Origin of the sequence: Citrobacter sp. T1.2D-1 (assembly GCF_950098555.1) — a bacterium.
GTDB classification, from domain to species: Bacteria; Pseudomonadota; Gammaproteobacteria; order Enterobacterales; family Enterobacteriaceae; genus Citrobacter_A; species Citrobacter_A telavivensis.
This window is the reverse complement of record NZ_CATNHH010000008.1, coordinates 1-57,671: the sequence shown is the minus strand read 5'-3', so window position 1 is coordinate 57,671 and position 57,671 is coordinate 1. Positions and strand designations below refer to the sequence as shown.

Sequence of the window (57,671 nt, the reverse complement as noted above, 5' to 3'; positions counted from 1 at the left end):
TATGGCCGATGGCCTGGCGCGGGCAACGGGGGAAGTTGGTGTAGTACTGGTGACTTCGGGTCCTGGGGCCACCAATGCGATTACAGGGATCGCGACGGCGTATATGGATTCTATTCCGTTAGTGATTCTTTCCGGTCAGGTCGCGACCTCGCTGATTGGCTATGACGCCTTTCAGGAGTGCGACATGGTGGGAATATCCCGCCCGGTCGTGAAACACAGTTTTCTGGTTAAGCAGACGGAAGATATTCCGCAGGTGCTGAAAAAAGCCTTCTGGCTGGCGGCAAGCGGCCGTCCGGGACCCGTGGTCGTGGATTTGCCGAAGGATATTCTCAATCCCGGCAAAAAACTGCCTTATTCCTGGCCTGAGTCGGTCAGCATGCGATCGTATAACCCGACCACTGCGGGCCATAAAGGGCAGATTAAGCGCGCCCTGCAAACGCTGGTGACGGCCAAAAAACCGGTTGTCTATGTCGGCGGCGGGGCCGTGACGGCAGGTTGTCATGAACAACTGCGCCAGACCATCGAAACGCTCAACCTGCCGGTGGTCTCTTCGCTGATGGGGCTAGGGGCATTTCCCGCTACGCACCGTCAGTCGCTCGGGATGCTGGGCATGCATGGTACTTATGAAGCCAACATGACGATGCATAACGCCGACGTGATTTTTGCCGTCGGGGTACGTTTCGACGATCGCACGACGAATAATCTGGCCAAGTATTGCCCGAATGCGACGGTGCTGCACATTGATATCGACCCGACTTCAATCTCTAAAACGGTGACGGCGGATATCCCTATTGTTGGTGATGCGCGCCAGGTGCTGGAACAGTTACTGGAGTTATTGCCGCAGGAATCCGCCCACCAACCGCTGGATGATATTCGTGACTGGTGGCAACAGATTGAACACTGGCGCGCTCGTCAGTGCCTGAAATATGACACGCACAGTGAGAGTATCAAACCGCAGGCGGTCATTGAGGCTATCTGGCGTCTGACCCACGGCGATGCTTATGTGACCTCCGATGTGGGGCAACACCAGATGTTTGCCGCTCTTTATTACCCCTTCGATAAACCGCGCCGTTGGATCAACTCTGGCGGTCTTGGCACGATGGGCTTTGGCCTGCCTGCAGCCCTGGGAGTGAAAATGGCGCTGCCCGAGGAAACGGTGGTTTGTGTGACAGGGGACGGTAGCATTCAGATGAACATTCAGGAGTTGTCGACCGCGCTGCAGTATAAACTGCCGGTGCTGGTGCTAAACCTGAACAACCGTTATCTGGGGATGGTGAAGCAGTGGCAGGACATGATCTACTCGGGTCGTCACTCTCAATCGTATATGCAGTCGCTGCCTGATTTTGTTCGCCTGGCGGAAGCCTACGGACATGTCGGCATTCAGATTTCCCGTCCTGATGAGCTGGAAAGTCAATTAAGTGAAGCGCTGGCGCAGGTGAAAAACGGTCATCTGGTGTTTGTCGATGTCACCGTTGATGGCAGCGAACACGTCTACCCGATGCAGATTCGCGGCGGTGGGATGGATGAAATGTGGTTAAGTAAAACGGAGAGGACCTGATTATGCGCCGGATATTATCAGTACTGCTGGAGAACGAATCCGGTGCGCTGTCGCGCGTGATCGGCCTTTTCGCGCAGCGGGGTTACAACATTGAGAGCCTGACCGTCGCGCCGACGGACGATCCGACGCTCTCTCGCATGACCATTCAGACGGTGGGCGACGAAAAAGTGCTTGAGCAGATTGAAAAGCAACTGCACAAACTGGTGGATGTGTTGCGGGTCAGCGAACTTGGGCACGGTGCGCACGTCGAACGCGAAATCATGTTGGTGAAGATTCAGGCCAGCGGCTATGGTCGGGAAGAGGTGAAACGCAACACGGAGATCTTTCGTGGGCAGATTATTGATGTCACGCCAAATCTCTATACCGTTCAACTGGCAGGGACCAGCGATAAGCTGGACGCTTTTCTGGCAACGTTGCGTGAAGTCGCGAAAATCGTTGAGGTCGCTCGTTCCGGCGTGGTGGGGTTATCCCGTGGTGACAAAATAATGCGCTAATCCTTCGCTTTTCGTTAATTCACATGCCCAACGTCTTCCGTTGGGCATTTTTTTGCGAAATCCGTGGTAACCCGGAATAAAAGCGGTTGCCGCAGTGACTATTCTGCGCTTAGATGTTACCGATTTTAACCCATGCCGTTACAATGGTTATGGTTTGTACATTTTACGCAAGGGGCAATTGTGAAACTGGATGAAATCGCTCGGCTGGCTGGTGTATCGCGAACGACTGCAAGCTACGTAATTAACGGAAAAGCAAAGCAATACCGCGTGAGCGACAAGACTGTCGAAAAAGTCATGGCGGTGGTGCGTGAGCATAATTACCACCCGAATGCTGTGGCTGCCGGGCTACGTGCTGGACGCACACGTTCTATTGGTCTGGTGATCCCGGATCTGGAGAACACGAGCTATACCCGTATTGCAAATTATCTTGAGCGCCAGGCGCGCCAGCGTGGTTATCAACTGCTGATCGCCTGTTCGGAAGATCAGCCCGATAACGAAATGCGCTGCATTGAACATCTTTTACAGCGTCAGGTTGATGCGATCATTGTCTCCACCTCGTTGCCGCCGGAACACCCGTTCTATCAGCGCTGGGCCAATGACTCCTTCCCAATTGTGGCGCTGGATCGCGCCTTAGATCGTGAGCATTTTACCAGCGTCGTGGGTGCCGATCAGGACGATGCCGAAATGCTGGCCGGAGAATTGCGTAAGTTCCCGGCTGACACCGTGCTCTATCTGGGCGCACTGCCGGAGTTGTCCGTCAGCTTCCTTCGCGAGCAGGGCTTCCGTGCCGCCTGGAAAGACGATCCGCGTGAAGTGAATTTCCTGTATGCCAACAGCTATGAGCGCGAAGCGGCGGCGCAGCTATTTGAAAAATGGCTGGAAACGCATCCGATGCCGCAGGCGCTGTTCACCACCTCATTCGCCCTGTTACAGGGGGTGATGGACGTAACGCTGCGTCGCGACGGTAAGCTGCCTTCCGATCTGGCGATTGCGACCTTTGGTGACAACGAACTGCTGGATTTCCTGCAGTGTCCGGTCCTGGCGGTGGCGCAGCGCCATCGTGATGTCGCTGAGCGCGTGCTGGAAATTGTCCTGGCGAGTCTGGATGAACCGCGTAAACCAAAACCGGGTTTAACGCGTATTAAACGTAATCTCTATCGTCGTGGCGTATTGAGCCGCAGCTAGTCAATTTCTGAATTCTGCGTCAGAAGACAATTTTTCTGACGCAGCTTAACGAGTTCCTCTCCACAATACCCTCATCATAATTAAGATTATTCCTTAGAATTTTCTCAACTTTACCTAAATAATCCGTATTTAAACGAAACAGAGTCGGTTTCAGGTTATTGAGACGTAACGGTAGGTTAGATTTGTATTATTTTGTTACATGCTTGTCGTGAATTGCCGAATTAACAAACACTTTTTGTCGCCGCAGCACGAATGTCCCGGCGGGCTTGTCGGTGCGCGGTGTTAGCTGGCATAAACAGGGACTGTATTCATGATGCAATATGTCCTAAAATGCCGCTCGCGTCGCAAACTGACACTTTATATTCCCTCCTGAGAATAATTGTTCGTTTTAAAACGGTGATGAGTTTTGAGATTTTTTTCTTACAAATATTCATGACGTTAATTTGCTTCGTTCGTTGGACAGAATTTAATCAACGCTGATATTAGCCGTAAACATTGGGTTTTTTACTCAGGTAAGCGTTGTGACTCGCTTGACAAGCTTTTCCTCCGCTCCGTAAACTCCTTTGAGTGGGAATTTGTGGGGCAAAGTGGTAATGAGGGGGGAGACTGGCATGTTCCGGGGTGCAACGTTAGTCAATCTCGACAGTAAAGGGCGCTTATCTGTGCCTACCCGTTACCGGGATCAACTGATCGAGAGTGCTACCGGTCAAATGGTTTGTACCATTGACATCCATCACCCGTGCCTGCTGCTTTACCCCCTGCCTGAATGGGAAATTATCGAGCAAAAATTATCGCGTCTGTCGAGCATGAACCCGGTAGAGCGCCGCGTGCAGCGTTTACTGTTGGGGCATGCCAGTGAATGTCAGATGGACAGCGCCGGGCGATTGCTGGTTGCGCCTGTCCTTCGGCAACATGCCGGGCTGACAAAAGAAGTGATGCTGGTTGGACAGTTCAACAAGTTTGAACTGTGGGATGAAACGACCTGGTATCAACAGGTCAAGGAAGATATCGACGCTGAGCAGAGTGCGACCGGGACGTTGTCGGAGCGCCTGCAGGACTTGTCTCTATAATGATGATGGAAAATTTTAAACACACCACGGTGCTGCTGGACGAGGCCGTAAACGGCCTGAATATTCGCCCTGACGGCATCTACATTGATGGGACATTTGGTCGCGGTGGTCACTCGCGTCTCATTCTCTCGCAGCTTGGCGAAGAGGGACGTCTGCTGGCCATCGATCGCGATCCGCAGGCGATCGCCGTCGCCCAGACCATCAATGATCCCCGCTTCTCCATCATTCATGGACCTTTCTCTGCGCTGGCTGATTATGTCGGCGAGCGCAAACTGACCGGCAAGATCGACGGGATTCTTCTCGATCTTGGCGTTTCTTCACCACAGCTCGACGACGCTGAGCGCGGTTTCTCTTTCATGCGCGATGGCCCGTTGGATATGCGCATGGACCCCACTCGCGGCCAGTCGGCTGCCGAGTGGCTGCAAACTGCAGAAGAAGCCGATATTGCCTGGGTGCTGAAGACCTTTGGCGAAGAGCGTTTTGCGAAACGTATTGCCCGCGCCATCGTTGAGCGTAACCGTGAACAGCCCATGACCCGCACCAAAGAACTGGCGGAAGTGGTCGCGGCGGCAACGCCGGTGAAAGACAAATTCAAACATCCCGCGACCCGTACCTTCCAGGCGGTGCGCATCTGGGTGAACAGTGAACTGGAGGAGATAGAGCAGGCGCTAAAAAGCTCGCTCAGCGTGCTGGCCCCAGGTGGGCGGCTTTCCATCATCAGTTTCCACTCGCTGGAAGACCGCATTGTGAAACGCTTTATGCGTGAGCAAAGCCGCGGTCCGCAGGTTCCGGCCGGATTACCGATGACGGAAGAGCAGCTCAAAAAACTGGGCGGCCGTGAGTTAAGAGCACTAGGCAAGTTGATGCCGGGTGAAGAAGAGGTTGCAGAGAATCCTCGTGCCCGTAGTTCAGTTCTGCGCATTGCAGAGAGGACGAACGCATGATCAGCAGAGTGACAGAAGCCCTCAGCAAAGTTAAGGGATCGATTGGAAGCAACGAGCGCCATGCCTTGCCTGGCGTGATCGGTGACGATCTTTTGCGATTTGGGAAGCTGCCACTCTGCCTGTTCATTTGCATCATTGTTACGGCGGTGACGGTGGTAACGACCGCACACCACACACGGTTACTGACCGCGCAACGTGAACAACTGGTTCTGGAGCGTGATGCGCTGGATATCGAATGGCGCAACCTGATCCTTGAGGAGAACGCGCTCGGCGATCATAGCCGGGTGGAACGGATCGCAACGGAGAAGCTGCAAATGCAGCATGTTGATCCCTCACAAGAAAATATCGTAGTGCAAAAATAAGGAAAAACGCGACGCATGAAAGCAGCGGCAAAAACGCTAAAACCAAAACGCCAGGAAGAACAGGCCAACTTTATCAGTTGGCGTTTTGCGTTGCTGTGCGGCTGCATTTTACTGGCGCTGGGTTTCCTGCTGGGTCGTGTCGCCTGGCTGCAGATTATCGCGCCGGACATGCTGGTACGTCAGGGGGACATGCGCTCGCTGCGTGTACAGGAAGTGGCGACCTCGCGCGGTATGATCACCGACCGTTCGGGGCGTCCGCTGGCCGTCAGCGTACCGGTGAAGGCTATCTGGGCCGATCCGAAAGAAGTCCATGCCGCCGGAGGCGTTAGCGTTGGCGATCGCTGGAGAGCGCTCTCTACCGCGCTGAATATCCCGCTTGATCAACTGGCTGCCCGTATCAACGCCAACCCGAAAGGGCGCTTTATCTATCTGGCGCGTCAGCTAAACCCGGATATGGCGGATTACATCAAAAAGCTGAAGCTGCCGGGGATTTATCTGCGCGAAGAATCCCGTCGGTACTATCCTTCCGGCGAAGTGACCGCTCACCTCATTGGTTTCACCAACGTGGATAGCCAGGGGATTGAAGGCGTTGAGAAGAGTTTTGACAAATGGCTCACCGGTCAACCGGGTGAGCGTATCGTGCGTAAAGACCGCTACGGTCGCGTCATTGAAGATATCTCTTCCACCGACAGTCAGGCCGCGCATAACCTCGCGCTGAGCATTGACGAACGCTTACAGGCGCTGGTGTATCGCGAACTGAATAATGCGGTGGCATTTAACAAGGCGGAATCCGGGAGCGCAGTGCTGGTGGATGTGAATACCGGTGAAGTGCTGGCAATGGCGAACAGCCCGTCCTACAACCCGAACAACCTGAGCGGTACGCAGAAAGATGTCATGCGTAACCGTACCATCACCGACGTGTTTGAGCCGGGTTCTACCGTCAAACCGATGGTGGTAATGACCGCGCTCCAGCGTGGCGTGGTGCGGGAAAACAGCGTGCTCAATACCGTTCCCTACCGAATTAACGGCCACGAAATTAAAGACGTGGCGCGCTACAGCGAATTGACCCTGACCGGGGTTTTACAGAAGTCGAGTAACGTCGGTGTTTCTAAGCTGGCGTTAGCGATGCCGTCCTCAGCGTTAGTAGATACTTACTCACGTTTTGGGCTTGGAAAGGCGACCAATTTGGGGTTGGTCGGAGAACGCAGTGGCTTATATCCTCAAAAACAACGGTGGTCTGACATAGAGAGGGCCACCTTCTCTTTCGGCTACGGGCTAATGGTAACGCCGTTACAGTTAGCGCGAGTCTACGCAACGATTGGCAGCTATGGCGTTTATCGTCCGCTGTCGATTACCAAAGTTGATCCCCCGGTTCCCGGTGAACGTATTTTCCCGGAATCGACCGTACGTACCGTTGTGCACATGATGGAAAGCGTAGCGCTGCCGGGTGGTGGTGGCGTGAAGGCGGCGATTAAAGGCTATCGTATCGCCATTAAAACCGGTACGGCGAAAAAAGTAGGCCCTGATGGCCGCTACATCAACAAATACATTGCTTATACCGCAGGCGTTGCACCTGCGAGTCAGCCGCGCTTCGCGCTGGTTGTTGTTATCAACGATCCGCAGGCGGGTAAATACTACGGCGGCGCCGTTTCCGCGCCGGTATTTGGTGCCATCATGGGCGGCGTTCTGCGTACCATGAACATCGAACCGGACGCGCTGGCAACGGGCGAAAAAAGTGAATTCGTAATTAATCAAGGCGAGGGAACAGGTGGCAGATCGTAATTTGCGCGACCTTCTTGCTCCGTGGGTAACAGGTTTACCTGCGCGAGAACTGCGAGAGATGACACTCGACAGCCGTGTGGCTGCGTCGGGCGATCTCTTTGTGGCAGTGGTTGGTCATCAGGCGGACGGGCGTCGATATATCCCGCAGGCGATAGCGCAAGGTGTGGCTGCCATTATTGCAGAGGCGAAAGATGAGGCAACCGACGGTGAAGTGCGTGAAATGCACGGCGTACCGGTTATCTATCTCAGCCAGCTTAACGAGCGTTTATCTGCACTGGCGGGCCGCTTTTATCACGAGCCATCTGAAAATATGCGTCTGGTCGGCGTAACCGGTACTAACGGTAAAACCACCACGACTCAATTGCTGGCGCAGTGGAGCCAACTGCTCGGCGAAACCAGCGCAGTGATGGGCACGGTCGGCAACGGTCTGCTCGATAAAGTGATCCCAACGGAAAATACCACCGGCTCGGCCGTTGACGTCCAGCAGGTGCTGGCGGGACTGGTCGATCAGGGCGCGACCTTATGCGCGATGGAAGTCTCTTCCCACGGTCTGGTCCAGCATCGTGTTGCGGCACTGAAATTTGCCGCCTCGGTGTTTACCAATTTAAGCCGCGATCATCTGGATTATCACGGTGATATGGAGCATTACGAAGCCGCGAAATGGCTGCTTTTCTCCACGCACCATTGCGGACAGGCGATTATCAACGCGGATGATGAAGTTGGTCGTCGTTGGCTGGCGAATCTGCCGGATGCCGTGGCCGTTTCGATGGAAGACCATATCAACCCTAACTGCCATGGCCGCTGGCTGAAAGCGGTTGAGGTCAATTATCACGACAGCGGCGCGACCATCCGCTTTGCTTCAAGCTGGGGTGAGGGTGAGATTGAAAGCCGCCTGATGGGCGCGTTTAACGTCAGCAATCTGCTGTTGGCGCTGGCCACGCTGCTGGCGTTGGGCTATCCACTGGCTGACCTGCTGAAAACCGCCGCGCGTCTGCAGCCGGTTTGTGGGCGCATGGAGGTCTTTAGCGCACCGGGTAAAACCACCGTCGTTGTCGACTACGCCCATACTCCTGATGCGCTGGAAAAAGCGTTGCAGGCGGCGCGTTTGCACTGTACCGGACAACTCTGGTGCGTCTTTGGTTGCGGCGGCGATCGCGACAAAGGAAAGCGCCCGCTGATGGGGGCGATTGCCGAAGAGTTCGCCGATATCGTGGTCGTAACGGACGACAACCCGCGTACTGAAGAGCCGCGCGCCATTATTGACGACATTCTGGCAGGCATGCTGGACGCCGGTCGGGCAAAAGTGATGGAAGGCCGTGCTGAAGCGGTGACCAACGCCATTATGCAGGCGAAAGATAACGATGTGGTGCTGGTGGCAGGTAAAGGCCACGAGGATTATCAGATTGTCGGGACTCAGCGTCTGGACTATTCCGACCGTGTAACCGCGGCACGTCTGCTGGGGGTCATCGCATGATTCGCGTAACGCTCAGCCAACTTGCCGGTATTCTCGGCGGCGAACTGAAAGGGAACGATCTGTCCCTTGATGCCGTTACCACCGATACGCGTAAGCTGACGTCAGGCTGCCTGTTTGTGGCGCTCAAAGGTGAGCGTTTTGATGCCCACGATTTTGCCGCTCAGGCAAAAGAGGGTGGGGCGGGTGCGCTGCTGGTTAGCCGTCCGCTGGCGATTGATTTGCCGCAGGTGATTGTGAAAGACACCCGTCTGGCCTTTGGCGAATTGGCCGCATGGGTGCGCGCGCAGGTTCCGGCGCGCGTGGTGGCATTAACCGGTTCGTCCGGTAAAACCTCCGTGAAAGAGATGACGGCGGCGATCCTTAGCCAGTGTGGCAACACGCTCTATACCGCGGGCAACCTTAATAACGACATCGGTGTGCCGATGACGTTGCTGCGCTTAACCCAGGATGACGACTACGCCGTGATTGAATTAGGCGCTAACCATCAGGGCGAAATTGCCTGGACCGCCGGTCTGACACGTCCGGAAGCGGCGCTGGTCAACAACCTGGCAGCGGCGCATCTGGAGGGCTTCGGCTCTCTGGCGGGAGTGGCGAAAGCGAAAGGTGAAATTTTTACCGGCCTGCCTGAAAACGGCATTGCCATTATGAATGCCGATAACAATGACTGGCTGAACTGGCAGAGCATCATCGGCGATCGTAAAGTCTGGCGTTTTTCACCGAATGCCGCCAACAGCGATTTCACGGCGACCAATGTGCATGTGACGTCACACGGCACCGAGTTTTTACTGCAAACGCCTGGCGGGAGCATTGATGTACTGCTGCCGTTGCCGGGGCGTCACAATATCGCCAATGCGCTGGCGGCGGCTGCACTGTCGATGGCCGTTGGCGCGACACTGGATGCGATTAAAACCGGTCTGGCGAATTTAAAAGCGGTACCGGGACGTCTGTTCCCTGTCCAGTTGGCGGAAAACCAACTGCTGCTCGATGATTCGTATAACGCCAACGTCGGATCAATGACCGCCGCGGTACAGGTACTGTCCGAAATGCCGGGTTACCGTGTGCTGGTTGTCGGCGATATGGCCGAGCTGGGCGCAGAGAGCGAAGCCTGTCATGTGCAGGTCGGTGAGGCGGCGAAAGCGGCGGGCATCGACTGCGTATTGAGTTCAGGGAAACTGAGCAAGGCTATCAGCGACGCGAGCGGCGTCGGCGAACATTTTGCGGATAAGCCCGCGCTGATCGCACGTCTGCAGGCGCTGATTGCAGAGCAACAGATCATTACCATTTTAGTGAAGGGTTCACGTAGTGCCGCCATGGAAGAGGTCGTACGCGCATTACAGGAGAAAGGATCATGTTAGTTTGGCTGGCCGAACATTTGGTCAAATATTATTCCGGCTTTAACGTCTTTTCTTATCTGACGTTTCGCGCCATTGTCAGCCTGCTGACCGCGCTGTTCATCTCATTGTGGATGGGCCCGCGCATGATCGCCCGCCTGCAAAAGCTCTCCTTCGGCCAGGTCGTGCGTAACGACGGTCCGGAGTCTCACTTCAGCAAACGGGGCACGCCGACGATGGGCGGGATCATGATCCTCACCGCGATCGTCATTTCTGTTCTGCTATGGGCCTATCCGTCAAACCCGTACGTCTGGTGCGTGTTGGTGGTGTTGATTGGCTACGGCATTATCGGCTTCGTTGATGACTATCGTAAAGTGGTCCGTAAAGACACTAAAGGCCTGATCGCACGCTGGAAATACTTCTGGATGTCGGTCATTGCGCTGGGCGTCGCCTTCGCACTGTATCTCGCCGGGAAAGATACGCCGGCGACGGAACTGGTGGTGCCGTTCTTCAAAGACGTCATGCCACAACTCGGACTGTTCTACGTTCTGCTGGCGTACTTTGTGATTGTCGGCACCGGCAACGCGGTGAACCTGACCGACGGTCTGGATGGCCTGGCGATTATGCCAACCGTCTTCGTCGCGGGTGGCTTTGCGCTGGTCGCGTGGGCGACCGGGAACATGAATTTTGCCAGCTATCTGCATATTCCTTACTTACGCCATGCCGGTGAACTGGTGATCGTCTGTACGGCGATTGTCGGCGCGGGCTTAGGTTTTCTGTGGTTTAACACCTATCCGGCTCAGGTCTTCATGGGCGACGTCGGATCGCTGGCGCTGGGCGGCGCGCTCGGCATTATCGCCGTGCTGCTGCGTCAGGAATTCCTGCTGGTGATTATGGGCGGGGTGTTTGTGGTGGAGACCCTGTCGGTCATATTGCAGGTCGGCTCCTTCAAGCTGCGCGGTCAACGTATCTTCCGCATGGCACCGATTCATCACCACTATGAACTGAAAGGCTGGCCGGAACCGCGTGTGATTGTGCGCTTCTGGATTATTTCGCTGATGCTGGTCCTGATTGGCCTGGCAACGCTGAAGGTACGTTAATCATGGCTGATTACCAGGGTAAAAACGTCGTCATTATCGGTCTGGGGTTAACCGGACTCTCTTGCGTGGACTTTTTCCTCGCCCGCGGCGTAACCCCTCGAGTGATGGATACCCGTGCGACACCACCGGGACTGGATAAGTTACCGGAAGCCGTAGAGCGCCATATCGGCAGTCTGAACGACGACTGGTTGCTGGCTGCGGATCTGATTGTGGCAAGCCCTGGTATCGCCCTCGCGCATCCATCACTGAGCGCTGCGGCTGATGCGGGCGTTGAGATCGTTGGTGATATCGAACTGTTCTGCCGTGAAGCGTTGGCACCGATTGTCGCGATCACCGGTTCGAACGGGAAAAGCACCGTCACCACGCTGGTGGGTGAAATGGCGAAAGCGGCAGGTGTGAACGTCGGCGTTGGCGGCAACATTGGGCTGCCCGCGCTGATGCTGCTGGATGCGGAACGCGAACTGTATGTCCTTGAGCTCTCCAGCTTCCAGCTAGAGACCACGTTCAGCCTGCAGGCGGCAGCTGCCACTATTCTGAACGTCACCGAAGATCATATGGACAGGTATCCGTTTGGTTTACAACAGTATCGCGCGGCAAAACTGCGTGTTTACGAGAATGCGAAAGTCTGTGTGGTCAATGCCGATGATGCGTTAACGATGCCGATCCGTGGTGCCGATGAGCGCTGCGTGAGTTTTGGTGTCAACATGGGTGATTATCACCTTAACCGTCAACAGGGTGAAACCTGGCTGCGGGTGAAGGGTGAGAAAGTGCTGAATGTGAAAGAGATGAAGCTTTCCGGTCAGCATAACTACACCAACGCCCTGGCAGCGCTGGCGCTGGCGGATGCGGTAGGTTTACCGCGCGCCAGCAGCCTGAAAGCGCTGACGACGTTCACCGGTCTGGCGCATCGTTTTCAGTTGGCGCTGGAGCATAACGGCGTGCGCTGGATTAACGACTCAAAAGCGACCAACGTCGGCAGCACTGAAGCTGCGCTGAACGGCCTGCACGTTGACGGTACGCTGCATCTGCTGTTGGGCGGCGATGGTAAATCAGCGGACTTCTCTTCGCTGAGTCGCTATCTGGAAGGCGATCGCGTGCGTTTGTACTGCTTTGGCCGCGATGGTGCGCAGCTGGCTGCGCTGCGTCCGGAGATAGCAGAGCAAACTGAGACCATGGAAGAGGCGATGCGTCTGTTGGCGCCGCGTGTGAAACCAGGCGATATGGTGCTGTTGTCACCGGCCTGTGCCAGCCTCGACCAGTTTAAGAATTTTGAGCAACGGGGCGATGTCTTTACCCGTCTGGCGAAGGAGTTGGGTTGATGCGTTTATCTCTCCCTCGCCTGAGACTGCCGCGCCTGCCGGGATTTGGCATCCTGGGATGGATCTTTGCGGCGCTTAAGGGCTGGGTGATGGGCTCGCGAGACAAAGATTCCGACAGTCTGATCATGTACGATCGCGTGCTGCTGTGGCTGACGTTAGGCCTCGCGGCGATCGGTTTTGTCATGGTGACGTCGGCATCCATGCCGGTAGGACAACGTCTGGCGGGCGATCCGTTCCTGTTTGCCAAGCGCGATGCGCTCTATATTTTTCTGGCATTTTGTCTGGCGATGATCACGCTGCGTCTGCCCATGGAGTTCTGGCAGAAGTACAGCACCACGATGCTGATCGCCTCGATAATCATGCTGTTGATCGTCCTGGTGGTGGGGAGTTCGGTGAATGGGGCATCGCGTTGGATCGCATTAGGTCCTCTGCGTATTCAGCCTGCGGAATTTACCAAGCTGTCGCTGTTTTGCTATCTCGCGAACTATCTGGTGCGCAAGGTTGACGAAGTTCGTAATAACCTGCGTGGCTTCCTTAAGCCGATGGGCGTGATTCTGGTGCTGGCGATCCTGCTGCTGGCACAGCCCGATCTCGGTACGGTGGTGGTGCTATTCGTGACCACGCTGGCGATGCTGTTTCTGGCCGGGGCGAAGTTGTGGCAGTTCATTGCCATTATCGGCATGGGAATTTCAGCGGTCGTGCTGCTGATCCTCGCCGAGCCTTATCGTATTCGCCGCGTGACCTCGTTCTGGAACCCGTGGGAGGATCCGTTTGGTAGCGGATACCAGCTCACCCAGTCACTGATGGCGTTCGGGCGCGGTGAAATGTGGGGACAAGGACTGGGCAACTCGGTACAGAAACTGGAGTATCTGCCGGAAGCGCATACCGACTTCATCTTCGCCATCATTGGGGAAGAACTGGGTTATATCGGTGTGGTATTGGCGCTTTTAATGGTATTCTTCGTCGCTTTTCGCGCGATGTCGATTGGCCGCAAAGCGCTGGAGATCGACCACCGTTTTTCCGGATTTTTGGCCTGTTCCATCGGTATTTGGTTTAGTTTTCAGGCACTGGTGAACGTCGGCGCGGCGGCAGGCATGCTGCCAACTAAAGGTCTGACGCTGCCGCTCATCAGTTATGGTGGCTCGAGTTTGCTGATTATGTCGACAGCCATCATGTTTTTGTTGCGAATTGATTATGAAACGCGTCTGGAAAAAGCACAGGCGTTTACACGAGGTTCACGATGAGTGGTCAAGCGAAGCGGTTAATGGTGATGGCGGGCGGTACCGGTGGACATGTGTTCCCGGGGCTGGCGGTCGCGCACCATTTAATGGACCAGGGCTGGGAAGTTCGCTGGCTCGGCACCGCTGACCGTATGGAAGCGGATTTAGTCCCTAAGCATGGCATCGACATTGACTTCATCCGCATCTCAGGACTGCGCGGCAAAGGCGTGAAAGCGCTGTTGGCCGCCCCTTTGCGTATTTTCAACGCATGGCGTCAGGCGCGCGCAATCATGAAAAGTTTTAAACCCGACGTTGTGCTGGGGATGGGCGGTTATGTTTCCGGTCCCGGCGGTCTGGCCGCGTGGTCTCTGGGGATTCCGGTCGTGCTGCATGAGCAAAACGGTATCGCCGGGTTAACCAACAAATGGCTGGCGAAAATTGCCACTAAGGTCATGCAGGCGTTCCCTGGCGCGTTCCCGAATGCGGAAGTGGTCGGTAACCCGGTGCGCACCGACGTGCTGGCGTTGCCGCTGCCGCAGGCGCGTCTGGTCGGACGTGAAGGTCCGATTCGCGTGTTGGTGGTCGGGGGATCGCAGGGCGCTCGCGTGCTGAATCAGACCCTGCCGCAGGTTGCCGCCAGACTGGGCGATGCGGTGACTATCTGGCATCAGAGCGGAAAAGGCGCACAGCAGACCGTAGAACAAGCCTATGCCGACGCGGGACAACCGCAGCATAAGGTGACGGAATTTATTGATGACATGGCGGCCGCCTATGCGTGGGCCGACGTGGTGGTTTGCCGTTCTGGCGCATTAACGGTGAGTGAAATTGCCGCTGCCGGTTTACCTGCGCTGTTTGTGCCATTTCAACATAAAGACCGACAGCAGTACTGGAATGCGTTGCCGCTGGAGAAAGCGGGCGCCGCCAAAATTCTCGAGCAGCCGCAGTTTACTGTGGATGCCGTCGCCAGCACCCTGTCCGGGTGGTCGCGAGAAAGCTTGTTAACCATGGCAGAACGTGCCCGCGCTGCATCCATTCCGGATGCCACCGAGCGTGTTGCAACTGAAGTGAGCCGGGCTGCCCGGGCGTAATTGTGGCGGTGCCTTTTGCATCGCAGAATTTATTGAAGTTAATGGCGTAAAGAATGAATACACAACAATTGGCAAAACTGCGTTCCATCGTGCCCGAAATGCGTCGCGTTCGGCACATTCACTTTGTCGGCATCGGTGGTGCCGGTATGGGCGGTATTGCCGAAGTTCTGGCCAATGAAGGGTATCAGATCAGTGGTTCCGATTTAGCGCCAAACCCGGTGACGCAGCAGTTGATGAACCTGGGGGCAACGATTTATTTCAACCATCGCCCGGAAAACGTGCGTGATGCGAGCGTGGTTGTGGTCTCCAGCGCCATCTCTGCCGATAACCCGGAAATTATGGCGGCGCACGAAGCGCGTATTCCGGTGATCCGTCGTGCGGAGATGCTGGCGGAGTTGATGCGTTTTCGCCACGGCATCGCGATTGCCGGGACGCACGGTAAGACGACCACAACTGCGATGGTCTCCAGTATTTACGCGGAAGCGGGGCTGGATCCGACCTTCGTTAACGGCGGTCTGGTGAAAGCGGCAGGTGTTCACGCGCGCCTGGGCCATAGCCGTTACTTAATTGCGGAAGCGGATGAGAGCGATGCGTCGTTCCTGCATCTGCAACCGATGGTGGCGATTGTCACCAACATCGAAGCCGATCACATGGATACCTACCATGGCGACTTCGAAAATCTTAAGCAGACGTTTATTAATTTCCTGCATAACCTGCCGTTTTATGGTCGTGCGGTGATGTGCGTTGACGACCCGGTGATCCGCGAGCTACTGCCGCGCGTGGGCCGTCAGACCACGACGTACGGCTTTAGCGATGATGCTGATGTTCGCGTCGAAGATTATCAGCAGGTGGGCCCGCAGGGGCACTTTATCCTGCTGCGCCAGGGGATGCCTGACCTGCGCGTAACGCTGAATGCGCCAGGTCGCCATAATGCCCTGAACGCGGCGGCTGCCGTGGCGGTGGCAACGGAAGAAGGTATTGCAGACGACGCGATCCTGCGCGCGTTGGAAAGCTTCCAGGGTACCGGTCGTCGTTTCGACTTCCTCGGTGAATACCCGCTTGAGCCGGTTAACGGCAAAGCCGGTACGGCAATGCTGGTGGATGATTACGGTCACCACCCGACGGAAGTGGACGCGACAATTAAAGCTGCACGTGCGGGCTGGCCGGACAAAAATCTGGTGATGCTGTTTCAGCCGCACCGTTTCACGCGTACGCGTGACCTGTATGACGATTTTGCCAACGTGCTGACCCAGGTTGATGCGTTGCTGATGCTGGATGTGTACGCGGCGGGCGAAGCGCCGATTCCGGGGGCGGACAGCCGCTCGCTGTGCCGCACCATTCGCGGTCGCGGGAAAATCGACCCGATTCTGGTTTCCGATCCGGCGCAGGTTGCGCAAATGCTGGCACCGGTATTGACCGGCAACGATTTGATTCTGGTGCAGGGCGCGGGAAATATCGGCAAAATCGCGCGTTCCTTAGCTGAAATCAAATTGAAGCCGCAAATTCAGGAGGACGAACAACATGGCTGATAAAATCGCGGTCCTGCTGGGCGGTACCTCCGCTGAACGTGACGTGTCGCTGAATTCCGGTACGGCGGTGCTGGCCGGATTACGTGAAGGTGGCGTGGATGCGCATCCGGTCGATCCGAAAGAGGTCGACGTTACGCTGTTGAAGTCGATGGGCTTTCAGAAAGTCTTTATCGCCCTGCATGGACGTGGCGGGGAAGATGGAACCTTACAGGGGTTGCTGGAACTGGTTGGCTTGCCTTATACCGGCAGCGGCGTGATGGCATCGGCGATCTCCATGGATAAACTGCGCAGCAAGTTCCTGTGGCAGGGCGCGGGGTTACCCGTTGCGCCGTGGGTCGCGTTAGAGCGTGCTCAGTTTGAAAAAGGTCTTAACGAAGAACAGGTTACGCAAATTTCTGCGCTGGGTTTACCGCTGATTGTGAAGCCCAGCCGTGAAGGCTCCAGCGTGGGAATGTCGAAAGTGTCAGAATATGACGCTTTACAGGATGCATTAATGCTGGCTTTTCAGCATGATGAAGACGTTCTGATCGAGAAATGGCTCAGCGGTCCGGAATTTACGGTAGCGATACTGGGTGAAGAAATTTTACCCGCAATTCGTATCCAACCCGCTGGAACCTTCTATGATTATGAGGCGAAGTATCTGTCTGATGAAACACAGTATTTCTGCCCGGCAGGTCTGGAACGTGAACAAGAAGCTATTTTGCAGGCATTAGTGCTGAAAGCGTGGACAACCCTGGGCTGTAAAGGTTGGGGGCGTATTGACGTCATGCAGGATAGCGATGGCCAGTTTTATCTGCTGGAAGCAAATACCTCTCCGGGTATGACCAGCCACAGCCTGGTGCCGATGGCGGCGCGTCAGGCGGGGATGAATTTCTCGCAGTTGGTGGTACGAATTCTGGAGTTGGCGGACTGATATGTCGCAGGCAGCGCTGAACACGCGAAACAGTGAAGAAGAGGTTTCTTCCTCACGTCGCAATAATGGAATGCGTCTTGCAGGTATTTTCTTCCTGCTGACGGTGCTGTGTACCGTGCTGGTCAGCGGCTGGGTCGTGTTGGGGTGGATGGAAGATGCGCAGCGTTTGCCGCTGTCAAAGCTGGTGTTAACCGGTGAACGCCATTACACGAAGAATGATGATATTCGCCAGTCGATTCTGGCGTTAGGCGCACCGGGTACTTTTATGACTCAGGATGTGAATATCATCCAGAGTCAGATCGAACGCTTGCCGTGGATTAAGCAGGCCAGCGTCAGAAAGCAATGGCCTGATGAATTGAAGATTCATCTGGTTGAATATGTGCCGATTGCGCGTTGGAATGATCAGCATATGGTAGACGCCGAAGGAAATGCCTTCAGCGTGCCGGCCGATCGCACCAGCAAGCAGGTTTTACCCATGTTATCTGGCCCGGAAGGCAGCGCGAGTGAAGTGTTGCAGGGGTATCGTGACATGTCACAGGTGCTGGCGAAGGACCGGTTTACCCTGAAGGAAGCGGCAATGACCGCACGTCGCTCCTGGCAGTTGACGCTCAATAACGATATTAAGCTCAACCTTGGCCGGGGTGACACGATGAAACGTTTGGCTCGCTTTGTAGAACTTTACCCGGTTTTACAGCAGCAGGCGCAAACCGATGGCAAACGGATTAGCTACGTTGATTTGCGTTATGACTCAGGAGCGGCAGTAGGGTGGGTTCCCTTACCTCCTGAGGAATCTAATCAGCAACAGAATCAGGTACAGGCAGAACAACAATGATCAAGGCGACGGACAGAAAACTGGTAGTTGGACTGGAGATTGGCACCGCGAAGGTTGCCGCTTTAGTAGGGGAAGTTCTGCCCGACGGTATGGTCAATATCATTGGCGTGGGCAGTTGCCCGTCACGCGGGATGGATAAAGGCGGGGTTAATGACCTCGAATCCGTGGTGAAATGTGTGCAGCGCGCCATTGATCAGGCAGAACTGATGGCGGATTGCCAAATCTCCTCGGTCTATCTGGCGCTTTCGGGCAAACATATTAGCTGTCAGAATGAAATCGGCATGGTGCCGATTTCAGAAGAAGAAGTGACGCAGGAAGACGTGGAAAACGTCGTGCATACCGCGAAGTCAGTGCGCGTTCGCGATGAGCACCGTGTACTGCACGTGATCCCGCAGGAATATGCGATTGACTACCAGGAAGGCATCAAAAATCCTGTCGGTCTTTCCGGTGTTCGTATGCAGGCAAAAGTGCATTTGATCACCTGCCACAACGATATGGCGAAAAACATTGTTAAAGCCGTGGAACGTTGTGGCCTGAAAGTTGACCAACTGATATTTGCCGGACTGGCGGCCAGTTATTCCGTATTGACGGAAGATGAACGTGAACTGGGCGTCTGCGTCGTCGATATTGGTGGTGGTACAATGGACATCGCCGTTTATACTGGCGGGGCTTTGCGCCACACCAAAGTGATCCCTTATGCAGGGAATGTGGTTACCAGCGACATTGCGTATGCCTTCGGTACGCCGCCGAGTGATGCCGAAGCGATTAAAGTTCGCCATGGCTGCGCGCTGGGATCCATCGTCGGGAAAGATGAAAGCGTTGAAGTGCCAAGCGTGGGTGGACGTCCGCCGCGCAGTCTGCAACGACAGACGTTGGCAGAGGTGATTGAGCCGCGTTATACCGAACTGCTCAACCTGGTCAACGAAGAGATATTGCAATTACAGGAACAACTTCGCCAGCAGGGTGTGAAACATCATCTGGCGGCGGGGATTGTACTGACCGGTGGCGCGGCGCAAATTGAAGGTCTTGCCGCCTGTGCCCAGCGCGTGTTCCATACGCAAGTGCGTATCGGTGCGCCGCTGAATATTACCGGTTTGACGGATTACGCTCAGGAGCCGTATTACTCAACGGCGGTGGGGCTGCTTCACTACGGGAAAGAGTCCCATTTAAGTGGCGAAGCTGAAGTAGAGAAACGTGTTACGGCTTCAGTTGGCTCTTGGATTAAACGTCTTAACAGCTGGCTGCGAAAAGAGTTTTAATTTTTTATGAGGCCGGCGAAAATTACGGCCTCAGGCGACAGGCACAACGGAGAGAGAAACTATGTTTGAACCTATGGAACTGACCAACGACGCGGTGATTAAAGTCATCGGCGTCGGTGGCGGCGGCGGTAATGCCGTTGAACACATGGTGCGCGAGCGCATTGAGGGTGTTGAATTCTTCGCGGTAAATACCGACGCTCAGGCGTTGCGAAAGACGGCGGTTGGCCAGACTATCCAGATCGGTAGCGGGATTACCAAAGGTCTGGGGGCGGGTGCAAACCCGGAAGTCGGTCGCAATGCAGCGGACGAAGATCGTGAAGCTTTGCGTGCAGCGCTTGACGGTGCAGACATGGTGTTTATCGCAGCAGGCATGGGCGGCGGTACCGGCACCGGTGCAGCGCCAGTGGTTGCTGAAGTGGCTAAAGATTTAGGGATCCTGACCGTTGCGGTTGTGACCAAGCCTTTCAATTTTGAAGGCAAAAAGCGTATGGCTTTCGCGGAACAGGGGATCACTGAGCTGTCCAAGCATGTGGACTCGCTGATCACCATCCCGAACGACAAACTGCTGAAAGTGCTGGGTCGCGGTATCTCATTGCTTGACGCGTTTGGTGCGGCGAACGACGTGCTGAAAGGCGCAGTGCAGGGTATCGCCGAACTGATTACCCGTCCGGGTCTGATGAACGTCGACTTTGCAGACGTGCGCACCGTGATGTCCGAAATGGGCTACGCGATGATGGGTTCTGGCGTAGCGAGCGGTGAAGACCGCGCGGAAGAAGCCGCTGAAATGGCGATCTCCTCTCCGTTGCTGGAAGATATCGATCTGTCTGGGGCGCGTGGCGTGCTGGTCAACATCACGGCGGGCTTCGACCTGCGTCTGGATGAGTTCGAAACTGTGGGTAACACCATCCGTGCTTTTGCATCGGATAACGCGACCGTGGTGATCGGTACTTCCCTGGACCCGGATATGAACGACGAACTGCGTGTCACCGTGGTAGCAACCGGTATTGGTATGGACAAGCGTCCTGAAATCACTCTGGTCACCAACAAACAGGTGCAGCAGCCGGTGATGGATCGTTACCAGCAGCACGGCATGGCGCCGTTGACGCAAGAGCAGAAACCGGTCGCAAAAGTGGTGAACGACAATACGCCGCAAACCGCGAAAGAGCCGGATTATCTGGATATCCCTGCGTTCCTGCGTAAGCAAGCCGATTAAGAATAGGCTGGAATTTGGGATTCGAGGCTCTTTGTGCTAAACTGGCCCACCGAATGTATAGTACACTTCGGTTGGATAGGTAATTTGGCGAGATTATACGATGATCAAACAAAGGACACTTAAACGTATCGTTCAGGCGACTGGCGTCGGTTTGCATACCGGCAAGAAAGTCACCCTGACATTACGCCCTGCGCCGGCCAACACCGGGGTCATCTATCGTCGCACCGACTTGAATCCACCGGTAGATTTCCCGGCCGATGCCAAATCTGTGCGTGATACCATGCTCTGTACGTGTCTGGTTAACGAGCATGATGTACGGATTTCAACCGTAGAGCACCTTAATGCTGCTCTGGCGGGTCTGGGTATCGATAACATCGTTATCGAAGTTGATGCTCCGGAAATCCCGATCATGGATGGCAGTGCTGCTCCGTTCGTCTACCTGCTGCTTGACGCCGGTATTGAAGAACTGAACAGCGCCAAGAAATTTGTTCGCATCAAAGAGACCGTTCGAGTCGAAGATGGTGACAAGTGGGCCGAGTTCAGACCGTACAATGGTTTTACGTTGGATTTCACTATCGACTTTAACCATCCGGCGATCGACTCCAGCACTCAGCGCTATGCGATGAACTTCTCTGCTGATGCGTTCATGCGCCAGATTAGCCGCGCGCGTACTTTCGGTTTCATGCGTGATATCGAATATCTGCAGTCCCGTGGCCTGTGCCTGGGCGGCAGCTTCGATTGTGCCATCGTTGTTGACGATTATCGCGTACTGAACGAAGACGGCCTGCGTTTTGAAGATGAATTCGTTCGTCACAAAATGCTCGACGCTATTGGCGACCTGTTCATGTGTGGTCACAACATTATCGGTGCATTTACCGCGTATAAATCCGGTCATGCATTGAATAACAAATTGCTGCAGGCTGTCCTGGCAAAACAGGAAGCCTGGGAATTTGTGACCTTCCAGGACGATGCAGAACTGCCGCTGGCTTTCAAAGCGCCTTCGACCGTACTGGCATAACGACACAGGTTGTCGCATAAATTCGACTGGTTAATCTGGCACTCTCTCCGGCCAGGTGAGCCAGTCGTTTTTTTTGGCATCTTTTTGCCCTGTCTGTCGTCAAAGTCGTCATTCGGTATTGTTCTTTAGCGTGCTGAATCGCGATGCCGTGCGAACGCTGCTTTCTTAAGCACTTTTACCTGCAACTTCTCATCAATACTGCTGTAGTGCCTGCGCATTAATGATAAGATTTGTGCGCAAAAAAACGTTTTGAATAATACGATTGGGATGGCAATAACGTGAGTGGAATACTGACGCGCTGGCGACAGTTAGGTAGACGCTACTTCTGGCCGCATCTCTTATTAGGGATGGTCGCGGCAAGTTTTGGCCTGCCTGCGCTCGGAAGCACCGTTGAGCCGACTACGCCTGCAAAGGCGGCAGCAAGCAGCCACGAGCAACGCGTTAAAGTCAATTTCAGCCAGCTGGCGCTGCTGGAAACGAGCAACCGCCGCCCCAATTTTACCGTCGACTACTGGCATCAGCATGCTATTCGCACGGTCATCCGTCATCTTTCCTTCGCAATGGCCCCGCAGGCGCTGCCCGTTGCGGAAGAGCCGTTACCGCTTCAGGCGCATCATTTAGCCTTACTGAATACGCTCAGCGCGATGCTGACTCAGGAAGGTACGCCTTCGGCAAGTGCGCCGTGCGTAACGTATGCCCATTTTACACCTCAGGCCGTATTCACCGTTCCCGCCTGGATCAGTCAGGCGCAGGGGATTCGCGCCGGCCCTCAACGCCTCAGCTAAAAAAACCAATAAACTTCAACTAATTATTATGACCCCACATCGCGGGGCGTTTGAGATTTCAATATGCTAATCAAATTATTAACGAAAGTATTCGGTAGCCGTAACGATCGTACGTTGCGTCGTATGCGTAAAGCGGTTGCAGCGATCAATGCCATGGAACCGGAGATGGAAAAACTCTCCGATGACGAACTGAAGGCAAAAACCAGTGAATTCCGCGCGCGTCTGGAAAAAGGCGAAAGCGTAGAGAGCCTGATCCCGGAAGCCTTTGCCGTCGTACGTGAAGCCAGTAAACGCGTCTTTGGTATGCGTCACTTCGACGTTCAGTTGCTCGGGGGGATGGTACTTAACGAGCGCTGCATCGCGGAAATGCGTACCGGTGAAGGTAAAACCCTAACCGCAACCCTGCCCGCTTACCTGAACGCGCTGAGCGGCAAAGGCGTTCACGTGGTTACCGTGAACGACTATCTGGCGCAGCGTGACGCCGAAAACAACCGTCCGCTGTTCGAATTCCTCGGTATGACCGTTGGCATCAACCTGCCGGGCATGCCTGCGCCAGCCAAGCGCGAAGCTTACGCCGCGGACATCACTTATGGCACCAACAACGAATATGGCTTTGACTACCTGCGTGACAACATGGCGTTCAGCCCTGAAGAGCGCGTACAGCGTAAACTGCACTATGCGCTGGTGGATGAAGTCGACTCCATCCTGATCGATGAAGCGCGTACTCCGCTGATCATTTCCGGCCCGGCTGAAGACAGCTCGGAAATGTACAAGAAAGTGAACAAAATCATCCCGTATCTGATTCGCCAGGAGAAAGAAGACTCCGACAGCTTCCAGGGGGAAGGCCACTTCTCTGTGGATGAAAAAGCGCGTCAGGTCAACCTGACCGAACGCGGTCTGGTGCTGATTGAAGAACTGCTGGTGAAAGAAGGCATTATGGATGAGGGTGAGTCTCTGTACTCGCCGGGTAACATCATGCTGATGCACCACGTGACCGCTGCACTGCGCGCACACGCGCTGTTCACTCGCGACGTTGACTATATCGTGAAAGACGGCGAAGTCATCATCGTTGACGAACATACCGGTCGTACCATGCAGGGCCGTCGCTGGTCTGATGGTCTGCACCAGGCTGTTGAAGCGAAAGAGGGCGTGGAAATCCAGAACGAGAACCAGACGCTGGCCTCGATCACCTTCCAGAACTACTTCCGTCTGTATGAAAAACTGGCCGGTATGACCGGTACCGCAGATACTGAAGCGTTTGAGTTCAGCTCAATCTACAAACTGGATACCGTGGTGGTGCCGACCAACCGTCCGATGATCCGTAAGGACATGCCGGATCTGGTCTACATGACCGAAGCGGAAAAAATTCAGGCCATCATTGAAGATATTAAAGAACGTTCCGCCAATGGTCAGCCGGTGCTGGTGGGGACTATCTCCATCGAGAAATCCGAAGTGGTTTCTAACGAACTGACTAAAGCCGGTATCAAACACAACGTTCTGAACGCCAAATTCCACGCCAACGAAGCGGCTATCGTCGCGCAAGCGGGCTATCCGGCAGCCGTGACCATCGCCACTAACATGGCTGGTCGTGGTACGGATATCGTGCTGGGCGGTAGCTGGCAGGCAGAAGTGGCCGCGCTGGAAAACCCAACGCCTGAGCAGATTGCACAGATTAAAGCTGACTGGCAGGTTCGTCATGAAGCCGTTCTGGCGTCCGGTGGTCTGCACATCATCGGTACTGAGCGTCATGAATCTCGTCGTATCGATAACCAGCTGCGCGGTCGTTCCGGTCGTCAGGGGGATGCGGGTTCTTCGCGTTTCTACCTGTCGATGGAAGATGCGTTGATGCGTATTTTTGCCTCTGACCGCGTGTCCGGCATGATGCGTAAACTGGGAATGAAACAGGGCGAAGCTATTGAGCACCCGTGGGTCACCAAAGCGATTGCCAACGCGCAGCGTAAAGTGGAAAGCCGCAACTTCGATATTCGTAAGCAACTGCTGGAATATGATGATGTTGCTAACGACCAGCGTCGTGCTATCTATTCCCAGCGTAACGAACTGCTGGACGTGAGCGACGTTAGCGAAACGATCAACAGCATTCGTGAAGACGTGTTCAAAGCCACCATTGATGCTTACATTCCGCCGCAGTCTCTGGAAGAAATGTGGGATATCCCGGGTCTACAGGAACGCCTGAAAAATGACTTCGATCTGGAGATGCCGATCGCTGAATGGCTGGACAAAGAACCGGAACTGCATGAAGAGACGCTGCGTGAGCGTATCCTGGCGCAGGCCATCGAAGTGTATCAGCGCAAAGAAGAGGTGGTTGGCGCAGAAATGATGCGTCATTTCGAAAAAGGCGTCATGCTGCAAACGCTTGATTCCCTGTGGAAAGAACACCTGGCGGCGATGGATTACCTGCGTCAGGGTATCCACCTGCGTGGCTATGCGCAGAAAGATCCGAAGCAGGAATATAAGCGCGAATCCTTCTCGATGTTTGCCTCCATGCTGGAAACACTGAAGTACGAAGTGATCAGTACGCTGAGCAAAGTTCAGGTACGCATGCCGGAAGAAGTCGAAGCGATGGAACAGCAGCGTCGTGAAGAAGCGGAACGCTTAGCGCAGATGCAGCAACTGAGCCATCAGGACGACGATAGTGCCGCAGCGGCCGATCTGGCGGCGCAAACGGGCGAACGTAAAGTGGGTCGTAACGATCCATGTCCGTGTGGTTCCGGTAAAAAATACAAACAGTGCCACGGCCGTCTGAGCTAAGATCTGAATAATAACGATGAGGCGCAGGAAACTGCGCCTTTTTTATGGATACGACAATATGAAAAAACTGAACATCGCCGTCGGGATTATCCGTAATCCGTATAATGAAATCTTTATCACCCAGCGTGCGGCCGATGCGCACATGGCGAACAAACTGGAATTTCCTGGCGGCAAGATTGAAGCCGGAGAGACACCGGAACAGGCGCTGAGCCGCGAGCTACAGGAAGAGGTGGGAATTACGCCGGTAGGCGCCACGCTTTTTGAGAAACTGGAGTATCAGTTTCCGGACAGGCATATCACGCTGTGGTTCTGGCTGGTCGAAAGTTGGAAAGGCGAGCCGTGGGGAAAAGAGGGGCAGCCCGGAAAATGGATTGCCGCCGGGACGTTGCAGGCGGAGGATTTCCCTCCGGCGAATGAACCGGTCATCATGAAGTTAGTTCAAACCGCACAGGCCTGATAAGGCGACGCCGGGCTCCGGCAAATCACGGCGGGGGCGTAGTGTCCCCCATACCGTCTGTGCTTACTCTTTCGTTTCACTCCAGTCGTCGCTATCGGACAGATCGCCACTGCTGGCGATGCGTTTCTCTTCAGCGGCCCACTCACCTAAATCGATCAACTGGCAACGCTTGGAACAAAATGGGCGGAATGGACTGACTTCACCCCATACAACCGTTTTGCCGCAGGTAGGGCAGTTTACGGTGATCGTCTCTGACATTTTAACTCCTTAACAGCAGGCCAGTTCGAAATCGAGGCGTTCAGGTACCACGCCATTGTCGCTATCGAGCGGCATAAAACGGATCGCAAAACGGCTTTTGTGGCCTGAAATCTGCGGATAAAGCTGTAAACCCAGCGGCAACTGCAGGCGCAGTAAATCCGCGTCCTCCCCGTTGTCCTGATAAAATCCGTTCAGACTGGTTTGTTTACGAAACGGTGCCGAGTTGCGAATGAGATCAAGGATCAGGGTCAACGCCTGATTCAGCGGGTTCAGACTGGCAAGCCAGCTATCGACCTGAGCATCGCGCTGCGCCTGTGGCATATGCAGCCAGATATGCAGCGTCGGTAAATCAAAGCTACAGCAGCCACCAGGAATGCTCAGACGCTGGCGCACCAGGGCAATCAGCCGGTCCTCACGCAAAAATTGCCCCATGCGTGGCGCGGAAATCAAAATGCTGCCGGCCGTTTTTAACTGCTGGCGCAGTGCATCAATACGGCTCTGGTCGACGCCCGGCACTTCAATCCATGCCTGAAGTTTACGCTGTTGGCGCTCAAGCTCTTTCAGTAATTCTGTACGCACTTCACCACGTTCGAATACGTCCAACAAATCTCCGGCATTACGAAAGAAGTGCAGGGCATCGGAATGATCTGCGATCGGTAAGCGAGAGGAGAGTTGTTGAATCAAAAACTCGATGCGCAACCATGTGCGCATCTTCTCATTGAGTGGGTGTTCAAAAAGGACCTGGGTGTGCATTACGGTTTTTCCTGTGAGACAAACTGCGACGCAAGCTGGAGATAACGTGCGTGCAGGCGGGCGACATCCGACATGATGGAATCTGGTGCGCCATTATTATCAATAACATCGTCTGCCACGGCAAGGCGCGCTTCACGCGACGCCTGGGCAGCGAGAATCTGTTCAACGTGCGCGCGCGTAACGTCGTCGCGCTGCATCGTCCGGGAAAGCTGCGTCTCGGGGGTGACATCTACCACGAGCACGCGATTTGCCTGGCGATAAAGGCCGTTTTCAACCAGTAATGGCACCACCCACAGCACATACGCAGACGTCGCCTGTTGAAACTGACGTCGGGTCTCCTGCTGGATGAGCGGATGAAGCAAGGCATTGAGCCAGGCTTTCTCTTGCGGATGGGCAAAAATCCGCTCGCGAAGCAGACGACGATGCAGCGTGCCGTCTGCGGAAATCAGCTCTGGGCCAAAATGTTCTGCAATCGCATCCAGCGCAGGCTTGCCCGGTTCGACGACCTGACGGGCAATAATATCTGCATCAATTATCTGAATTCCGAGGTCAGCAAAGGCATTCGCAACAGTGCTTTTACCACTGCCAATGCCGCCAGTTAAGGCTACTGTATACCTCATAATCTCGCTTCCCGGGAATTCGCTATGATAATCAATTGGTTAAAAGTTGAACGTACACTGGCGACGATGACTCAGAGATCGACTGCCGTTCGCCAGGTAAATTTATGGGATTGTAGCGTAAAAAAAGAGAATTTCGCAGTCTTGCGCGGCATTGATTAGTGCGTATGATAGCGTCACTGGAGTTGCGCTCTCATACTAATAGCCCTTAACCCCAGGAATCCGCACATGCGTATTGAAGAAGATCTGAAGTTAGGTTTTAAAGACGTTCTTATCCGCCCTAAGCGTTCTACCCTTAAAAGTCGTTCCGATGTTGAGCTGGAACGTCAATTCACCTTTAAACACTCAGGTCAGACCTGGTCCGGCGTTCCTATTATTGCGGCAAACATGGATACCGTCGGCACATTCGCGATGGCAACGGCCCTCGCCTCTTTCGACGTTCTGACCGCCGTTCATAAGCATTACACCGTTGAAGACTGGGCGGCCTTTGTTGGCGCGGCGTCGGCCAATGTGCTCAAGCACGTTATGGTCTCTACCGGTACGTCTGATGCGGACTTCGAAAAGACCCAACAGATCCTGGCGCTGAATCCGGCACTGAACTTCGTCTGCATCGATGTCGCAAACGGCTATTCTGAACACTTTGTCCAGTTCGTATCGAAAGCGCGTGAAGCCTGGCCGACCAAAACCATTTGCGCCGGTAATGTGGTGACGGGCGAAATGTGTGAAGAACTGGTTCTGTCTGGCGCGGATATCGTTAAAGTCGGGATTGGTCCGGGTTCTGTCTGCACCACCCGTGTGAAAACCGGTGTCGGTTATCCGCAACTGTCTGCGGTGATCGAATGTGCTGATGCGGCGCATGGTCTGGGCGGAATGATTGTCAGCGATGGTGGTTGCACCATGCCTGGCGATGTGGCGAAAGCGTTCGGCGGCGGCGCAGATTTCGTGATGCTCGGTGGTATGCTGGCCGGTCACGAAGAAAGCGGCGGTAAAGTCGTTGAAGAAAACGGCGAAAAATTCATGCTGTTCTACGGTATGAGTTCCGAATCCGCCATGACCCGTCATGTCGGCGGCGTTGCGCAGTATCGTGCTGCGGAAGGTAAAACCGTCAAACTGCCGCTGCGTGGCCCGGTAGAGAACACCGCGCGTGATATTCTTGGCGGCCTGCGTTCTGCCTGTACCTACGTTGGTGCCTCTCGCCTGAAAGAACTGACCAAACGTACGACGTTTATCCGGGTTCAGGAACAAGAAAACCGCGTTTTCAATAGCCTGTAATCTCCTGTACTGGCGCTGCATTCAGCGCCAGTTCTGCTTTCGATTTCCCTTCGTTATCCCACTCCACTCATCGCATCGCCCAGATGAAAAATCGGCAAATACATTGCCACGACCAGCGTGCCGATGATAAGCCCGGTAATCACCAGCAGCGCTGGTTCCAGTAACGCCGCCAGGTTATCAGCCATTGTCTGAGTATGTTCATCATGATGTCGGGCAAGATTGTGCAGCATGGTATCCAGCGAGCCTGAGGCTTCACCCGTCCTGACCAGTTGCAAGCACAGCGGGCTGAATTCTTCCGCATTTTTCAGTGCCTGCCAGACGGGAACGCCGGTACTGATATCGTGCTGTACCTGTGCCAGACGCAGTGCCCAGTAGGGGCACTGAATCGTCTCTTTCACGCTCTCAAGCGCGGGTAAAAATGCGATTCCCGCCGTCTGCGTCAGCGCGAGAATGGTAAAGATTTGCGTGAGCTTCTGGCCTCTGATCAACGGTCCCATGACAGGCATGCGGAGTAATCCGCGCTGGCGCAGAATTTGCCAACCGGGCTTTCGGCATAACAGATTGTTGGCCGCGATCAGCATGATGGTCATCAGGACAATCAGCCCGCCCCAGCGTTGACTCCAGTCGGCAAACGCGATGATCCCCTGGGTGAGTGCAGGCAGCGGCGTGTTAAAGGTTCGGTAAATGGCGGCAAATTCGGGCAGAACAAAGTGGAGCATCGCCAGCACCACCATCACCGCCATTGTTAAAATAATGATGGGGTAACGCAGCGCTTTTTTGACCTTATCGGTGAGTTGTTTCTGTGCCTTCTGCTGTCGGGCGAGTTCAAAGCAGCATTCATCCAGTTTCCCGGTCAGTTCACCGGTGCGTATCATCGCCTGATACAGCGGCGGAAAAACGTCAGGCCATTGCGCCAGCGCGCTGGAGAGCGGCGTACCGTGCTCCAGTTCTTGCGCAAGACCCCTCAACAGGGCTTGCCATTGCTTGCTGGGTTGCTGTCCGGCAAGCAGTTCCAGCCCTTCGGAGAGTGTTAAACCCGCCTTTAGCAGCGTTGCGAGTTGGTGAATCACTTCTGTGCATTGGTCACTGCGCCAGAGCGCTCGCTTCACGCGTAGGGATTTCACACGCAGTGGCGTTACCTGACGCTGTTCCAGTTCCTGCATCAGCAGGAGTCGATTTTCTGCCCAATTGGTTCCCTCTCCGGGCAGTCCATCGCGATTCATCCCCTGCCAGTACCACAGTTGTTTAGTGGTCATTTGGCATACCCAGAATACGCACCAGTTCTTCAAAGGTCGTCAGTCCTTGATCGACGGCGCGACACCCGCTTTCAAAGAGTGTGCTCATTCCTGCCTGTTTCGCATGGGCTTCCAGCGTTGCCACTGAGGCGTCGTTGGCAATCTGATGACGCAGTTCGGCCGCGATCGCGAGCAGTTCAAATAGCGCAGTGCGACCATAGAATCCGTGATAGCAGTGTTCACAGCCAACCGCTTGCCAGCGGGGTAGCGGCGTGGGATACCATGCTGGGGGCAAACGAATCGGATCGTCGATAAGCCGCCGGCAGTATGGACACAGCTTTCTGACCAGCCGTTGTGCCACGACCAGGGTTAACGCAGAAGAGAGCATCCAGCGGGCCACGCCCATCTGTTGCAAGCGCACCAGCGCTTCGCAGGTTGAGTTGGTATGCAGCGTGGAAAGTACTAGATGCCCGGTCTGTGCGGCTTTAATAGCAATTTCTGCGGTTTCGCCGTCGCGGATCTCGCCCACCATGATGACATCGGGATCCTGACGTAGTAGTGCCCGCAATACGCCCTGAAAGGTCAGCCCGGCACGCGGATGGATCTGCGTCTGATTGATACCGTCGAGGGGAATTTCCACGGGATCTTCAACGCTACACAGGTTCACCTCCGGCGCGTTTCGTGTTTGCAACGCGCTATAAAGGGTTACCGTTTTACCGCTGCCCGTGGGGCCGGTGACGAGGATCAGCCCTTGTGGTTGTTGCAGGGCGTCGATGAAGACAGATAGCTGCGTGTCGTGCATACCCAGCATGGAGACATCCAGAGCCTGATTCACCTGATGCAGCAACCGCAGCACCACTTTTTCGCCATAACGGCAGGGAAGGGTGGCGATACGAAACGAGACGGCAGCGCCGTTTAGCTCAACGGTGAATTGCCCATCCTGCGGTAGGCGGTGCTCCGCAATATCCAGATGGCTTAACACTTTCAGGCGTGCTGTCAGGGCAATGCCGGTCTCTTTGGCAATATCGGGTAAGCTATGCAGCACACCGTCCACCCGTAAGCGGAGGCGAACGTGATGCTCTGCGGGTTCTATGTGGATGTCTGAGGCCCGTTTCGCCAGCGCGCTCTGTAATGTCTTATCCAGCAAAACCGCAGCGCTGACGCTGTTTTCAGGAACCACTGACGGCAGCGTGGATGAGGACGGATGCTGGTGTTGCTCCATCTGCTGACGCGTCCAGCAGGCAATCTCAATGCGGCGAGTCGTGGCGAAATGCAGGGCGTCCAGCAGTTCGTGAGAAGGGGCATCTTCGACGGCAATGTGTACCGTATCGTTATTCGCATTCAGTAATATTCCCTGGTAGCGCTGACATAGCGCGCTGAGTTGCGTCGTGTTCATTGCGCTTCCTTAGTGGCTATCAAAGCGAAAGACGTCTTCGCAGGCCTGTTTTAATGTGCCGTCATTCTGGATGTTGCAGCTACGTGTCCAGCCCGTAATGCCCTCTGCTTTGTCCCACCCTGGCGTCATGATGACGCTAAGTCCGTTCAGGCTTTCCTGGCCGGTAAGAGAAACCACCCCATTCTCAATGCTCATTTCTGAGACATAGCGTGTCGTCGTTGCCGAGGGAATACCGTTGATTCCTGCGTCGCAGGTGTCCGTACCGCCATGCTCCAGGGCGCAGAGTTCGACGGCGGTGCGGTAGGGGACAAAAGTTTGCAGCATGTCGGTCAGCGCCGCTTTGCGCAGATAGTTTTGATAGGCCGGAATGCCGATGGCGCTGAGGATAGCGATAATGCCGATCACGACCATCAGTTCAATAAGGGTAAATCCGCGTTGTTTATCCATTGTTCGCTCCTTGAGTGAGTGGACGTCACTGTGGCAAACGCGGGTGCGGCGGGCGAGCGGCAAAAAATGAATCAGGAAGGAGGGTTCAGAGGAATGTTATCGGTTTGCAGTCGTCAGCAATGTTGTTGCGAGGCACGACGAGAATTTTAGTGACGGGAAGGGGCAAGCAGGCCCGATAAGCAGTACGCGATCGGGCCATATAATGATTAAGCGTTAGCGAAGCGCATGGACAGGTCGAGCGCCCGGAGGTGCTTGGTGAGAGCGCCCACGGAGATAAAGTCGACGCCGGTTTCGGCAAATTCACGCAGCGTTTTGTCCGTCACGTTGCCAGAAACTTCCAGTCGCGCCTGGCCGTTGGTCCGTTTGACTGCTTCACGCATCTGCGCCGTTTCAAAGTTGTCCAGCATGATGATGTCGGCACCGGCTTTCAGCGCGTCGTCCAGTTCATCCAGATTTTCCACTTCGACTTCCACAGGGACATCCGGATGCAGCCAGAAGGCTTTCTCTACCGCCTGACGCACTGAGCCGGAAGCAATAATATGGTTCTCTTTGATCAGGAACGCATCGGAAAGACCCAGACGATGATTCGCGCCGCCGCCGCATAGCACGGCATATTTCAGCGCGGTACGCAGTCCAGGCAGGGTTTTACGTGTGTCCAGTAGTTGGGTCTTTGTGCCCGCCAGGATATCAACGTACTTACGCACTTCGCTGGCGACACCTGACAGGGTCTGCACGAAGTTCAGCGCGGTGCGCTCGCCGGTCAGCAACACGCGGGAAGGACCGTCGAGCTCAAACAGCGGTTGATTCGCGTTGATGCTGTCGCCGTCATCCACATGCCAGTTGATGCTGACATCGTCGCCAGCCAGTTGAATAAAGACCTCTTCGACCCAGCGTTTGCCACAAAAAACGCCGTCTTCACGGGTGATGACGGTGGCATGAGAACGGGCGTTCTCCGGTAACAGTTGAGTCGTAATATCGTTGCTGGCATCCACTTCACCGCCTAAATCTTCACGCAGCGCCTGGGCGACAACGTTTGGGATATCCAGGTTAATACGTTCCAACAGCGCGTCACGTCGGTAGTCGGGGTTATAGCGGCGAGGCGGCATAAGAAAACTCCAAATTGCTAACGAATCATAAGGTAGAAACATGCTACTCTGATGCGGCTATAAGCACCACTCAAAAGGAGATTCAGCATGTTGTTAGACAAGGGCTGGCTGGCAGAAGCGCGACGCGTTCCTTCTGCGCATTACGATTGCCGCCCGGATGATGAAGTCCCTTCTTTGCTGGTGGTGCATAATATCAGCCTGCCGCCCGGCGAGTTTGGCGGTCCGTGGATTGACGCACTATTCACCGGAACGATTGATCCCAACGTCCACCCTTTTTTTGCCGAAATTGCGCATCTGCGCGTTTCCGCCCATTGTCTGATTCGCCGCGATGGCGAAATCGTTCAGTATGTTCCTTTCGATAAGCGCGCGTGGCATGCCGGTGTGTCGAGCTATCATGGGCGTGAACGCTGCAATGATTTTTCGATTGGCATTGAGCTGGAAGGGACCGACACGCTGGCCTACACCGATGCTCAGTACCAACAACTGGCAGCCGTCACGCGTGCGTTGATAAAGATTTTCCCGGCCGTTGCCGACAACATAACCGGGCACTGTGATATTGCGCCTGAGCGTAAGACCGATCCCGGTCCGGCTTTTGACTGGGCAAGGTTTCGCGCCCTGATCACCGCCTCGTCAGATAAGGAGATGACATGACGCTATTTACGACATTACTGGTGCTGCTCGTCGAGCGCCTGTTTAAGCTGGGCGAACACTGGCAGTTGGATCACCGGTTAGAAGCTTTTTTCCGTCGGGTTAAACGCTTCTCGGTGGCGCGTACGCTGGGGATGATGACGATCGCGATGGTGGTCACGTTCCTGTTACTGCGCGCGCTGGAAGGTTTGTTGTTTAATGTGCCGACGATCGTGGCGTGGATTCTGATCGGGCTGTTGTGTATTGGCGCGGGTAAAGTGCGGATGCACTATCATGCCTATCTTAATGCGGCGGCGCGTGATGATGTACATGCCAGAACGGCGATGGCCAGCGAACTGACGATGATTCATGGCGTCCCGCCGGATTGCAATGAGCGTGAGTTTTTGCGTGAGCTGCAAAACGCGCTACTGTGGATTAACTTCCGTTTTTATATCGCGCCGTTGTTCTGGCTGATCGTCGGCGGTCCGTGGGGGCCGGTTCTGCTGGTGGGCTACGCCTTTCTGCGCTCGTGGCAGTCCTGGCTGGCGCGCTATCAGACGCCACATGAGCGTTTACAGTCCGGCATTGATGGCATTCTTCATGTTCTGGACTGGATCCCGGTACGTCTGGCGGGCGTGGTGTACGCCCTGATCGGGCATGGCGAAAAAGCGCTGCCCGCGTGGTTTGCCTCGCTGGCGGATTTGCATATCTCGCAGTATCAGGTGTTAACGCGCCTGGCGCAGTTCTCGCTGGCACGCGAGCCGCATACCGATAAGATTGAAACGCCGAAAGCGGCGGTTTCTATGGCGAAGAAAACGTCGTTTGCCTTAGTGGTGGTGATTGCCGTGCTGACCATTTATGGCACGTTGATTTAACGAATCAGGACGCCCGGTAAGCAACAGGTTACCGGGCAATCTCTCAAAGCGTATCGGCAGGCGGGATGCCGAAGTCCGGCATCCCGTTTTCATCCCAACGAATTCGCTTCAGGCGGGTATGGCGATTAGGATCGTAGAGCGGATCGCCTTCAATTTCGGTGTAGTTGCGCGCGTGATACACCAGCACGTCGTCGCCCTCCGGCGTTTGGGTAAAGCTGTTGTGCCCGGGCCCATACTGACGATTTTCCTTGCTGGTGGTAAATATCGGATGCGGCAATTTGTGCCAGTTTGCCGGATTCTGCGGATCGGCGTGAATATCAATCCATAACAATCCCATGCAGTAGTTTTCGTCCGTGGCGCTGGCGGAGTAGCTGATGAACAGCCTGTCACCGTGGCTTAACACCGCTGGCCCTTCATTGACCCAAAAACCCCGACACTCCCAGTCGTACTCCGGCTTGCTGAGCATCACTGGCTGGCCTTTAATCGTCCAGGGATTTTCCAGCTCCGCCAGATAAATGTTGGAATTCCCGGTGATGTCGGGCGATTTTTGCGCCCACAGATACCATTGCTTTCCCTGATGGCGAAACGTTGTGGCATCGAGTGCAAAGGTATCAAACGGCGTTTTCACCTGACCTTTTTCGACCCAGTTACCGGTGAGCGGATCGGTATGCGTGCACTCCAGCGCGTACATCCGGTGCTGAAACATGCCCAGTTTGTCGAGCGCCTGTGTATGGGCGGCGGCAAAGTAGATGACCCATCTGCCGTCGAGGTGATGTATTTCCGGTGCCCAGATAAGTTCGCTCATCGGACCGTGTTCGGGTTTGCGCCAGACGACAACGGGCGTTGCCGTGCGCAATCCTTCCAGTGAATCCGCCCGGCGGATTTCCAGCCGGTCATATTCCGGCACGGAGGCAATAAAATAGTAGTCGCTGCCGTCACGCAGGATAAACGGATCGGCGCGTTGTTCAATAAACGGGTTGGGCCAGTTTTGCATCAGGCTTTCCTTACGGTTTCAGTGGCGTTCAGTTCCTGATAATCATTGAGTTCGCGGTAGTTGGCGCGGCGTTTTTCCAGATCGTTCTGAATCTGTTTCATCAGTTCCCGGTCAACTTTCAGCAGACGCACTACGCCGGCGGTAATCAGGTATCCGATACCCGGAATTACGGTAAAGAGCAGCACGATGCCGTTGATGGCGGAATCGCTTTGCGCTTTCGCCCCTGCATCGTAGCCGTACCATGAGAGCAGAAAGCCGACCATCGCGCCGGCAATCGCCAGACCGAGCTTCAGGAAGAACAGGTTGCCGGAGAAGCTGATACCGGTAATACGTTTGCCCGTTTTCCATTCGCCGTAGTCGTCAACATCCGCCATCAGCGACCAGTGCAGCGGCGACGGGATCTGATGCAGAATATTGAGCAGGAAGTAGAGCGCCACAATCAGCATCGTGGCTTTGGGATCGAAGAAGTAAAACGCGCAGGAGAAAAGGGCCAGCGCGATATTGGTCCAGAAGAACACCTTCAGCTTGCACCAGCGGTCGGTCAGCACTTTTGCCAGCACGCTGCCGATCATCATGCCGACAACGCCGAGGCTGATAAAAAGCGTGGCGAAGTGGGTGCTTTGCCCCATTACCCAGGTGACGTAGTACATGGTTGCCGCCATGCGGATGAAGCCCGGGCAGACGTTGCACAGCGTCAGCAGCAGAATGCGTACCCACTGGTCGTTTTTCCACACGTCTTTGAAGTCATTCTTCATGTCGTCGTGAGTGGGAACGGCAGGGCGCACGCGCTCGCGAACGGTGGCAAAACAAAACAGGAACATGCACATGCCGATAATGGCCAGCACGGTCATCGCCAGTTGATATCCCTTCGCTTTGTTATCACCGCCAAACCAGTCAACCATGGGCAGCAGGGTGAGCGACAACAGCAACGTCGCGATGCCGACCAGCACAAAGCGGTAAGACTGACAGGCCACACGCTCTTTCGGGTCGTTGGTGATCACGCCGCCCAGCGAGCAGTAAGGAATATTGATTGCCGTATAGGTAATCGATAACAGGAAGTAAGTGACAAACGCATAGATAACCTTGCTGTTATAAGTCCACTCCGGGGTGGTGAACATCAGAATGCTGAACAGCGCGTAGGGGAAGGCAATCCACAGTAGCCACGGACGAAAACGGCCATATTTGCTTTGGGTCCGGTCGGCAATGGCGCCCATAATGGGATCGGTAACGGCATCGATAACGCGTACTGACAGTAATAACACCCCTACCAGCGCCGGGGCGAGACCAAAAATATCTGTGTAAAAATAGTTAACAAACAGCATGATAGCGCCAAAGATGATGTTGCATCCGGCATCGCCCATGCCATAACCAATCTTTTCTCTTACCGACAGTTTACCTGTATCCATTGCGATGTCTCTCCATCAAGGTGATGGAAATAATTATTCGTCTGCTATCGATTATTTGCGTTGCAGGATAGCGCCGCGAACATGGACGAAATGGCTACAGGAGGAAAAGTGTGAGGCAGGTAACAACCCTCACCCAGGACGGGTGAGGGTCCGAGGGATTAATGCGCTTTCGCTGTCTTTGCGGTTTTCTGTTTGCACAGGTAACCGATACCTAAAACAACCAGCCATACCGGGATCAGGTAGACCGAAATCGCCATACCCGGTGTTATCAGCATAATCACCAGTACGGCCGCCATGAAGAGCAGGCAGACCCAGTTACCCAACGGATAGAACAGCGCCGGGAAGCGAGTCTTCACTCCCTGTTGCTGCTTGGCGCGGCGGAACTTGATGTGTGCAAGACTGATCATCGCCCAGTTGATCACCAGTGCGGAGACCACCAGCGCCATCAGCAGACCGAAGGCGGATTCCGGTGCCATGTAGTTGATCAACACGCACAGTGCTGTCACCAGCGCCGAGACGATGATGGTATTCACCGGCACGCCGCGTTTGTCGATAGTGAGCAGGATTTTTGGGGCGTTACCCTGTTGCGCCAGACCAAACAGCATGCGGCTGTTACAGTAAACGCAGCTGTTGTACACCGACAGCGCCGCCGTCAGAACCACAACGTTCAGCGCGTTTGCGACGAAAGTATCGCCGAGCTCGTGGAAGATCAGGACAAACGGGCTGGTGTCGGCAGTGACGCGCGTCCACGGCAGCAGGGAAAGCAGAACGGCCAGTGAACCCACATAGAAGATCAGAATACGGTAGATAACCTGGTTGGTGGCTTTGGGGATGCTCTGCTCCGGGTTATCGGCTTCGGCGGCGGTGATACCGACCAGCTCAAGCCCACCGAAAGAGAACATGATAATTGCCATCATCATCACCAGCCCGGTCATGCCGTGAGGCAGGAAACCGCCCTGTTCCCACAGGTTACGTACGGTCGCCTGCGGGCCGCCGTTGCCGCTGAACAGCAACCAGCCGCCGAAGATGATCATCGCCACCACGGCGATGACTTTAATAATGGCAAACCAGAACTCCATCTCACCAAACACTTTTACGTTGGTCAGGTTGATGGCGTTGATAGCGATAAAGAAGACGGCTGCCGAAACCCAGGTGGGGATCTCCGGCCACCAGAACTGAATGTACTTACCGACGGCGGTCAGTTCCGCCATCGCGACCAGCACGTACAGCACCCAATAGTTCCAGCCCGACGCAAAGCCTGCAAAACTCCCCCAGTACTTGTAGGCAAAGTGACTGAACGAACCGGCAACTGGCTCCTCAACCACCATCTCACCCAACTGACGCATAATAAGGAAGGCAATAAAACCCGCTATCGCATAACCCAGAATAATACCGGGGCCTGCGGACTGGATAACGGAGGCGCTTCCCAGGAACAAGCCTGTTCCTATCGCGCCGCCCAGCGCGATAAGCTGGATATGGCGGTTCTTAAGGCCGCGCTTTAGCTGCTCGCCGTGCTGCTGACTGTCCATCATGAAACCTCGTGTGTGGTTTACTCTTCAGATTTCAGGCTGCCGCCGAAGACGACCCGAACTATTTGAGTAATTATTATTTGTACTACGCAGTGATGCGTGTGTAAGTTTGCAATTCCGTCTGTTGTATTATTATGTTTACAGCAAAGGTTTTTAAAATGTCGCCGAAACTCTTTTGTCCGGATCAGAATAATGGTATGCGGCGGGGAATGCACCTGCTTTGTGAATGGATGATGACGAGTTGAATAAAAAGAGAGCAGTTGTGTGTCCCTCCTCTTACCTCCTGATAACACTTCCGTTAGCTGTAAAATGACTATTTATGATTAATGCTTGCATAAAAATGCATCTGAATCGGTTCAACCAGGATTTTTCTTCGTTTCAATAAGGTTAAAACTACCTCGAGGGTGGTAAATTTAACATTTGTGCATAGTTACATGTTTGAAACGTTATTTCTGTGATGTTGTTAAAATGTGCCTGGTTTACTGATTTCAATCAAAACCTGTATGGACATAAGGTGAATACTTTGTTACTTTAGCGTCACAGATATGAAATTGGTAAGACCAATTGACTTCGGGCAAATGGCTTAAGACAGGACATCATGGCCTACAGCAAAATCCGCCAACCAAAATTATCCGATGTGATTGAGCAACAACTGGAGTTTTTGATTCTCGAGGGTACACTGCGCCCAGGCGAAAAACTCCCACCGGAACGCGAACTGGCGAAACAGTTCGACGTCTCCCGTCCCTCCTTGCGTGAGGCGATTCAACGTCTCGAAGCGAAGGGATTGCTGCTTCGTCGCCAGGGCGGCGGCACTTTTGTTCAGAGTAGCCTGTGGCAGAGCTTTAGCGATCCACTGGTAGAACTGCTCTCCGACCATCCTGAATCCCAGTTTGACCTGCTTGAGACGCGCCATGCGCTGGAAGGCATTGCTGCATACTACGCAGCGCTGCGCAGTACCGATGAAGACAAAACACGCATTCGTGAACTGCACCATGCCATTGAACTGGCGCAAGAGTCAGGTGACCGCGATGCTGAGTCCGATGCGGTCCTCCAGTATCAAATTGCTGTCACCGAAGCGGCACACAATGTGGTTTTACTCCATCTGCTAAGGTGTATGGAACCCATGCTGGCCCAGAACGTTCGTCAGAACTTCGAGTTGCTCTATTCGCGTCGCGAGATGCTTCCGCTGGTGAGTGGTCACCGCACCCGTATTTTCGAAGCGATTATTGCCGGTAAGCCAGAAGAGGCGCGTGAAGCATCACATCGCCACCTGGCGTTTATCGAAGAAATTCTGCTCGACCGAAGTCGTGAGGAGAGCCGCCGTGAACGCGCCTTACGTCGTCTGGAGCAGCGAAAGAATTAGTGATTTTTCTGGTGGCTCGTTAGCCAGAAGATGTTGTAAATCAAGCGCTACTCTAAAGCGCGGCAACTAAACGCAGAACCTGTCTTATTGAGTTCTCTGGCGAGAGTTCAATGGGACAGGTTCCAGATAACTCAACGTATTAGATAGATAAGGAATACCCCCATGTCAGAACGTTTCCCAAATGACGTGGATCCGATCGAAACTCGCGACTGGCTACAGGCGATCGAATCGGTCATCCGTGAAGAAGGTGTTGAGCGCGCTCAGTATCTGATTGACCAGCTTCTTTCTGAAGCCCGCAAAGGCGGCGTGAAAGTAGCGGCAGGTACTGGGGCAAGCAATTACATCAACACTATTGCCGTTGAAGATGAGCCGGAATACCCGGGCAATCTGGAGCTGGAGCGTCGAATTCGTTCTGCTATCCGTTGGAACGCCATCATGACCGTGCTGCGTGCGTCTAAAAAAGACCTCGAGCTGGGCGGCCACATGGCATCCTTCCAGTCTTCTGCGACGGTGTACGATGTTTGCTTCAACCATTTCTTCCGCGCCCGCAATGAGCAGGATGGCGGCGACCTGGTTTACTTCCAGGGTCATATCTCCCCGGGCATTTACGCCCGTGCGTTCCTGGAAGGCCGTCTGACTGAAGAGCAGATGGACAACTTCCGTCAGGAAGTTCATGGCAATGGCCTGTCTTCCTACCCGCACCCGAAACTGATGCCGGAATTCTGGCAGTTCCCGACCGTTTCTATGGGTCTGGGCCCAATCGGTGCTATCTATCAGGCTAAATTCCTGAAATATCTGGAACACCGTGGCCTGAAAGACACCTCCAAACAGACCGTTTACGCTTTCCTGGGCGACGGTGAAATGGACGAACCGGAATCCAAAGGGGCGATCACCATCGCGACCCGTGAAAAACTGGACAACCTGGTCTTCGTCATCAACTGTAACCTGCAGCGTCTGGATGGCCCGGTCACCGGTAACGGCAAAATCGTTAACGAACTGGAAGGCATCTTCGAGGGCGCTGGCTGGAACGTAATTAAAGTGATGTGGGGCGGTCGTTGGGATGAGCTGCTGCGTAAAGATACCAGCGGTAAACTGATCCAACTGATGAACGAAACCGTTGACGGCGACTACCAGACCTTCAAATCCAAAGATGGCGCGTACGTTCGCGAGCACTTCTTCGGTAAATACCCGGAAACCGCAGCACTGGTTGCAGACTGGACTGATGAGCAGATCTGGGCGCTGAACCGTGGTGGTCACGATCCGAAGAAAGTTTACGCGGCACTGAAAAAAGCGCAAGAAACCAAAGGCAAAGCAACGGTAATCCTGGCTCATACCATCAAAGGTTATGGCATGGGTGACACTGCCGAAGGTAAAAACATCGCGCACCAGGTGAAGAAAATGAACATGGACGGCGTGCGTCATATCCGCGACCGTTTCAATGTTCCTGTCACTGACGAGCAGGTTGAAAAACTGTCCTACATTACCTTCCCGGAAGGTTCTGAAGAACACAAGTATCTGCACGAACGTCGCCAGGCGCTGCACGGCTACCTGCCGAGCCGCCAGCCGAACTTCACTGAGAAGCTGGAACTGCCGACCCTGGAAGACTTCGGCGCGCTGCTGGAAGAGCAGAACAAAGAAATCTCCACCACTATCGCTTTCGTTCGTGCCCTGAACGTGATGCTGAAGAACAAATCGATCAAAGACAGACTGGTTCCGATCATCGCCGACGAAGCGCGTACTTTCGGTATGGAAGGTCTGTTCCGTCAGATCGGTATTTACAGCCCGAACGGTCAGCAGTACACCCCGCAGGACCGTGAGCAGGTTGCATACTACAAAGAAGACGAGAAAGGTCAGATTCTGCAGGAAGGGATCAACGAGCTGGGTGCAGGGTCTTCCTGGCTGGCTGCGGCGACCTCTTACAGCACCAACAACCTGCCGATGATTCCGTTCTACATCTACTACTCCATGTTCGGGTTCCAGCGTATTGGCGACCTGTGCTGGGCAGCAGGTGACCAGCAGGCGCGTGGCTTCCTGATTGGCGGGACGTCTGGTCGTACAACGCTGAACGGCGAAGGTCTGCAGCACGAAGATGGTCACAGCCATATTCAGTCTCTGACTATCCCGAACTGTATCTCTTACGATCCGTCTTACGCGTACGAAGTTGCGGTCATCATGCACGATGGTCTGGAGCGTATGTACGGTGAGAAACAAGAGAACGTTTACTACTACATCACCACGCTGAACGAAAACTACCACATGCCAGCCATGCCGGAAGGTGCTGAGGAAGGTATCCGTAAAGGTATCTACAAACTCGAAACCCTGGAAGGTAGCAAAGGTAAAGTTCAGCTGCTGGGCTCCGGTTCTATCCTGCGTCACGTTCGTGAAGCGGCACAGATCCTGGCGAAAGACTACGGCGTGGGCTCTGACGTGTACAGCGTCACCTCCTTCACTGAACTGGCGCGTGATGGTCAGGACTGTGAACGCTGGAACATGCTGCACCCGCTGGAAACGCCGCGCGTTCCGTACATCGCTCAGGTGATGAACGACGCGCCGGCTGTAGCCTCAACTGACTATATGAAACTGTTTGCCGAACAGGTTCGTACTTATGTACCGGCTGATGATTATCGCGTACTGGGTACCGACGGTTTCGGTCGCTCTGACAGCCGTGAAAACCTGCGTCACCACTTCGAAGTGGATGCTTCCTACGTGGTTGTAGCGGCACTGGGCGAACTGGCTAAACGTGGCGAAATCGATAAGAAAGTGGTTGCGGATGCAATTACCAAATTCAACATCGATGCAGAAAAAGTTAACCCGCGTCTGGCGTAAGAGGTAAAAGAATAATGGCTATCGAAATCAAAGTACCGGACATCGGGGCAGATGAAGTTGAAATCACCGAGATCCTGGTCAAAGTGGGCGACAAGGTTGAAGCAGAACAGTCGCTGATCACCGTAGAAGGCGATAAAGCCTCTATGGAAGTCCCGTCTCCGCAGGCTGGCGTTGTTAAAGAGATCAAAGTCTCTGTTGGCGACAAAACCGAGACCGGCGCACTTATCATGATATTCGATTCCGCTGACGGTGCAGCAGCCGCTGCACCTGCTCCGGCAGAAGAGAAGAAAGAAGCGGCTCCGGCTGCGGCACCGGCTGCTGCGGCAGCGAAAGAAGTACACGTACCGGATATCGGCGGCGACGAAGTTGAAGTCACTGAAATCATGGTTAAAGTGGGCGACACCGTTGCGGCTGAACAGTCCCTGATCACCGTTGAAGGCGACAAGGCTTCGATGGAAGTCCCGGCCCCGTTCGCGGGTACCGTGAAAGAGATCAAAATCAACACCGGTGACAAAGTGTCCACCGGGTCGCTTATCATGGTCTTCGAAGTGGCGGGCGCGGCCCCGGCTGCGGCTCCAGCACAGGCGGCTGCTCCGGCAGCGGCGGCGGCACCTGCCGCTTCTGGCGCGAAAGACGTTAACGTACCGGATATCGGCGGTGACGAAGTTGAAGTGACCGAGGTGATGGTGAAAGTGGGCGACAAAGTGGCCGCTGAGCAGTCACTGATCACCGTTGAAGGCGATAAAGCGTCAATGGAAGTCCCGGCGCCGTTCGCGGGTACCGTTAAAGAAATCAAAATCAGCACCGGCGATAAAGTTAAAACCGGCTCTCTGATTATGGTCTTCGAAGTGGAAGGTGCAGCGCCTGCTGCTGCCACGCCACAGCAGGCTCCAGCACCGGCGGCCTCTGCACCTGCACCAGCTGCCGCTGCTCCAGCAGCGAAAGCCGAAGGCAAATCTGAGTTTGCTGAGAACGACGCTTACGTCCATGCGACCCCGCTGATTCGCCGTCTGGCGCGCGAGTTCGGTGTGAACCTGGCGAAAGTGAAGGGTACAGGCCGTAAAGGTCGCATCCTGCGCGAAGACGTTCAGACTTACGTGAAAGACGCTATTAAGCGTGCGGAAGCCGCTCCGGCAGCCGCAGCAGGTGGCGGTATTCCGGGCATGCTGCCGTGGCCGAAGGTCGACTTCAGCAAGTTTGGTGAAATCGAAGAAGTGGAACTGGGCCGCATCCAGAAAATCTCTGGTGCTAACCTGAGCCGTAACTGGGTGATGATCCCGCACGTTACGCACTTCGACAAAACCGATATCACCGATCTGGAAGCGTTCCGTAAACAGCAGAACGCTGAAGCTGAGAAGCGCAAACTGGATGTGAAATTCACCCCGGTGGTCTTCATCATGAAAGCGGTTGCTGCGGCGCTTGAGCAGATGCCACGCTTTAACAGTTCGCTGTCGGAAGACGGTCAGCGTCTGACGCTGAAGAAATACATCAATATCGGTGTGGCGGTTGATACGCCAAACGGTCTGGTTGTTCCGGTCTTTAAAGACGTGAACAAGAAGAGCGTTACCGAACTGTCTCGCGAACTGACGGTTATCTCTAAAAAAGCGCGTGACGGTAAGCTGACCGCGGGCGAAATGCAGGGCGGTTGCTTCACCATCTCCAGCATCGGCGGCCTGGGTACCACCCACTTTGCACCGATTGTGAACGCGCCGGAAGTGGCTATCCTCGGTGTGTCCAAGTCAGCGATGGAGCCGGTGTGGAACGGTAAAGAGTTTGTACCGCGTCTGATGATGCCTATCTCTCTGTCCTTCGACCACCGTGTGATTGACGGTGCTGATGGTGCGCGTTTCATTACCATCATCAACAATATGCTGTCTGACATTCGCCGCCTGGTGATGTAAGCAAAAAAGCCGGCCCGACGGCCGGCTTTTTTCTGGTAATCTCATGATGGTTTTGGGGTTATTGGTGCTAAAGATAAATCGTTGCCGTTTTGTTGTTTCAAAATTGTTAACAATTTTGTAAAATACGGACGGATAGAACGACCCGGTGGACGATGGGCGACAAGACCAGGGATCGCCGGAAATAAATTAAGAGGTCATGATGAGTACTGAAATCAAAACTCAGGTCGTGGTACTTGGGGCAGGCCCCGCAGGTTACTCTGCAGCCTTCCGTTGCGCTGATTTAGGTCTGGAAACCGTAATCGTAGAACGTTACAGCACCCTCGGTGGTGTTTGTCTGAACGTCGGCTGTATCCCTTCTAAAGCACTGCTGCACGTTGCGAAAGTTATCGAAGAAGCCAAAGCGCTGGCTGAACACGGTATCGTCTTCGGCGAGCCGAAAACCGATATCGACAAAATTCGTACCTGGAAAGAAAAAGTAATCACTCAGCTGACCGGTGGTCTGGCGGGTATGGCAAAAGGCCGTAAAGTGAAAGTGGTTACCGGTCTGGGTAAATTCACCGGGGCGAACACCCTGGAAGTTGAAGGTGACAACGGCAAAACCGTGATCAACTTCGACAACGCGATCATCGCGGCGGGTTCCCGTCCGATCCAGTTGCCGTTCATTCCGCATGAAGATCCGCGTGTATGGGACTCCACCGACGCCCTGGAACTGAAATCCGTACCGAAGCGTCTGCTGGTCATGGGTGGCGGTATCATCGGTCTGGAAATGGGGACCGTGTACCATGCGCTGGGTTCAGAGATTGACGTGGTTGAAATGTTCGACCAGGTTATCCCGGCGGCTGACAAAGACATCGTTAAAGTCTTCACCAAACGTATCGGTAAGAAATTCAACCTGATGCTGGAAACCAAAGTGACTGCCGTTGAAGCGAAAAAAGACGGTATTTACGTTTCCATGGAAGGCAAAAAAGCCCCGGCTGAAGCACAGCGTTATGACGCGGTGCTGGTCGCCATCGGTCGTGTACCGAACGGTAAAAACCTCGACGCGGGCAAAGCTGGCGTGGAAGTGGACGACCGTGGCTTCATCCGCGTTGACAAACAGTTGCGCACCAACGTGCCGCACATCTTTGCTATCGGCGATATCGTCGGTCAGCCAATGCTGGCGCACAAAGGTGTTCACGAAGGTCACGTTGCCGCTGAAGTTATCGCCGGCATGAAACACTACTTCGATCCGAAAGTGATCCCATCCATTGCTTACACTGAACCAGAAGTGGCGTGGGTAGGTCTGACGGAGAAAGAAGCGAAAGAGAAAGGCATCAGCTATGAAACCGCCACCTTCCCGTGGGCTGCTTCTGGCCGTGCTATCGCTTCTGACTGCGCAGACGGTATGACCAAACTGATTTTCGACAAAGAAACTCACCGTGTGATCGGTGGTGCGATTGTCGGCACCAACGGCGGCGAACTGCTGGGTGAAATTGGTCTGGCGATCGAAATGGGTTGTGATGCAGAAGATATCGCGCTGACCATCCATGCGCACCCGACTCTGCACGAGTCTGTTGGTCTGGCGGCAGAAGTGTTCGAAGGTAGCATCACTGACCTGCCGAACGCGAAAGCGAAGAAGAAGAAGTAATCTTCAGCCTTCCAGCGACAAAAAAAGCGGCGTAAATGCCGCTTTTTTTATGCCTGTCACTCCACCGGTTTCCAGGGATCGTGTGGCGTAAATTTTTCTATGGCGATGGCTTTTAGCCCACTATCTTCCCCCAAATCCGTCTGATACACGCGGTCATCCTGGCTTACCATAAAGCTCATCACGCCTGTTTCACCCCAGCTGACGGGCCAGGCGAACAGCGCGAACCCTTTCTCGTTGTCGCTGGCAATAATGCGAAAATAGTAGCCGTGATACCCTTCACCAGGCGAGTCAGGGCTGAAGGCCGGTCCTAACGGGCTTGGCGTTTCGCCGGGTTTTACGGGCCAGTACAAACCATCCTGTTGACCGTTATGGCTGATAATCCGGGTGGCGAAAGCCTGTTTGCGCTGCCAGTAGTCGTACTGGGCATCGACATAGGCACGCATGGCCTGAATCGCCGAGAGTTCATTGCGACCTACCGTTCGCGTGAGGATCTCATCCTGCGCGGCAGACATATCAAAATGCCAGCCCTTGCTTGCCTTCACGATGGGGATGGGCAACTGCCAGTTCTCCTGACCGACGTTCAGATGGGCCACGTTACCTTGCTGCACAATCTGATGGCTGACCTTCCAGTCGCGGTTAAAGCGCGCGACGGCTTCCGGGTCCGCACCTTCCGGGGGTAAAAATTGTCGCCAGTCATCACCTAACAGAGCGGTCAGGTGTGCGTCGTTATTCCCGGCAATCGCACGGGAAAAGGCGTTAGCAGCTTCGTCTGGCGTGGCAAACATCTGCTGGGCGTAGCTCATTAATGGCAACGAGAGCAGCAGGGTGCTTAACAGTATTTTTTTCATTATGGGCTCCCGTTAGCGATGGCGAAATTGATGGTGTTCAGAAGCGCGATCGCGCGCGGGGGCAGGTTGCCCATGGCTGACATTACTCAGACGACGACTTTCCTGACCGCGCTGCTGCTGCGACTGCCAGGTCGGCGACCGACTGTCATTGCCGCTAAGGGCATTTGCCCGGTTTTGCTGGAATACCTGCTGACGCTGCTGTGGTGACGAGGACCCGACGTGCTGACGTACCGTATCCCGCTGCTGTTGTGAGACCGGGTGTTGCTGCGCTTTGGCCCTGAGATCGTCACGATGCTGTTGTTGTGCTGGCGTGGTTGATTGTTTCAACGTCTGCTGTGCACTCTGACGACGTGTGTTGTTGTCGTCATAGCCGCGATAATTATTGCGCTGGGCAACCTGATTCAACTGTTGAGAGGCCGCTTTACGCTGGGCATCGCGCGTTGTCGCAGTGGGTTGCTGAGGCAGCGCTTTAGACGCATCCGGATGACGCTGTTGTAGTTGCGCCATCGCCGCCTGGCGCTGGCTGTCGCGGGAAGCCGTCGCGGCAGGTTGCTGTGTGGCGCTGAGACCGCCGCTGACGTTGGTCGGATGGAAACGCTGCGCCGTTGAGGCGTTTTGATACGGCACTCCGCCGCGATAGGCCGGGTTGTGCTGCCAGGTCATGTTCTGCGTTTTCAGATTCTGCCCGGAGATGCGGTTGAAGTTATTAACGTTGATATTGATGTTATCGCCATTGTGCTGATAGCCATTACCGCCATGACGATCGTCGTCATGATGGTGATCGTCATCGTGGTGATGATCATCGTCATCCCAGTCGATATTGCTGAACAGTGCATAAGTGGTGGCAACGCCAAGGCTGTAGCCGAATCCCTTAACAAAACTCCCGGCAAACTGTTCGCCTGGCGTAGGGGGGAGATATACCGGCGGATACGCGGTGTTGGGCCAGGTACCATAAACCGTGGAAGGGTTATAGCTGGGGACGTACACCACCTGCGGATCGGCAGGTTCAATTTTAATCACCGTGGAGGCCGGTGCCGTAGAAACGGCGCTGGATTGCGTCGTGGAGGCGGTGGCTGAGGGCGCTGGAGTCACGCTCTTTTTCGGCGTGCTGGTTACCGTCTGCTGCGGGGTGGATTTCAGCGAGCCGGTTTGCTGGGCCAGTAAGCGCAGGCGCTGAACTGAATCCATGACATCCTGCGGTTGCGCCAGAAACGCATCACCGAGGTTTTGTACCCACTCCGGATTTTCCCCCATCAGCGTCATGAGTTGCGGAAAGGCAACCAACGACTTCACGCTGGGGTCCCATGGCTGGTTTGCAACCGCCTGAATGGCGGCATCGCCCTGTTGTGTTGGATTATCACGCGACCATTGCACCGCCTGAACGACGTTAGCCGGATAGGTCGCCGCCATCAGAACCTGAGAAAGTAGCGGGTCCGGATAGAGGGCAATCGGCGCAACCCATTGATCGATTTGCGCCGTGGTAAAGCTCGCTTTTGCAACCGGAGCCGGAGGGGCTTCGGCTGGCGCGGGCGGTTGTACCGCGACGGGCGTCGGGGCTTCCGGTGTGCGGCTTTTGACATACAGCATGCCTGAAGCAGCAAGTAGCCCGGCGCTACAGATCAGCGCAAGCACGTGGGGTTTAAAGGGCAACGTCATATTCTTACTCCCGATTTGCCTTGAAATCGCAATGGTCGAAGTGCTGCCACCCGCAGGTGCAGTGTTGCGTGAGTATAAAGAGACGATAGTTTAATTTTTGACTAATCTTGGGATCGGTACAGCAGAGTGATTATAAGAATGCGAAATAGTGTGACGATTCGTAACAGCGATTAATTCCCCGTTTCTGAAATCGAAAAGGGCATTAGACCATCCTTAACGATTCAGCCACTTTTTTATGTTGCTTTTTTGTAAACAGATTAACACCTCACTAAAATCCTGTTATTCTGCCCATTGCGGTACCGGGCATTTACCCTACAAACTGCTGTCTCACAGGAGCGTGAAGAGAATCGCCCATCGATAAAGCGCCGCACTATGACAATGAGAGCGAGGAGAACCGTCGTGCTAGAAGAATACCGTAAGCACGTAGCAGAACGTGCCGCCGAGGGGATTGTGCCCAAACCCTTAGATGCAACCCAAATGGCCGCGCTCGTCGAGCTGCTGAAAGCACCGCCTGCGGGCGAAGAAGAATTCCTGTTAGACCTGTTGATCAACCGTGTTCCCCCAGGCGTCGATGAAGCCGCCTATGTCAAAGCGGGTTTCCTCGCAGCCATCGCTAAAGGCGAAACAACTTCCCCACTGATTACGCCTGAAAAAGCGATTGAATTGCTCGGCACCATGCAGGGTGGTTACAACATCCATCCGCTGATCGACGCCCTGGACGATGCAAAACTGGCGCCGATTGCCGCCAAAGCGCTCTCCCATACTCTGCTGATGTTCGATAACTTCTATGACGTAGAAGAAAAAGCCAAAGCGGGTAACGAATTTGCGAAGCAGGTGATGCATTCCTGGGCTGATGCCGAATGGTTCCTGAGCCGTCCGCCGCTGGCTGAAAAAATGACCGTCACCGTCTTCAAAGTGACCGGTGAAACCAACACCGATGATCTGTCTCCGGCGCCGGATGCCTGGTCTCGTCCGGATATTCCACTTCACGCGTTAGCAATGTTGAAAAACGCCCGTGAAGGCATTGAGCCGGATCAGCCTGGCGTAGTGGGTCCGATCAAACAGATCGAAGCCCTGGCAAGTAAAGGCTATCCGTTGGCTTACGTCGGTGACGTTGTCGGTACCGGTTCTTCGCGTAAATCTGCCACCAACTCCGTGTTGTGGTTTATGGGCGATGACATTCCGCACGTGCCGAACAAACGCGGCGGCGGTCTGTGCCTCGGCGGTAAAATCGCACCTATCTTCTTCAACACCATGGAAGATGCGGGCGCGCTGCCAATCGAAGTTGACGTCAGCAACCTGAATATGGGTGATGTGATTGACGTTTACCCGTTCAAAGGTGAAGTCCGTAACCATGAAACCGGCGAACTGCTGGCGAGCTTTGAACTGAAAACCGACGTGCTGGTAGATGAAGTGCGCGCGGGCGGTCGTATTCCGCTGATCATCGGTCGCGGTCTGACCACCAAAGCGCGTGAAGCGCTGGGCCTGCCGCACAGCGACGTGTTCCGTCAGGCGAAAGATGTGGCGGAAAGCAACCGTGGTTACTCACTGGCACAGAAAATGGTCGGCCGTGCGTGCGGCGTAGCCGGTATCCGTCCGGGCGCGTACTGCGAACCGAAGATGACCTCCGTGGGTTCCCAGGATACCACCGGCCCAATGACCCGTGACGAACTGAAGGACCTGGCGTGCCTGGGCTTCTCTTCTGACCTGGTGATGCAGTCTTTCTGTCACACTGCGGCTTATCCGAAGCCGGTTGACGTCACCACGCACCACACGCTGCCGGACTTCATTATGAACCGTGGCGGTGTGTCGCTGCGTCCGGGCGATGGCGTGATCCACTCCTGGCTGAACCGTATGCTGCTGCCGGATACCGTCGGTACCGGTGGTGACTCCCACACCCGCTTCCCGATCGGGATTTCCTTCCCGGCAGGTTCAGGCCTGGTCGCGTTTGCTGCTGCGACCGGCGTGATGCCGCTGGACATGCCGGAATCGGTACTGGTGCGCTTTAAAGGCAAAATGCAGCCGGGGATTACCCTGCGCGATCTGGTACACGCTATTCCGCTGTACGCGATCAAACAGGGTCTGCTGACCGTCGAGAAGAAAGGCAAGAAGAACATCTTCTCTGGCCGTATTCTCGAAATCGAAGGTCTGCCGGATCTGAAAGTCGAGCAGGCGTTTGAGCTGACCGATGCTTCCGCCGAACGTTCAGCAGCAGGATGTACCATCAAGCTGAACAAAGAGCCGATCGTTGAATACCTGACCTCCAACATTGTTCTGCTGAAGTGGATGATCGCGGAAGGCTACGGCGACCGTCGTACGCTGGAACGTCGTGTGCAGGGCATGGAAAAATGGCTGGCGGAACCTGAACTGCTGGAAGGCGATGCGGATGCTGAATATGCCGCAGTAATCGACATCGATCTGGCCGATATCAAAGAGCCTATCCTGTGCGCGCCAAACGATCCGGATGACGCGCGTCTGCTCTCTGATGTTCAGGGCGATAAAATCGACGAAGTGTTCATCGGTTCCTGTATGACCAACATCGGTCACTTCCGTGCGGCCGGTAAGCTGCTGGATGCGCACAAAGGTCAATTGCCGACGCGTCTGTGGGTGGCACCGCCAACCCGTATGGATGCGGCACAGCTGACCGAAGAAGGCTACTACAGCGTCTTTGGTAAGAGCGGTGCGCGTATTGAAATCCCGGGCTGTTCACTGTGCATGGGTAACCAGGCGCGTGTGGCAGACGGGGCGACGGTGGTATCAACTTCCACGCGTAACTTCCCGAACCGTTTAGGGACCGGTGCGAACGTCTATCTGGCGTCTGCGGAGCTGGCGGCGGTTGCGGCACTGATCGGCAAACTGCCGACGCCGGAAGAGTACCAGACCTATGTGGCGCAGGTCGATAAAACGGCAGTCGACACCTATCGTTATCTGAACTTCGACCAGCTTTCTCAGTACACTGAGAAAGCAGACGGTGTGATTTTCCAGACAGCGGTGTAATGCGCTAACGCATTTCGCGTAAAAACGCATCAATGCCCGGAGAAGCGCGCTTCTCCGGGCATTTTTATTTCCATTCCTTATACGCGATCCGCTTTTTTTCTGCGCCCAGGCTGCGATAATTAAAACAAGGCGCAATGCGGTAATGGCGCATTGCCGGGAGCAGAGGATTACATTATGGATTACGAATTTCTGCGCGATGTTACCGGAGTGGTCAAGGTGCGCATGTCCATGGGTCACGAAGTGGTCGGGCACTGGTTTAATGAAGAAGTGAAAGAAAACCTGGCCCTGCTGGACGAAGTGGAACAGGCGGCACACGCGGTGAAAGGCAGCGAACGTTCCTGGCAACGGGCGGGGCACGAATATACGCTCTGGATGGATGGCGAAGAGGTGATGATCCGCGCCAATCAGCTGGAGTTTACCGGCGACGAAATGGAAGAGGGGATGAGTTACTACGATGAAGAGAGCCTGTCGCTGTGTGGCGTTGAGGATTTTCTTCAGGTGGTAAACGCATACCGGGAATTTCTGCGTCAATCCTGAGTTATTTCAATCATCAATGAAGCCGGGCGTCTGCGTCCGGCTTTTTTTTTGCAGAAAAATGATTGGTTGATTTTTATTAATCATTTTAAAACTGTGATCTGGCGCGTTTGTGATCTAAAATTGATTAAATATAATCGCTATGATTTTTTTTAATCACAACATAACAACAGGCGGGAAGACCATGAACATCAAAAAGGCAATAGAACGCATACCCGGCGGCATGATGGTCGTGCCATTGGTTATCGGTGCCATTATTAATACCTTTGCCCCGCAGGCGCTGGAAATCGGCGGCTTTACCACCGCGCTGTTTAAAAACGGCGCTGCGCCGTTGATCGGCGCATTCCTGCTGTGTATGGGCGCAGGGATCAGCGTAAAAGCAGCGCCTCAGGCTTTGCTGCAAGGGGGCACGATCACCCTGACCAAGTTGCTGGTGGCCATCGCGATCGGCCTGGGGGTTGAACACCTGTTCGGAGCGGAAGGGATCTTTGGCTTAAGCGGCCTGGCCATTATTGCCGCCATGAGCAACTCGAACGGGGGGCTGTACGCGGCGTTAGTCGGTGAGTTCGGCAACGAACGTGATGTCGGCGCAATCTCTATTCTGTCTCTTAATGACGGTCCGTTCTTTACGATGATCGCGCTGGGTGCCGCAGGGATGGCCAACATTCCAATTATGGCGCTGGTGGCGGTACTGGTTCCCCTGGTGGTCGGCATGATCCTCGGTAATCTCGATCACAACATGCGTGACTTCCTGACCAAAGGCGGACCGCTATTGATTCCGTTTTTTGCCTTTGCGCTCGGCGCCGGCATCAACCTTGAAATGCTGTTGCAGGGCGGTCTGGCGGGCATTCTGCTTGGTGTACTGACCACGTTCATTGGCGGTTTCTTTAACATCCGCGCAGACCGTCTGGTGGGAGGAAGCGGGATTGCCGGAGCGGCAGCCTCCAGTACCGCCGGTAACGCCGTCGCGACGCCACTGGCTATTGCCCAGGCCGATCCTTCATTGGCGGAAGTCGCCGCCGCTGCCGCGCCGCTGATTGCCGCCTCCGTGATTACCACTGCGATCCTGACCCCGATCCTCACCTCGTGGGTGGCCAAAAAGCAGGCGCGTCAGGTTGCTCAGGAGAATAAAGCATGAAAATGATCGTTATCGCCGATGATTTTACGGGCTCTAACGATACCGGCGTGCAACTGGCAAAAAAAGGCGCACGTACGGAGGTGATGCTCACCCCGGCACAGAAGCCTTCACGGCGTGCCGATGTGCTGGTTATCAACACAGAGAGCCGGGCAATCCCAGCGGCGCAAGCCGCGCAGGCGGTTCAACAGGCGTTAGTCCCCTGGTGTGAAGGGGCCGCCACGCCGCTGGTGTATAAAAAAATCGATTCTACGTTTCGTGGCAACGTGGGGGCCGAGGTAACTGCGGCGATGCGCGCCGCCAACCGGAAACTGGCCGTGATTGCCGCAGCAATCCCCGCCGCAGGGCGCACGACGCGTGATGGACTGTGCCTGGTCAATGGAACACCGCTACTGGAGACTGAATTTGCCAGCGATCCCAAAACGCCGATTATCTCTTCGCGCATTGCGGAACTGGTCACGCTGCAAAGTGACATTCCGGTGCATGAAGTGTCGCTCGACGATGTCCGACAGGGACGACTGAGCGCGCGGTTAGTCGCTTTCGCGGCAGAAGGTGAGTGCATGGTGGTAGTGGATGCGGTTGATGACCGCGATTTGTCGCTGATTGCGCATGCCGTCTGCGAGCAGGAGGTACTGCCGTTACTGGTCGGTGCCGCCGGGCTTGCCAATGCCCTACCCGTCAGAATGTTCATGCAGGAAAAGCAGGAGCTTCCGGTGCTGGTTGTCGCGGGTTCGATGAGTGAAGCCACGCGGCGTCAGGTAGACAAAGCGCTGTGTCAGGACAGGGCGAAGGTTGTCGATATCGATGTTTCACGGTTGGCCTCTGCCCATTTCGAACAGGAAATTGCGTCCGTCGTGGAGCAGGCCTGCACGCTGTTGAGCCGCCAGCACCATACGATTTTACGTACCAGCCGGTGTGCGCAAGACCGGCAGATGATCGACACGCTGTGTGCCAGCGTGGGGATGCGTCGTCAGGCGCTTGGCGAACGGTTGAGCCAGCGTCTTGGGACAATCACGTTGCACATTATTGAGCAGGCGCGCATTGGCGGTCTGTTCCTGACCGGGGGGGATATCGCGACCGCTGTTGCCAGTGCGCTGGGGGCGGAAGGCTATCGCATTCAACGCGAGGTGGCCCCCTGTATTCCGTGCGGAACGTTTGTGAACAGCGAGATTGACGATCTGCCGGTGATCACCAAAGCGGGCGGATTCGGCTCCGACAGTACCCTTTGTGATGCGCTTTATTTTATTGAGGAGATGTACAGTGGTAACTAAAACAATTGCGATTACGATGGGCGACCCCGCGGGGATCGGTCCGGAAATTATTGTTAAAGCGCTCAGCGAAGATGAACTTAACGGCGCGCCGCTGGTGGTGGTGGGATGCCTGCAAACTCTGAAGCGGCTGCAGGCCAATGGTCTGGCTGAAGGCGTGACGTTCCGCGCCATTACGCGGGTTGCGGATGCCCGATTCGCGCCTGGCATCATTCATGTGATTGATGAACCGCTGGCGCAACCGGAGGCGCTGGAGCCGGGCAAAGTACAGGCGCAGGCGGGCGATCTGGCCTATCGCTGCGTAAAACGGGCGACGGAACTGGCGATGAAAGGCGACGTCCACGCCATCGCCACCGCACCGTTGAACAAAGAAGCGCTGCATCTTGGTGGACACAATTTCCCGGGACACACCGAGCTGCTGGCGACGCTGACGGAAAGCCGCGATTACGCGATGGTGCTTTATACCGATAAGCTGAAAGTCATTCATGTTTCCACCCACATCGCCCTGCGTAAGTTCCTCGATACCCTGAACGGTCAGCGTGTGGAGACCGTGATTGGCATCGCTGATACCTTCCTCAAGCGCGTAGGGTATGCGCATCCACGTATTGCGGTGGCAGGGGTGAACCCGCATGCCGGTGAGAACGGATTGTTTGGCGATGAGGAGATTCGCATTGTCGGACCGGCGATTGAGCACATGAAGGCGAAGGGGATGGCGGTTTATGGCCCATGCCCGCCGGATACGGTGTTTTTACAGGCGTATGAAGGTCAATATGACATGGTGGTGGCGATGTACCACGACCAGGGCCATATCCCGCTGAAGCTGCTGGGTTTTTATGATGGCGTCAATATCACGGCGGGTTTGCCGTTTATCCGCACCTCTGCCGATCACGGAACGGCGTTTGATATCGCCTGGACGGGAAAAGCAAAATCTGAGAGCATGGCCGTATCGATTAAACTGGCAATGCAACTGGCGTAATTTCCTGTTATGAAAGGACAACACCGTCTGGATAAGATTGTGGCGTATTTGAAAAATCATACGCTGGTTACCGTGGAGCAACTGGTGGATGCCGTTGATGCATCTCCGGCAACGATACGACGCGATCTGATCAAACTGGATGAACAAGGTGTGATCAGCCGCAGCCACGGCGGTGTTGCGTTACGGCGCTTTGAACCTGCACAACCGACGACTAACGAGAAGCAACTGCGATCGCCCGCTGAAAAAAGGGCGATTGCGCGTTATGCGGCTTCGATGGTACATGCGGGCGATGCCGTGGTGCTCGATGCCGGCACCACCATGCTGGAGCTGGCAAAATGTTTAACCCATCTTCCTCTCAGAGTGATCACCGTTGATCTGCATATCGCCCTGTTTTTATCCGAGTTTCGCCAGATAGAGGTCACGATTGTCGGTGGGCGGATTGATGATAGCAGTCAGTCCTGTATCGGCGAGTTTGGCCGCAAAATGCTGCGCAGCGTCTACCCGGATATCGCCTTTATGAGCTGTAATACCTGGAGTATGGAAAAGGGCGTGACCACGCCGACAGAGGACAAAGCGGGGCTGAAGCAGGAAATTATCGCCAACGCCCAACGTAAGGTGTTACTCGCCGACAGCAGCAAATATGGCGCGCATTCCTTGTTTAATGTTGCTTCGCTCAGTCGCTTTACCGACGTTGTGACCGATGTTAATTTACCGCAAGCCGTGCAGGCCGAACTGAAGGCGCAATCCGTCGCCCTGACGCTGGTACAGCCTGAGTAACACCGTAACCGACGTTGGGATAACCCCAGGAGATGAGTGATGGGTAATGAAATACCGCTGAAATATTATGACATTGTGGATGAGTATTCGACGGAGTGTGCGAAACCCGTAGAGGATTCAGAACGTGAACCCCTGGCGCTCTATTTTCAGCTACTGATTACGCGTTTGATGAATAACGAAGAGATCAGCGAAGACGCGCAACAAGAGATGGCCAGCGAAGCCGGCATTGATGCGCTTCGCATTGATGAGATCGCGGAATTCCTTAATCAATGGGGGAATGAATAGTCCCCGTTGAGGTCTATTTGGATAAGGACACGCAATGATGTTCGTCGTGTCCGCGCTTCTTAAGTGTATTAGCTCAGATTTGACCTGGCACCGCTATGGCACAGATCTAAACCTAATCTGACAGGCGGCTCTGTACCAAGAGCGGACATTATAGATGGTATATGTAGAAAGTGAACATGCGTCGATTGTATGATTTAGCAGTCACTTAATTATTGGATAACTCACACAAGTATGGCCGTTGCTTATAGCATACATTTGGTTTCCCTTAAGATTTACAAATGGAAATGTCGTATACTCATAATTTATAGAGGTCATATTAAATGTAAGGAATTTATCTTCAAGATCTAATTTTGTTGAGTGGGCAGGGTATGTTCCTTCATTTTTCATTGTGATAATAAAACCGATAGGGAAAAAATGTAAAGCACAAATAAATGCCACATGTCCTTCGTTCATAAATGCTACACTTTGAGCGGATATGTGCATTCTGTGTGGGTAGAACCAGTAGTAAATATCATGAGTCTCCTCAAAACTTGGATTTTTACCCAATACATAATCCTTTAAAGGTGTATAGAAGGGGCTATCTACGGGTTCTTTTTTACAATCTTCAACGGAAGTTGCTGATAATACGTGTCCAATCATAGCCTTAGTGAAAGATATGCTATCAAAAGGTATTCTAATGAATGGATATACATTCATACCATTCATATATTGACTCAACTGTTCTTTAAAGGAGTTTGCTACATTTTCAATTGCAACATCGAGCCCACCCAACACCTTATTGTTGCAGTGGCTGCAAATAGTTCTGAAATAAGAACCGTTTTTAGCATTTAATGGTTTAACTGGTTCCTGAGTATTAAAAAATTCGCTAACTGTTTTCTGAAGGACAGGACCTAAGGTTATGGCGCACTTTGGAGGGACATGATCTTTTGTGAGCAAGTCATATTTTCCACAAATATTGCAATAACCTTTAGTAATGCCATTGTGCTTCCATCGTTCACTAATTTTTGTCATTTTTATTCCTTCAGTAGCATAAGCTATCTATACCTTTTTTAATCCTATCAAAGATACAACTTAATGTCAGGAAATGATAATGTTTACCTAAGTGATACAATTAACTTCAACTCGTAACAGTCCGCTTCACGCCCTGAGACATTCGACAAGCTTTTTATGGCTTCAGTAAGGGCGAGTGTCTCGCTTCGAGAGCCAGCAAATATTTCGCTTCGTCATAACAGGTTCTGGCCTTCCAGCAGCGGTAAATGAT

At 54.4% G+C, this 57,671-nt stretch carries 49 protein-coding genes (1 of these 49 running past the window's edge); 36 read left to right on the top strand and 13 right to left on the bottom strand.

Features of this window, described 5'->3' with window-relative positions; all coding sequences use genetic code 11:
- The 22 genes from ilvI to mutT all read left to right on the top strand — a co-directional run.
- On the top strand, positions 1-1,558 hold the 3' portion of the coding sequence (gene ilvI / locus QQZ17_RS09285; protein WP_152405880.1) for an acetolactate synthase 3 large subunit. It extends 167 nt beyond the left edge of the window; only the last 1,558 of its 1,725 coding nucleotides appear in the window; its start codon lies off the left edge, out of view; it ends in the stop codon at positions 1,556-1,558.
- 2 nt (positions 1,559-1,560) lie between these two features.
- Positions 1,561-2,052 (top strand): acetolactate synthase small subunit, encoded by a 492-nt coding sequence (gene ilvN / locus QQZ17_RS09280; protein ID WP_042997945.1) that lies wholly within the window; start codon positions 1,561-1,563, stop codon positions 2,050-2,052.
- A gap of 180 nt (positions 2,053-2,232) precedes the next feature.
- Positions 2,233-3,237, top strand: a complete 1,005-nt coding sequence (cra, locus tag QQZ17_RS09275) for a catabolite repressor/activator (RefSeq protein WP_152405879.1) — start codon at positions 2,233-2,235, stop codon at positions 3,235-3,237.
- A 611-nt stretch (positions 3,238-3,848) separates the two neighbouring features.
- Positions 3,849-4,307, top strand: a complete 459-nt coding sequence (gene mraZ / locus QQZ17_RS09270; RefSeq protein ID WP_044255498.1) for a division/cell wall cluster transcriptional repressor MraZ — start codon at positions 3,849-3,851, stop codon at positions 4,305-4,307.
- Between the two features lie 2 nt (positions 4,308-4,309).
- Positions 4,310-5,251: a 16S rRNA (cytosine(1402)-N(4))-methyltransferase RsmH gene (gene rsmH, locus QQZ17_RS09265; RefSeq protein ID WP_152406397.1), complete on the top strand. Its 942-nt coding sequence runs from the start codon at positions 4,310-4,312 to the stop codon at positions 5,249-5,251.
- Positions 5,248-5,613: a cell division protein FtsL gene (gene ftsL, locus QQZ17_RS09260; RefSeq protein ID WP_012904474.1), complete on the top strand. Its 366-nt coding sequence runs from the start codon at positions 5,248-5,250 to the stop codon at positions 5,611-5,613. Before rsmH ends, ftsL begins: the two co-directional genes overlap by 4 nt.
- Positions 5,614-5,628: 15 nt before the next feature.
- Entirely contained in the window at positions 5,629-7,395 is a 1,767-nt protein-coding gene (gene ftsI, locus QQZ17_RS09255) for a peptidoglycan glycosyltransferase FtsI (RefSeq protein ID WP_152405877.1), read from the top strand.
- Positions 7,382-8,869 (top strand): UDP-N-acetylmuramoyl-L-alanyl-D-glutamate--2,6-diaminopimelate ligase, encoded by a 1,488-nt coding sequence (gene murE / locus QQZ17_RS09250; protein ID WP_152405876.1) that lies wholly within the window; start codon positions 7,382-7,384, stop codon positions 8,867-8,869. Before ftsI ends, murE begins: the two co-directional genes overlap by 14 nt.
- Positions 8,866-10,224, top strand: a complete 1,359-nt coding sequence (murF, locus tag QQZ17_RS09245) for a UDP-N-acetylmuramoyl-tripeptide--D-alanyl-D-alanine ligase (RefSeq protein ID WP_152405875.1) — start codon at positions 8,866-8,868, stop codon at positions 10,222-10,224. The genes murE and murF overlap by 4 nt, the downstream gene beginning before the upstream one ends.
- Positions 10,218-11,300, top strand: coding sequence for a phospho-N-acetylmuramoyl-pentapeptide-transferase (gene mraY, locus QQZ17_RS09240; protein ID WP_042323857.1), 1,083 nt, complete (start codon positions 10,218-10,220; stop codon positions 11,298-11,300). The genes murF and mraY overlap by 7 nt, the downstream gene beginning before the upstream one ends.
- A 2-nt stretch (positions 11,301-11,302) precedes the next feature.
- Entirely contained in the window at positions 11,303-12,619 is a 1,317-nt protein-coding gene (gene murD / locus QQZ17_RS09235; RefSeq protein WP_152405874.1) for a UDP-N-acetylmuramoyl-L-alanine--D-glutamate ligase, read from the top strand.
- Positions 12,619-13,863 carry a cell division protein FtsW gene (gene ftsW / locus QQZ17_RS09230; protein ID WP_152405873.1) on the top strand — a complete coding sequence of 415 codons (1,245 nt, stop codon included), beginning with the start codon at positions 12,619-12,621 and terminating at the stop codon, positions 13,861-13,863. The genes murD and ftsW overlap by 1 nt, the downstream gene beginning before the upstream one ends.
- Positions 13,860-14,927, top strand: a complete 1,068-nt coding sequence (murG, locus tag QQZ17_RS09225) for an undecaprenyldiphospho-muramoylpentapeptide beta-N-acetylglucosaminyltransferase (RefSeq protein ID WP_152405872.1) — start codon at positions 13,860-13,862, stop codon at positions 14,925-14,927. Before ftsW ends, murG begins: the two co-directional genes overlap by 4 nt.
- 53 nt (positions 14,928-14,980) lie before the next feature.
- A complete protein-coding gene (gene murC, locus QQZ17_RS09220) occupies positions 14,981-16,456 on the top strand; it encodes a UDP-N-acetylmuramate--L-alanine ligase (RefSeq protein ID WP_152405871.1) in 1,476 nt (491 codons plus the stop codon).
- Complete coding sequence (locus QQZ17_RS09215; protein ID WP_152405870.1) at positions 16,449-17,369, top strand: D-alanine--D-alanine ligase; 921 nt, start codon at positions 16,449-16,451, stop codon at positions 17,367-17,369. Before murC ends, QQZ17_RS09215 begins: the two co-directional genes overlap by 8 nt.
- A 1-nt stretch (position 17,370) precedes the next feature.
- Positions 17,371-18,201 (top strand): cell division protein FtsQ, encoded by an 831-nt coding sequence (gene ftsQ / locus QQZ17_RS09210; RefSeq protein ID WP_046475466.1) that lies wholly within the window; start codon positions 17,371-17,373, stop codon positions 18,199-18,201.
- Positions 18,198-19,460 carry a cell division protein FtsA gene (gene ftsA / locus QQZ17_RS09205; RefSeq protein ID WP_003018755.1) on the top strand — a complete coding sequence of 421 codons (1,263 nt, stop codon included), beginning with the start codon at positions 18,198-18,200 and terminating at the stop codon, positions 19,458-19,460. The genes ftsQ and ftsA overlap by 4 nt, the downstream gene beginning before the upstream one ends.
- 61 nt (positions 19,461-19,521) lie before the next feature.
- The gene (gene ftsZ / locus QQZ17_RS09200; protein ID WP_004857884.1) at positions 19,522-20,673 is read left to right on the top strand and encodes a cell division protein FtsZ; all 1,152 of its coding nucleotides are present in this window, start codon (positions 19,522-19,524) and stop codon (positions 20,671-20,673) included.
- Between the two features lie 100 nt (positions 20,674-20,773).
- Positions 20,774-21,691 (top strand): UDP-3-O-acyl-N-acetylglucosamine deacetylase, encoded by a 918-nt coding sequence (gene lpxC, locus QQZ17_RS09195; protein ID WP_046475491.1) that lies wholly within the window; start codon positions 20,774-20,776, stop codon positions 21,689-21,691.
- 278 nt (positions 21,692-21,969) lie between these two features.
- Positions 21,970-22,476, top strand: a complete 507-nt coding sequence (gene secM / locus QQZ17_RS09190; protein ID WP_152405869.1) for a secA translation cis-regulator SecM — start codon at positions 21,970-21,972, stop codon at positions 22,474-22,476.
- Between the two features lie 63 nt (positions 22,477-22,539).
- Entirely contained in the window at positions 22,540-25,245 is a 2,706-nt protein-coding gene (gene secA / locus QQZ17_RS09185) for a preprotein translocase subunit SecA (RefSeq protein WP_152405868.1), read from the top strand.
- A gap of 58 nt (positions 25,246-25,303) precedes the next feature.
- Complete coding sequence (gene mutT / locus QQZ17_RS09180; RefSeq protein WP_152405867.1) at positions 25,304-25,702, top strand: 8-oxo-dGTP diphosphatase MutT; 399 nt, start codon at positions 25,304-25,306, stop codon at positions 25,700-25,702.
- A gap of 63 nt (positions 25,703-25,765) precedes the next feature.
- On the opposite strand, the gene yacG is transcribed toward mutT, so the two are convergent.
- The 3 genes from yacG to coaE are packed head-to-tail and all read right to left on the bottom strand — an operon-like array spanning position 25,766 to position 27,333.
- Positions 25,766-25,960: a DNA gyrase inhibitor YacG gene (gene yacG / locus QQZ17_RS09175; RefSeq protein ID WP_042323837.1), complete on the bottom strand. Its 195-nt coding sequence runs from the start codon at positions 25,958-25,960 to the stop codon at positions 25,766-25,768.
- A 9-nt stretch (positions 25,961-25,969) separates the two neighbouring features.
- Entirely contained in the window at positions 25,970-26,713 is a 744-nt protein-coding gene (zapD, locus tag QQZ17_RS09170) for a cell division protein ZapD (RefSeq protein ID WP_152405866.1), read from the bottom strand.
- A complete protein-coding gene (gene coaE / locus QQZ17_RS09165; protein WP_152405865.1) occupies positions 26,713-27,333 on the bottom strand; it encodes a dephospho-CoA kinase in 621 nt (206 codons plus the stop codon). Before coaE ends, zapD begins: the two co-directional genes overlap by 1 nt.
- A 225-nt stretch (positions 27,334-27,558) precedes the next feature.
- On the opposite strand from coaE, the gene QQZ17_RS09160 reads away from it, so the two are divergent.
- On the top strand, positions 27,559-28,602 hold the full coding sequence (locus tag QQZ17_RS09160; protein ID WP_152405864.1) for a GMP reductase: 1,044 nt from the start codon (positions 27,559-27,561) through the stop codon (positions 28,600-28,602).
- Positions 28,603-28,655: 53 nt separating this feature from the next.
- Here QQZ17_RS09160 and hofC read toward each other — a convergent pair whose 3' ends face one another.
- From hofC to nadC, 4 genes are all read right to left on the bottom strand, one after another.
- On the bottom strand, positions 28,656-29,858 hold the full coding sequence (gene hofC / locus QQZ17_RS09155; protein ID WP_152405863.1) for a protein transport protein HofC: 1,203 nt from the start codon (positions 29,856-29,858) through the stop codon (positions 28,656-28,658).
- Entirely contained in the window at positions 29,848-31,233 is a 1,386-nt protein-coding gene (gene gspE, locus QQZ17_RS09150; protein WP_152405862.1) for a type II secretion system protein GspE, read from the bottom strand. The genes hofC and gspE overlap by 11 nt, the downstream gene beginning before the upstream one ends.
- A 9-nt stretch (positions 31,234-31,242) precedes the next feature.
- Positions 31,243-31,680, bottom strand: a complete 438-nt coding sequence (ppdD, locus tag QQZ17_RS09145) for a prepilin peptidase-dependent pilin (protein ID WP_152405861.1) — start codon at positions 31,678-31,680, stop codon at positions 31,243-31,245.
- Positions 31,681-31,886: 206 nt separating this feature from the next.
- Positions 31,887-32,786, bottom strand: coding sequence for a carboxylating nicotinate-nucleotide diphosphorylase (gene nadC / locus QQZ17_RS09140; RefSeq protein WP_152405860.1), 900 nt, complete (start codon positions 32,784-32,786; stop codon positions 31,887-31,889).
- A gap of 87 nt (positions 32,787-32,873) precedes the next feature.
- Here nadC and ampD point away from each other — a divergent pair, with 87 nt between their 5' ends.
- Together ampD and ampE are read left to right on the top strand one after the other, a co-directional pair.
- Positions 32,874-33,437 (top strand): 1,6-anhydro-N-acetylmuramyl-L-alanine amidase AmpD, encoded by a 564-nt coding sequence (gene ampD, locus QQZ17_RS09135; RefSeq protein ID WP_152405859.1) that lies wholly within the window; start codon positions 32,874-32,876, stop codon positions 33,435-33,437.
- Positions 33,434-34,288, top strand: coding sequence for a beta-lactamase regulator AmpE (ampE, locus tag QQZ17_RS09130; RefSeq protein WP_152405858.1), 855 nt, complete (start codon positions 33,434-33,436; stop codon positions 34,286-34,288). The genes ampD and ampE overlap by 4 nt, the downstream gene beginning before the upstream one ends.
- A 43-nt stretch (positions 34,289-34,331) precedes the next feature.
- Here ampE and QQZ17_RS09125 read toward each other — a convergent pair whose 3' ends face one another.
- The 3 genes from QQZ17_RS09125 to aroP all read right to left on the bottom strand — a co-directional run bounded on the left by QQZ17_RS09125 (position 34,332) and on the right by aroP (position 38,220).
- Complete coding sequence (locus QQZ17_RS09125; protein ID WP_152405857.1) at positions 34,332-35,282, bottom strand: glycoside hydrolase family 43 protein; 951 nt, start codon at positions 35,280-35,282, stop codon at positions 34,332-34,334.
- On the bottom strand, positions 35,282-36,688 hold the full coding sequence (locus tag QQZ17_RS09120; protein WP_152405856.1) for a glycoside-pentoside-hexuronide (GPH):cation symporter: 1,407 nt from the start codon (positions 36,686-36,688) through the stop codon (positions 35,282-35,284). Before QQZ17_RS09120 ends, QQZ17_RS09125 begins: the two co-directional genes overlap by 1 nt.
- A 158-nt stretch (positions 36,689-36,846) precedes the next feature.
- The gene (aroP, locus tag QQZ17_RS09115) at positions 36,847-38,220 is read right to left on the bottom strand and encodes an aromatic amino acid transporter AroP (RefSeq protein WP_187696630.1); all 1,374 of its coding nucleotides are present in this window, start codon (positions 38,218-38,220) and stop codon (positions 36,847-36,849) included.
- Between the two features lie 595 nt (positions 38,221-38,815).
- On the opposite strand from aroP, the gene pdhR reads away from it, so the two are divergent.
- From pdhR to lpdA, 4 genes are all read left to right on the top strand, one after another.
- Entirely contained in the window at positions 38,816-39,580 is a 765-nt protein-coding gene (gene pdhR / locus QQZ17_RS09110; RefSeq protein ID WP_042997914.1) for a pyruvate dehydrogenase complex transcriptional repressor PdhR, read from the top strand.
- Between the two features lie 162 nt (positions 39,581-39,742).
- On the top strand, positions 39,743-42,406 hold the full coding sequence (aceE, locus tag QQZ17_RS09105) for a pyruvate dehydrogenase (acetyl-transferring), homodimeric type (protein WP_046475539.1): 2,664 nt from the start codon (positions 39,743-39,745) through the stop codon (positions 42,404-42,406).
- A 14-nt stretch (positions 42,407-42,420) separates the two neighbouring features.
- On the top strand, positions 42,421-44,307 hold the full coding sequence (gene aceF / locus QQZ17_RS09100) for a pyruvate dehydrogenase complex dihydrolipoyllysine-residue acetyltransferase (RefSeq protein ID WP_152405854.1): 1,887 nt from the start codon (positions 42,421-42,423) through the stop codon (positions 44,305-44,307).
- A 199-nt stretch (positions 44,308-44,506) separates the two neighbouring features.
- Positions 44,507-45,934 (top strand): dihydrolipoyl dehydrogenase, encoded by a 1,428-nt coding sequence (gene lpdA / locus QQZ17_RS09095; protein ID WP_152406395.1) that lies wholly within the window; start codon positions 44,507-44,509, stop codon positions 45,932-45,934.
- Positions 45,935-45,990: 56 nt separating this feature from the next.
- Here the strand turns inward: lpdA and QQZ17_RS09090 are convergent, their stop codons facing one another.
- Entirely contained in the window at positions 45,991-46,782 is a 792-nt protein-coding gene (locus QQZ17_RS09090) for a DUF2950 family protein (protein ID WP_152405853.1), read from the bottom strand.
- Between the two features lie 12 nt (positions 46,783-46,794).
- Entirely contained in the window at positions 46,795-48,438 is a 1,644-nt protein-coding gene (locus QQZ17_RS09085) for a DUF3300 domain-containing protein (RefSeq protein WP_152405852.1), read from the bottom strand.
- Positions 48,439-48,837: 399 nt separating this feature from the next.
- Between QQZ17_RS09085 and acnB the strand changes: the two genes are divergently transcribed.
- From acnB to QQZ17_RS09050, 7 genes are all read left to right on the top strand, one after another.
- On the top strand, positions 48,838-51,435 hold the full coding sequence (gene acnB, locus QQZ17_RS09080; protein ID WP_152405851.1) for a bifunctional aconitate hydratase 2/2-methylisocitrate dehydratase: 2,598 nt from the start codon (positions 48,838-48,840) through the stop codon (positions 51,433-51,435).
- Between the two features lie 174 nt (positions 51,436-51,609).
- Positions 51,610-51,972 carry a protein YacL gene (gene yacL, locus QQZ17_RS09075; protein WP_125368799.1) on the top strand — a complete coding sequence of 121 codons (363 nt, stop codon included), beginning with the start codon at positions 51,610-51,612 and terminating at the stop codon, positions 51,970-51,972.
- 181 nt (positions 51,973-52,153) lie between these two features.
- Positions 52,154-53,107 carry a 2-keto-3-deoxygluconate permease 1 gene (locus QQZ17_RS09070; protein WP_152405850.1) on the top strand — a complete coding sequence of 318 codons (954 nt, stop codon included), beginning with the start codon at positions 52,154-52,156 and terminating at the stop codon, positions 53,105-53,107.
- Positions 53,104-54,375: a D-threonate kinase gene (gene dtnK / locus QQZ17_RS09065; protein WP_152405849.1), complete on the top strand. Its 1,272-nt coding sequence runs from the start codon at positions 53,104-53,106 to the stop codon at positions 54,373-54,375. The genes QQZ17_RS09070 and dtnK overlap by 4 nt, the downstream gene beginning before the upstream one ends.
- The gene (locus QQZ17_RS09060) at positions 54,365-55,348 is read left to right on the top strand and encodes a D-threonate 4-phosphate dehydrogenase (RefSeq protein WP_152405848.1); all 984 of its coding nucleotides are present in this window, start codon (positions 54,365-54,367) and stop codon (positions 55,346-55,348) included. Before dtnK ends, QQZ17_RS09060 begins: the two co-directional genes overlap by 11 nt.
- A gap of 9 nt (positions 55,349-55,357) precedes the next feature.
- Positions 55,358-56,125 carry a DeoR/GlpR family DNA-binding transcription regulator gene (locus tag QQZ17_RS09055; RefSeq protein WP_046475565.1) on the top strand — a complete coding sequence of 256 codons (768 nt, stop codon included), beginning with the start codon at positions 55,358-55,360 and terminating at the stop codon, positions 56,123-56,125.
- 39 nt (positions 56,126-56,164) lie between these two features.
- On the top strand, positions 56,165-56,410 hold the full coding sequence (locus QQZ17_RS09050; protein ID WP_152405847.1) for a YmjA family protein: 246 nt from the start codon (positions 56,165-56,167) through the stop codon (positions 56,408-56,410).
- A gap of 201 nt (positions 56,411-56,611) precedes the next feature.
- Here the strand turns inward: QQZ17_RS09050 and QQZ17_RS09045 are convergent, their stop codons facing one another.
- Entirely contained in the window at positions 56,612-57,421 is an 810-nt protein-coding gene (locus QQZ17_RS09045; protein WP_152405846.1) for a chaperonin, read from the bottom strand.
- Positions 57,422-57,671: the final 250 nt, after the last annotated feature.

What these genes read in the sequence shown, in the direction of transcription:
- murD (WP_152405874.1), top strand. Translation starts at nt 11,303, where the DNA reads ATGGCTGATTACCAGGGTAAAAACGTCGTCATTATCGGTCTGGGGTTA.
- dtnK (WP_152405849.1), top strand. Translation starts at nt 53,104, where the DNA reads ATGAAAATGATCGTTATCGCCGATGATTTTACGGGCTCTAACGATACC.
- pdhR (WP_042997914.1), top strand. Translation starts at nt 38,816, where the DNA reads ATGGCCTACAGCAAAATCCGCCAACCAAAATTATCCGATGTGATTGAG.
- ftsZ (WP_004857884.1), top strand. Translation starts at nt 19,522, where the DNA reads ATGTTTGAACCTATGGAACTGACCAACGACGCGGTGATTAAAGTCATC.
- QQZ17_RS09125 (WP_152405857.1), bottom strand. Translation starts at nt 35,282, where the DNA reads ATGCAAAACTGGCCCAACCCGTTTATTGAACAACGCGCCGATCCGTTT.
- secA (WP_152405868.1), top strand. Translation starts at nt 22,540, where the DNA reads ATGCTAATCAAATTATTAACGAAAGTATTCGGTAGCCGTAACGATCGT.
- lpdA (WP_152406395.1), top strand. Translation starts at nt 44,507, where the DNA reads ATGAGTACTGAAATCAAAACTCAGGTCGTGGTACTTGGGGCAGGCCCC.
- mraZ (WP_044255498.1), top strand. Translation starts at nt 3,849, where the DNA reads ATGTTCCGGGGTGCAACGTTAGTCAATCTCGACAGTAAAGGGCGCTTA.
- gspE (WP_152405862.1), bottom strand. Translation starts at nt 31,233, where the DNA reads ATGAACACGACGCAACTCAGCGCGCTATGTCAGCGCTACCAGGGAATA.
- aroP (WP_187696630.1), bottom strand. Translation starts at nt 38,220, where the DNA reads ATGATGGACAGTCAGCAGCACGGCGAGCAGCTAAAGCGCGGCCTTAAG.
- yacG (WP_042323837.1), bottom strand. Translation starts at nt 25,960, where the DNA reads ATGTCAGAGACGATCACCGTAAACTGCCCTACCTGCGGCAAAACGGTT.
- aceE (WP_046475539.1), top strand. Translation starts at nt 39,743, where the DNA reads ATGTCAGAACGTTTCCCAAATGACGTGGATCCGATCGAAACTCGCGAC.
- QQZ17_RS09120 (WP_152405856.1), bottom strand. Translation starts at nt 36,688, where the DNA reads ATGGATACAGGTAAACTGTCGGTAAGAGAAAAGATTGGTTATGGCATG.
- QQZ17_RS09085 (WP_152405852.1), bottom strand. Translation starts at nt 48,438, where the DNA reads ATGACGTTGCCCTTTAAACCCCACGTGCTTGCGCTGATCTGTAGCGCC.
- QQZ17_RS09090 (WP_152405853.1), bottom strand. Translation starts at nt 46,782, where the DNA reads ATGAAAAAAATACTGTTAAGCACCCTGCTGCTCTCGTTGCCATTAATG.
- QQZ17_RS09215 (WP_152405870.1), top strand. Translation starts at nt 16,449, where the DNA reads ATGGCTGATAAAATCGCGGTCCTGCTGGGCGGTACCTCCGCTGAACGT.
- nadC (WP_152405860.1), bottom strand. Translation starts at nt 32,786, where the DNA reads ATGCCGCCTCGCCGCTATAACCCCGACTACCGACGTGACGCGCTGTTG.
- hofC (WP_152405863.1), bottom strand. Translation starts at nt 29,858, where the DNA reads ATGACCACTAAACAACTGTGGTACTGGCAGGGGATGAATCGCGATGGA.
- ftsI (WP_152405877.1), top strand. Translation starts at nt 5,629, where the DNA reads ATGAAAGCAGCGGCAAAAACGCTAAAACCAAAACGCCAGGAAGAACAG.
- QQZ17_RS09050 (WP_152405847.1), top strand. Translation starts at nt 56,165, where the DNA reads ATGGGTAATGAAATACCGCTGAAATATTATGACATTGTGGATGAGTAT.
- ppdD (WP_152405861.1), bottom strand. Translation starts at nt 31,680, where the DNA reads ATGGATAAACAACGCGGATTTACCCTTATTGAACTGATGGTCGTGATC.
- ftsQ (WP_046475466.1), top strand. Translation starts at nt 17,371, where the DNA reads ATGTCGCAGGCAGCGCTGAACACGCGAAACAGTGAAGAAGAGGTTTCT.
- QQZ17_RS09055 (WP_046475565.1), top strand. Translation starts at nt 55,358, where the DNA reads ATGAAAGGACAACACCGTCTGGATAAGATTGTGGCGTATTTGAAAAAT.
- QQZ17_RS09160 (WP_152405864.1), top strand. Translation starts at nt 27,559, where the DNA reads ATGCGTATTGAAGAAGATCTGAAGTTAGGTTTTAAAGACGTTCTTATC.
- aceF (WP_152405854.1), top strand. Translation starts at nt 42,421, where the DNA reads ATGGCTATCGAAATCAAAGTACCGGACATCGGGGCAGATGAAGTTGAA.
- ampD (WP_152405859.1), top strand. Translation starts at nt 32,874, where the DNA reads ATGTTGTTAGACAAGGGCTGGCTGGCAGAAGCGCGACGCGTTCCTTCT.
- mraY (WP_042323857.1), top strand. Translation starts at nt 10,218, where the DNA reads ATGTTAGTTTGGCTGGCCGAACATTTGGTCAAATATTATTCCGGCTTT.
- mutT (WP_152405867.1), top strand. Translation starts at nt 25,304, where the DNA reads ATGAAAAAACTGAACATCGCCGTCGGGATTATCCGTAATCCGTATAAT.
- QQZ17_RS09045 (WP_152405846.1), bottom strand. Translation starts at nt 57,421, where the DNA reads ATGACAAAAATTAGTGAACGATGGAAGCACAATGGCATTACTAAAGGT.
- lpxC (WP_046475491.1), top strand. Translation starts at nt 20,774, where the DNA reads ATGATCAAACAAAGGACACTTAAACGTATCGTTCAGGCGACTGGCGTC.
- ftsL (WP_012904474.1), top strand. Translation starts at nt 5,248, where the DNA reads ATGATCAGCAGAGTGACAGAAGCCCTCAGCAAAGTTAAGGGATCGATT.
- QQZ17_RS09070 (WP_152405850.1), top strand. Translation starts at nt 52,154, where the DNA reads ATGAACATCAAAAAGGCAATAGAACGCATACCCGGCGGCATGATGGTC.
- ftsW (WP_152405873.1), top strand. Translation starts at nt 12,619, where the DNA reads ATGCGTTTATCTCTCCCTCGCCTGAGACTGCCGCGCCTGCCGGGATTT.
- yacL (WP_125368799.1), top strand. Translation starts at nt 51,610, where the DNA reads ATGGATTACGAATTTCTGCGCGATGTTACCGGAGTGGTCAAGGTGCGC.
- coaE (WP_152405865.1), bottom strand. Translation starts at nt 27,333, where the DNA reads ATGAGGTATACAGTAGCCTTAACTGGCGGCATTGGCAGTGGTAAAAGC.
- murF (WP_152405875.1), top strand. Translation starts at nt 8,866, where the DNA reads ATGATTCGCGTAACGCTCAGCCAACTTGCCGGTATTCTCGGCGGCGAA.
- zapD (WP_152405866.1), bottom strand. Translation starts at nt 26,713, where the DNA reads ATGCACACCCAGGTCCTTTTTGAACACCCACTCAATGAGAAGATGCGC.
- ftsA (WP_003018755.1), top strand. Translation starts at nt 18,198, where the DNA reads ATGATCAAGGCGACGGACAGAAAACTGGTAGTTGGACTGGAGATTGGC.
- murC (WP_152405871.1), top strand. Translation starts at nt 14,981, where the DNA reads ATGAATACACAACAATTGGCAAAACTGCGTTCCATCGTGCCCGAAATG.
- rsmH (WP_152406397.1), top strand. Translation starts at nt 4,310, where the DNA reads ATGATGGAAAATTTTAAACACACCACGGTGCTGCTGGACGAGGCCGTA.
- murG (WP_152405872.1), top strand. Translation starts at nt 13,860, where the DNA reads ATGAGTGGTCAAGCGAAGCGGTTAATGGTGATGGCGGGCGGTACCGGT.
- ilvN (WP_042997945.1), top strand. Translation starts at nt 1,561, where the DNA reads ATGCGCCGGATATTATCAGTACTGCTGGAGAACGAATCCGGTGCGCTG.
- ampE (WP_152405858.1), top strand. Translation starts at nt 33,434, where the DNA reads ATGACGCTATTTACGACATTACTGGTGCTGCTCGTCGAGCGCCTGTTT.